This is a genomic window from Gordonia sp. (in: high G+C Gram-positive bacteria) (assembly GCF_020438995.1).
Lineage (GTDB): Bacteria > Actinomycetota > Actinomycetes > Mycobacteriales > Mycobacteriaceae > Gordonia.
On sequence record NZ_JAGQTN010000089.1, the window covers coordinates 1 to 57,671 of the forward strand.

General features: G+C 66.9%; 55 protein-coding genes (1 of these 55 running past the window's edge). 36 read left to right on the top strand and 19 right to left on the bottom strand.

Going from position 1 to position 57,671, the window contains the following annotated elements; genetic code table 11:
- The 3 genes from KDB67_RS07340 to KDB67_RS22360 all read left to right on the top strand — a co-directional run.
- A partial coding sequence (locus tag KDB67_RS07340) for an SDR family NAD(P)-dependent oxidoreductase (RefSeq protein ID WP_291014246.1) occupies nt 1–2,723 on the top strand: 2,723 nt, incomplete at its 5' end.
- The gene (locus KDB67_RS07345; protein WP_291014249.1) at nt 2,720–9,343 is read left to right on the top strand and encodes a beta-ketoacyl synthase N-terminal-like domain-containing protein; all 6,624 of its coding nucleotides are present in this window, start codon (nt 2,720–2,722) and stop codon (nt 9,341–9,343) included. The genes KDB67_RS07340 and KDB67_RS07345, both read left to right, overlap by 4 nt.
- Before the next feature lie 146 nt (nt 9,344–9,489).
- The gene (locus tag KDB67_RS22360; protein ID WP_366851910.1) at nt 9,490–10,119 is read left to right on the top strand and encodes a DUF1707 domain-containing protein; all 630 of its coding nucleotides are present in this window, start codon (nt 9,490–9,492) and stop codon (nt 10,117–10,119) included.
- An 85-nt stretch (nt 10,120–10,204) separates the two neighbouring features.
- Here the strand turns inward: KDB67_RS22360 and KDB67_RS07360 are convergent, their stop codons facing one another.
- The 4 genes from KDB67_RS07360 to KDB67_RS07375 all read right to left on the bottom strand — a co-directional run bounded on the left by KDB67_RS07360 (nt 10,205) and on the right by KDB67_RS07375 (nt 13,558).
- The gene (locus KDB67_RS07360; RefSeq protein ID WP_291014255.1) at nt 10,205–11,416 is read right to left on the bottom strand and encodes a HipA domain-containing protein; all 1,212 of its coding nucleotides are present in this window, start codon (nt 11,414–11,416) and stop codon (nt 10,205–10,207) included.
- Nucleotides 11,413–12,039 (bottom strand): helix-turn-helix domain-containing protein, encoded by a 627-nt coding sequence (locus KDB67_RS07365; protein WP_291014257.1) that lies wholly within the window; start codon nt 12,037–12,039, stop codon nt 11,413–11,415. The genes KDB67_RS07360 and KDB67_RS07365 overlap by 4 nt, the downstream gene beginning before the upstream one ends.
- Before the next feature lie 70 nt (nt 12,040–12,109).
- The gene (locus tag KDB67_RS07370; RefSeq protein WP_291014259.1) at nt 12,110–12,427 is read right to left on the bottom strand and encodes an antibiotic biosynthesis monooxygenase; all 318 of its coding nucleotides are present in this window, start codon (nt 12,425–12,427) and stop codon (nt 12,110–12,112) included.
- A 111-nt stretch (nt 12,428–12,538) separates the two neighbouring features.
- On the bottom strand, nt 12,539–13,558 hold the full coding sequence (locus tag KDB67_RS07375) for a beta-ketoacyl-ACP synthase III (RefSeq protein WP_291014261.1): 1,020 nt from the start codon (nt 13,556–13,558) through the stop codon (nt 12,539–12,541).
- Nucleotides 13,559–13,748: 190 nt separating this feature from the next.
- Here KDB67_RS07375 and KDB67_RS07380 point away from each other — a divergent pair, with 190 nt between their 5' ends.
- The 3 genes from KDB67_RS07380 (at nt 13,749) to KDB67_RS07390 (ending at nt 16,800) form a co-directional block, all read left to right on the top strand.
- Nucleotides 13,749–14,630: a PHB depolymerase family esterase gene (locus KDB67_RS07380; protein WP_291014263.1), complete on the top strand. Its 882-nt coding sequence runs from the start codon at nt 13,749–13,751 to the stop codon at nt 14,628–14,630.
- A gap of 115 nt (nt 14,631–14,745) precedes the next feature.
- On the top strand, nt 14,746–16,212 hold the full coding sequence (locus KDB67_RS07385) for a carboxylesterase family protein (protein ID WP_291014265.1): 1,467 nt from the start codon (nt 14,746–14,748) through the stop codon (nt 16,210–16,212).
- Nucleotides 16,213–16,350: 138 nt separating this feature from the next.
- Entirely contained in the window at nt 16,351–16,800 is a 450-nt protein-coding gene (locus tag KDB67_RS07390; RefSeq protein ID WP_291014267.1) for a hypothetical protein, read from the top strand.
- Nucleotides 16,801–16,825: 25 nt separating this feature from the next.
- Here KDB67_RS07390 and KDB67_RS07395 read toward each other — a convergent pair whose 3' ends face one another.
- The 3 genes from KDB67_RS07395 to KDB67_RS07405 are packed head-to-tail and all read right to left on the bottom strand — an operon-like array spanning nt 16,826 to nt 18,422.
- A complete protein-coding gene (locus tag KDB67_RS07395; protein WP_291014270.1) occupies nt 16,826–17,389 on the bottom strand; it encodes a pyridoxamine 5'-phosphate oxidase family protein in 564 nt (187 codons plus the stop codon).
- Nucleotides 17,386–17,736 carry a hypothetical protein gene (locus KDB67_RS07400; protein ID WP_291014272.1) on the bottom strand — a complete coding sequence of 117 codons (351 nt, stop codon included), beginning with the start codon at nt 17,734–17,736 and terminating at the stop codon, nt 17,386–17,388. The genes KDB67_RS07395 and KDB67_RS07400 overlap by 4 nt, the downstream gene beginning before the upstream one ends.
- Complete coding sequence (locus KDB67_RS07405; protein ID WP_291014275.1) at nt 17,733–18,422, bottom strand: recombinase family protein; 690 nt, start codon at nt 18,420–18,422, stop codon at nt 17,733–17,735. Before KDB67_RS07405 ends, KDB67_RS07400 begins: the two co-directional genes overlap by 4 nt.
- A 299-nt stretch (nt 18,423–18,721) precedes the next feature.
- Between KDB67_RS07405 and thrS the strand changes: the two genes are divergently transcribed.
- The 22 genes from thrS to KDB67_RS07515 all read left to right on the top strand — a co-directional run bounded on the left by thrS (nt 18,722) and on the right by KDB67_RS07515 (nt 41,498).
- Entirely contained in the window at nt 18,722–20,797 is a 2,076-nt protein-coding gene (gene thrS, locus KDB67_RS07410) for a threonine--tRNA ligase (protein WP_291014277.1), read from the top strand.
- Entirely contained in the window at nt 20,794–21,369 is a 576-nt protein-coding gene (locus tag KDB67_RS07415; RefSeq protein ID WP_291014279.1) for an HIT domain-containing protein, read from the top strand. Before thrS ends, KDB67_RS07415 begins: the two co-directional genes overlap by 4 nt.
- Nucleotides 21,369–22,046 carry a phosphatidylinositol phosphate synthase gene (pgsA, locus tag KDB67_RS07420; protein ID WP_291014281.1) on the top strand — a complete coding sequence of 226 codons (678 nt, stop codon included), beginning with the start codon at nt 21,369–21,371 and terminating at the stop codon, nt 22,044–22,046. The genes KDB67_RS07415 and pgsA overlap by 1 nt, the downstream gene beginning before the upstream one ends.
- Nucleotides 22,043–22,954, top strand: a complete 912-nt coding sequence (locus KDB67_RS07425) for a phosphatidylinositol mannoside acyltransferase (protein ID WP_291014283.1) — start codon at nt 22,043–22,045, stop codon at nt 22,952–22,954. Before pgsA ends, KDB67_RS07425 begins: the two co-directional genes overlap by 4 nt.
- A 7-nt stretch (nt 22,955–22,961) precedes the next feature.
- A complete protein-coding gene (locus KDB67_RS07430) occupies nt 22,962–24,086 on the top strand; it encodes a glycosyltransferase family 4 protein (RefSeq protein ID WP_291014284.1) in 1,125 nt (374 codons plus the stop codon).
- 28 nt (nt 24,087–24,114) lie between these two features.
- Complete coding sequence (locus KDB67_RS07435) at nt 24,115–24,651, top strand: NUDIX hydrolase (protein ID WP_291014287.1); 537 nt, start codon at nt 24,115–24,117, stop codon at nt 24,649–24,651.
- A 221-nt stretch (nt 24,652–24,872) separates the two neighbouring features.
- Entirely contained in the window at nt 24,873–25,721 is an 849-nt protein-coding gene (pdxS, locus tag KDB67_RS07440; protein ID WP_291014443.1) for a pyridoxal 5'-phosphate synthase lyase subunit PdxS, read from the top strand.
- Nucleotides 25,722–25,762: 41 nt separating this feature from the next.
- On the top strand, nt 25,763–26,785 hold the full coding sequence (locus tag KDB67_RS07445; RefSeq protein ID WP_291014289.1) for a protein phosphatase 2C domain-containing protein: 1,023 nt from the start codon (nt 25,763–25,765) through the stop codon (nt 26,783–26,785).
- Nucleotides 26,782–27,486, top strand: a complete 705-nt coding sequence (locus KDB67_RS07450) for a hypothetical protein (RefSeq protein WP_291014291.1) — start codon at nt 26,782–26,784, stop codon at nt 27,484–27,486. The genes KDB67_RS07445 and KDB67_RS07450 overlap by 4 nt, the downstream gene beginning before the upstream one ends.
- A 107-nt stretch (nt 27,487–27,593) precedes the next feature.
- Nucleotides 27,594–28,145 (top strand): helix-turn-helix transcriptional regulator, encoded by a 552-nt coding sequence (locus tag KDB67_RS07455; RefSeq protein ID WP_291014294.1) that lies wholly within the window; start codon nt 27,594–27,596, stop codon nt 28,143–28,145.
- 92 nt (nt 28,146–28,237) lie between these two features.
- A complete protein-coding gene (locus KDB67_RS07460) occupies nt 28,238–29,092 on the top strand; it encodes an acyl-CoA thioesterase II (RefSeq protein WP_291014296.1) in 855 nt (284 codons plus the stop codon).
- Nucleotides 29,089–29,781 carry a pyridoxal 5'-phosphate synthase glutaminase subunit PdxT gene (pdxT, locus tag KDB67_RS07465; RefSeq protein WP_291014299.1) on the top strand — a complete coding sequence of 231 codons (693 nt, stop codon included), beginning with the start codon at nt 29,089–29,091 and terminating at the stop codon, nt 29,779–29,781. The genes KDB67_RS07460 and pdxT overlap by 4 nt, the downstream gene beginning before the upstream one ends.
- A 104-nt stretch (nt 29,782–29,885) precedes the next feature.
- Complete coding sequence (locus KDB67_RS07470; RefSeq protein ID WP_291014301.1) at nt 29,886–30,641, top strand: YebC/PmpR family DNA-binding transcriptional regulator; 756 nt, start codon at nt 29,886–29,888, stop codon at nt 30,639–30,641.
- Nucleotides 30,642–30,791: 150 nt separating this feature from the next.
- Nucleotides 30,792–31,376: a crossover junction endodeoxyribonuclease RuvC gene (ruvC, locus tag KDB67_RS07475; protein WP_291014445.1), complete on the top strand. Its 585-nt coding sequence runs from the start codon at nt 30,792–30,794 to the stop codon at nt 31,374–31,376.
- Nucleotides 31,373–31,969 (top strand): Holliday junction branch migration protein RuvA, encoded by a 597-nt coding sequence (gene ruvA, locus KDB67_RS07480; RefSeq protein WP_291014303.1) that lies wholly within the window; start codon nt 31,373–31,375, stop codon nt 31,967–31,969. The genes ruvC and ruvA overlap by 4 nt, the downstream gene beginning before the upstream one ends.
- A 19-nt stretch (nt 31,970–31,988) precedes the next feature.
- A complete protein-coding gene (gene ruvB, locus KDB67_RS07485; protein WP_291014304.1) occupies nt 31,989–33,080 on the top strand; it encodes a Holliday junction branch migration DNA helicase RuvB in 1,092 nt (363 codons plus the stop codon).
- A 162-nt stretch (nt 33,081–33,242) separates the two neighbouring features.
- On the top strand, nt 33,243–33,665 hold the full coding sequence (yajC, locus tag KDB67_RS07490; protein ID WP_291014306.1) for a preprotein translocase subunit YajC: 423 nt from the start codon (nt 33,243–33,245) through the stop codon (nt 33,663–33,665).
- Between the two features lie 160 nt (nt 33,666–33,825).
- A complete protein-coding gene (gene secD / locus KDB67_RS07495) occupies nt 33,826–35,475 on the top strand; it encodes a protein translocase subunit SecD (protein WP_291014308.1) in 1,650 nt (549 codons plus the stop codon).
- A gap of 56 nt (nt 35,476–35,531) precedes the next feature.
- Nucleotides 35,532–36,686: a protein translocase subunit SecF gene (gene secF / locus KDB67_RS07500; protein ID WP_291014447.1), complete on the top strand. Its 1,155-nt coding sequence runs from the start codon at nt 35,532–35,534 to the stop codon at nt 36,684–36,686.
- Nucleotides 36,687–36,696: 10 nt separating this feature from the next.
- The gene (locus KDB67_RS07505; RefSeq protein ID WP_291014310.1) at nt 36,697–38,427 is read left to right on the top strand and encodes an ABC transporter substrate-binding protein; all 1,731 of its coding nucleotides are present in this window, start codon (nt 36,697–36,699) and stop codon (nt 38,425–38,427) included.
- A 49-nt stretch (nt 38,428–38,476) separates the two neighbouring features.
- Nucleotides 38,477–39,064 carry an adenine phosphoribosyltransferase gene (locus KDB67_RS07510; RefSeq protein WP_291014312.1) on the top strand — a complete coding sequence of 196 codons (588 nt, stop codon included), beginning with the start codon at nt 38,477–38,479 and terminating at the stop codon, nt 39,062–39,064.
- A gap of 61 nt (nt 39,065–39,125) precedes the next feature.
- The gene (locus KDB67_RS07515; RefSeq protein ID WP_291014314.1) at nt 39,126–41,498 is read left to right on the top strand and encodes a RelA/SpoT family protein; all 2,373 of its coding nucleotides are present in this window, start codon (nt 39,126–39,128) and stop codon (nt 41,496–41,498) included.
- 45 nt (nt 41,499–41,543) lie between these two features.
- Here KDB67_RS07515 and KDB67_RS07520 read toward each other — a convergent pair whose 3' ends face one another.
- Complete coding sequence (locus tag KDB67_RS07520; RefSeq protein WP_291014317.1) at nt 41,544–42,458, bottom strand: peptidylprolyl isomerase; 915 nt, start codon at nt 42,456–42,458, stop codon at nt 41,544–41,546.
- A gap of 135 nt (nt 42,459–42,593) precedes the next feature.
- Between KDB67_RS07520 and KDB67_RS07525 the strand changes: the two genes are divergently transcribed.
- The 3 genes from KDB67_RS07525 to KDB67_RS07535 all read left to right on the top strand — a co-directional run bounded on the left by KDB67_RS07525 (nt 42,594) and on the right by KDB67_RS07535 (nt 45,611).
- Nucleotides 42,594–43,325, top strand: a complete 732-nt coding sequence (locus tag KDB67_RS07525; protein ID WP_291014319.1) for an MBL fold metallo-hydrolase — start codon at nt 42,594–42,596, stop codon at nt 43,323–43,325.
- Complete coding sequence (gene hisS, locus KDB67_RS07530; protein ID WP_291014322.1) at nt 43,322–44,587, top strand: histidine--tRNA ligase; 1,266 nt, start codon at nt 43,322–43,324, stop codon at nt 44,585–44,587. Before KDB67_RS07525 ends, hisS begins: the two co-directional genes overlap by 4 nt.
- Nucleotides 44,588–44,735: 148 nt before the next feature.
- The gene (locus KDB67_RS07535; RefSeq protein ID WP_291014324.1) at nt 44,736–45,611 is read left to right on the top strand and encodes a universal stress protein; all 876 of its coding nucleotides are present in this window, start codon (nt 44,736–44,738) and stop codon (nt 45,609–45,611) included.
- Here the strand turns inward: KDB67_RS07535 and KDB67_RS07540 are convergent.
- On the bottom strand, nt 45,608–46,489 hold the full coding sequence (locus tag KDB67_RS07540) for an LLM class flavin-dependent oxidoreductase (protein WP_291014327.1): 882 nt from the start codon (nt 46,487–46,489) through the stop codon (nt 45,608–45,610). The two genes, KDB67_RS07535 and KDB67_RS07540, sit on opposite strands and share 4 nt — an antisense overlap.
- Before the next feature lie 109 nt (nt 46,490–46,598).
- Between KDB67_RS07540 and KDB67_RS07545 the strand changes: the two genes are divergently transcribed.
- The gene (locus KDB67_RS07545) at nt 46,599–47,036 is read left to right on the top strand and encodes a VOC family protein (RefSeq protein ID WP_291014330.1); all 438 of its coding nucleotides are present in this window, start codon (nt 46,599–46,601) and stop codon (nt 47,034–47,036) included.
- A 14-nt stretch (nt 47,037–47,050) separates the two neighbouring features.
- Here the strand turns inward: KDB67_RS07545 and KDB67_RS07550 are convergent, their stop codons facing one another.
- From KDB67_RS07550 to KDB67_RS07575, 6 genes are all read right to left on the bottom strand, one after another.
- Nucleotides 47,051–47,653 (bottom strand): TetR/AcrR family transcriptional regulator, encoded by a 603-nt coding sequence (locus tag KDB67_RS07550; protein ID WP_291014332.1) that lies wholly within the window; start codon nt 47,651–47,653, stop codon nt 47,051–47,053.
- A 12-nt stretch (nt 47,654–47,665) separates the two neighbouring features.
- Nucleotides 47,666–48,895: a hypothetical protein gene (locus tag KDB67_RS07555; protein ID WP_291014334.1), complete on the bottom strand. Its 1,230-nt coding sequence runs from the start codon at nt 48,893–48,895 to the stop codon at nt 47,666–47,668.
- A gap of 88 nt (nt 48,896–48,983) precedes the next feature.
- Nucleotides 48,984–50,534 (bottom strand): hypothetical protein, encoded by a 1,551-nt coding sequence (locus tag KDB67_RS07560; protein WP_291014338.1) that lies wholly within the window; start codon nt 50,532–50,534, stop codon nt 48,984–48,986.
- A 167-nt stretch (nt 50,535–50,701) separates the two neighbouring features.
- Nucleotides 50,702–51,157: a PPOX class F420-dependent oxidoreductase gene (locus KDB67_RS07565; RefSeq protein WP_291014340.1), complete on the bottom strand. Its 456-nt coding sequence runs from the start codon at nt 51,155–51,157 to the stop codon at nt 50,702–50,704.
- Between the two features lie 72 nt (nt 51,158–51,229).
- Nucleotides 51,230–52,042: a maleylpyruvate isomerase family mycothiol-dependent enzyme gene (locus KDB67_RS07570; protein ID WP_291014342.1), complete on the bottom strand. Its 813-nt coding sequence runs from the start codon at nt 52,040–52,042 to the stop codon at nt 51,230–51,232.
- Nucleotides 52,043–52,096: 54 nt separating this feature from the next.
- Complete coding sequence (locus KDB67_RS07575) at nt 52,097–52,285, bottom strand: hypothetical protein (protein ID WP_291014344.1); 189 nt, start codon at nt 52,283–52,285, stop codon at nt 52,097–52,099.
- A gap of 38 nt (nt 52,286–52,323) precedes the next feature.
- Here KDB67_RS07575 and KDB67_RS07580 point away from each other — a divergent pair, with 38 nt between their 5' ends.
- Nucleotides 52,324–52,755, top strand: a complete 432-nt coding sequence (locus tag KDB67_RS07580; RefSeq protein ID WP_291014349.1) for a nitroreductase family deazaflavin-dependent oxidoreductase — start codon at nt 52,324–52,326, stop codon at nt 52,753–52,755.
- 49 nt (nt 52,756–52,804) lie between these two features.
- Here the strand turns inward: KDB67_RS07580 and KDB67_RS07585 are convergent, their stop codons facing one another.
- Together KDB67_RS07585 and KDB67_RS07590 are read right to left on the bottom strand one after the other, a co-directional pair.
- Nucleotides 52,805–53,197: a type II toxin-antitoxin system VapC family toxin gene (locus KDB67_RS07585; RefSeq protein WP_291014350.1), complete on the bottom strand. Its 393-nt coding sequence runs from the start codon at nt 53,195–53,197 to the stop codon at nt 52,805–52,807.
- Nucleotides 53,184–53,429 carry a hypothetical protein gene (locus KDB67_RS07590; RefSeq protein ID WP_291014352.1) on the bottom strand — a complete coding sequence of 82 codons (246 nt, stop codon included), beginning with the start codon at nt 53,427–53,429 and terminating at the stop codon, nt 53,184–53,186. The genes KDB67_RS07585 and KDB67_RS07590 overlap by 14 nt, the downstream gene beginning before the upstream one ends.
- Nucleotides 53,430–53,585: 156 nt before the next feature.
- On the opposite strand from KDB67_RS07590, the gene KDB67_RS07595 reads away from it, so the two are divergent.
- Nucleotides 53,586–54,623, top strand: a complete 1,038-nt coding sequence (locus KDB67_RS07595) for a 2-oxoglutarate and iron-dependent oxygenase domain-containing protein (protein WP_291014354.1) — start codon at nt 53,586–53,588, stop codon at nt 54,621–54,623.
- A gap of 6 nt (nt 54,624–54,629) precedes the next feature.
- Here the strand turns inward: KDB67_RS07595 and zwf are convergent, their stop codons facing one another.
- Together zwf and KDB67_RS07605 are read right to left on the bottom strand one after the other, a co-directional pair.
- Entirely contained in the window at nt 54,630–56,144 is a 1,515-nt protein-coding gene (zwf, locus tag KDB67_RS07600) for a glucose-6-phosphate dehydrogenase (protein WP_291014356.1), read from the bottom strand.
- Between the two features lie 76 nt (nt 56,145–56,220).
- Nucleotides 56,221–57,021 carry a dienelactone hydrolase family protein gene (locus KDB67_RS07605; RefSeq protein WP_291014359.1) on the bottom strand — a complete coding sequence of 267 codons (801 nt, stop codon included), beginning with the start codon at nt 57,019–57,021 and terminating at the stop codon, nt 56,221–56,223.
- Between the two features lie 153 nt (nt 57,022–57,174).
- Between KDB67_RS07605 and KDB67_RS07610 the strand changes: the two genes are divergently transcribed.
- Entirely contained in the window at nt 57,175–57,594 is a 420-nt protein-coding gene (locus KDB67_RS07610) for a DUF6325 family protein (RefSeq protein ID WP_291014362.1), read from the top strand.
- 2 nt (nt 57,595–57,596) lie between these two features.
- Nucleotides 57,597–57,671 carry the beginning of a hypothetical protein gene (locus KDB67_RS07615; protein ID WP_291014364.1) on the top strand. Its footprint extends 258 nt past the window's final position, so the window shows 75 of its 333 coding nt (coding positions 1–75); it begins with the start codon at nt 57,597–57,599; its stop codon lies off the right edge, out of view.

The window sequence follows — 57,671 nt, forward strand, 5'->3', positions numbered from 1 at the left end:
AGATGGAGGCCGAGCTCGGTATCGACTCCATCAAGCAGGTCGAGATCCTCTCGGCGCTTCAGGCGCAGTACCCGGGTGCCCCGGAGATTCCCGGTTCCGAACTGGCGTCGATGCGCACCCTGCAGGATGTCGTGAACTCCGTTGCGGCGTTCGCCGCGCCCGCCACCCCCGCCCCGGCAGCACAGCCGGCCGCCGCACAGCCGACCGGTCCGACCCAGTCGCCGAGCGACGTCGTCCTGGAAATCGTGTCGGAGAAGACCGGCTATCCCGCCGACATGCTGGGCTTGGAGATGGAGATGGAGGCCGAGCTCGGTATCGACTCCATCAAGCAGGTCGAGATCCTCTCGGCACTGCAATCCCGCTACCCGGGTGCCCCGGAGATTCCCGGTTCCGAGCTCGCGTCGATGCGCACCCTGCAAGACGTGGTGAACTCGATCGCGGGTTTTGACGGCGGCAGCGCTACGACGGCCAAAGCCGTTGCCGCAGCATCTGATTCGGCCGATTTCGACGCCACACCCACCGTCGGTCTGAGCTGTACCGAAGCGCAGCTGCGTGTCGTACCGCCAGCCGGTTTCGCCATGGGTGGCCTACAGGACGGCGACGTACTGATCACCCGTGAGGACCCGGCCTTCGCCGACGCCCTCGAACGGGTGCTCGTCACCCACGGCATCAAGGCCAGGGCCGTCGACGAGGTGCCCGACGAGGCAGGCGCGGTCATCAGCCTCGCCGCGCTCGGCACCGTCCGGACCCCCGACGAGTGCGTCGACATGCACGTGCGCGCCTTCCATGCCGCCCGCGCTGTCGCCAAGAGCAGCGCCGCATCACGAGTGTTCGTCACCATCCAGGCCACCGGCGGCACCTTCGCCGGCGGCGACGTCCCGACCGGCGTCGCCAGCCTTGTCAAGACCGCGAGCTGGGAGTGGCCCAACGCATCAGTGCGCGCCATCGACATCGAAATCCTCGATCCCGAACGGATCGCGGCCGAACTCCTCGCCGGCGGCAGCGGTGTCGAGGTGGCCCTGCGGGCCGACGGCACGCGCCTGGTCGCCATCGACGAGGTCGACGCCACCGAGGTCGGGGAGACCATCCCCGTCCCGGCCGAAGGTGTCGTCGTCGTCACCGGCGGTGCCCGCGGCGTGACCGCACGCTCGGCGCTGGCACTGGCCAGACGGCACGGTCTGCGGCTGGCTCTGCTCGGTCGCACCGCACTGGCGCCGGAGTCGGCGGACGAGCCGGCCGGCACCACCGCAACCGAGATCGCGACCGCGCTCGCGTCCTCGGCCCGCGCCCGCGGGGAGTCCCTGACCCTGCCGCAGGCCCGCGCCGCAGCCGAAAAGCTTCTTGCCGCGAGGGAAGTTCGGGAGACGCTCGCGACCGCCCAGCGGCAAGGGACGGTGGCACAGTACTTCGCCGCCGACACCACCGACCGGGATGCGCTGTACGCCTCGCTGGAGCAGGTGCGTCACACCCTCGGCCCGATCGTGGGGCTCGTCCACGGCGCCGGAGTCCTCGCGGACCGCCGTCTCGAAGACCTCGAGGACGACGGCTTCCTGCGCGTGTTCCGCACCAAACTGATCGGTGCCGAAACCCTCCTGGCGGCCACCTCGGCCGACGAACTGCGGTTCATCGCCTTGTTCTCATCCATTGCGGCCCGCGCCGGCAACCCCGGACAGGCCGCCTACGCCTCCGCCAACGCGGCACTCGACTCCATCGCGGCCCGCGAGGCCCGTCGCCGCGGCGACAACTGCGTGGTCCGGGCGTTCGGCTGGGGTCCGTGGGACGGCGGCATGGTCGACGCGACGCTCAAGAGCCGCTTCACAGAGGCAGGCGTCGGAGTAATCCCGATCGGGGAGGGCGCCGAGTTCTTCGCCCGGCACGCCCTGGGACGGGCATCGGCCACCGCCGTTGTGGTCGCCGCCCCGGCAGCACCGCAGCTGCGGTCGACCACCCTGGCCTGGGACATCTCCGTGGAGGCGGCGCCGGTGCTCGCCGACCATCAGGTGCGCGGCAACGTCGTCATCCCGGTGGTGTTCGTTCTCGATGCCGTACTGCGTGCAGTGCGTGGTCTGGCCAACGCGGACGCCCCGGTGATCCGGGACTTCCGCGTGCTGTCGGGAGTGACGTTCCCGGCAGGGGAGCAGCACGCGCTGACCATCGAGGTCGTCGCGGACGGCGCCGCCTACGCGGTCAGCATCCGCGACGCCGGCGGCCGGACCCGCTACAGTGCCCGAGTCGAATCGGGGTCGGCCACTGATCTGCCGGTGTCGGTATCGGCTGCCGGTGACCGAGCGTGGCCGTTCGGAGTGGCAGACGCGTACGCGGGACCGCTGTTTCACGGACCGGCTTTCCAGGTGATCGACCAGCTCACCGCATTCGGTGCGGCCGGCGGTTCGGCCCTGCTCAAGGTGAAGGGTGAGGCCGGCTGGACCGGCGGCGCCTGGTCGACCGATCCCGCCGCGCTCGACGGCGCCCTGCAACTGGGCATTCTGTGGGCCTCGGCGCAGGGAATGCCGCTGGTTCTCCCCGTCAGCGTGGGGCGTGCGGTGTTCACCGCGCCGTTCCCCGCTGAAGGTGAAGTGCAGTGCCGTCTGGCGGCGTTCCCGCTCGGCGACAAGCGTGTCGACTACGACATCGTGTTCGAGACCACCGACGGTGCACCGATCGCGTCACTTGAAGGTGTCGAGTTCTATGTCGCCGGTAACGCAGACGGTGCCACCGCGTGAGCGATTTCGCGCCGATCGCGATCGTCGGCCGCAGTTGCCTGCTGCCCGGAGCATCGACCCCGAGTGACCTGTTCGACGCCACTCTGGCCGGCCGCAGCCTGCTGACCCCCACCCCGCGCGATCACTGGCGCGGGGTGGACCCGCAGGCGTTGGCGACCAGCGACAAACCGGGCCTGCGGGTCGCCTCGGCCACCGGCGGCATCGTGGACGACTCTGCGCTGGACCTGACCGATATCGCGGCACGGATCCCGGACTTCGATCGGCTCGATCCGCTGGTGAGTTGGCTGGCGCACTGCGCGCGGACGGCGCTGCCCGGCAATGAGGCAACGACGCGAACCGGTCTGATCGTCGGCAACCTGTCCTACCCGTCGACGATGAACACCGCGTTCGTCGAAAGTGTCTGGGCGGGCGGCGAGTACGTCGACCCCCGCAACCGGTTCTCCTCGGGCTTGCCGGTGCACCTGGTCGCCGGGGCGCTGGGCCTCGACGGTCCGGCTTACGCCCTCGACGCCGCGTGCGCGTCGTCGCTGTACGCGATCAAACTGGCCTGTGATGCCCTCCATGACGGCGCCGCCGACCTGATGCTCGCCGGAGGTATCAACGGCGCCGACGATCTGTTCCTGCATCTCGGGTTCACGTCCCTGAGGGCACTGAGCCCGTCGGGCCGCTCCCGCCCGTTCCACGCCGAAGCCGACGGCCTGGTGCCGTCCGCCGGTGCCGCCCTAGTCGCCCTCAAACGGCTCGCCGACGCCGAACGCGACGGTGATCGCATTCTCGGTGTCATCCGAGGCGTCGGGTTGTCCAACGACGGCCGCCAGAGCGGCATCCTGGCGCCGGCGGCGTCCGGGCAGACCGCCGCGATGCGTGATGCGCTTGCCCAGGCGGGCCTGAATCCGGCCGATGTCGACTACATCGACTGCCACGCCACCGGCACCGTCTTGGGTGATGCCACCGAACTGGAAAGCCTGCGCGAAGCCTACGGTGACGCACCTCTCAAACTCGGTGCCCTCAAAGGCAACCTCGGACACACGATCACAGTGTCGGGGGCGGCGAGCCTGGTCAACGTGCTCTCGGCGATGGAAGCGGGCACGTTACCGCCGTCGCTGTGCGACGCCCAGACCCCGGCCCTGGCCGACACCCCGTTCACGTTGGTGACCGAACCCACCCGCTGGGCCGCGGCCGTCAAGACGGCGGCGGTCAGCAACTTCGGGTTCGGCGGCAACAACGCCCACCTGATCGTCCAGAACTACGTACCCGCCGAGCAGCAATCGCCGGCAACGCCGCCCGCACGGCACGACGGCGACGTCGTCATCTGCGGTCTGGGGGCGGTCACCGGCGACACCGCCGACATCGACGAATTCCGCAGGCGCGCACTCGGTCCCGAAGCCGAACCGACCGCGCTCGACAATGTGCGACTCGAACTGGCCGGCCTGGGTTTCCCACCCAGCGAACTCAAGGGCAGCCTCGCCCAGCAGACCACGGTCCTTGCCGCCGCCGCGCAGGCGCTGCACGGGATCGGCACCGAACGTGATCGCACCGGCGTCGTCATCGGCATGGGCTGCGATGCGATGATCGGCCGCCAGCGCCTTCGGGTCCTGCACACCGACGACGAGGCGTGGCTGACCGCCAACACCCAATCGGCGCCGCAACTGACCGCCGACGGAGTGGTGGGCACGATGCCCAACATCCCCGCCAACCGCATTCACGCTCAGCGTGACTTCCGCGGGTTCGGGTTCACCGTGTCCAGCGAGGAACTGTCGGGCATCACCGCCCTGAAGATCGCCGCCCGCGCGTTGCGCGCCGGAGAACTCGATACCGTGCTCGCCGGCGCCGTCGATCTGTGCCGTGAACCGGCGCACCGACGGGCAGCCGATGCCGTCACCGGCGACACCACCGAGCACGGCGATGCCGCGGTGGTGTTCGTCCTCAAACGGCGCGCCGACGCCGAGGCCGCAGGGGAGCAGATCCTTGCAGTCCTCGACACCGACAGCACCCCGGACACCGACAGCACTCCGGACGCGGATTCGGCGGCGATCGCCGCGGGCCGCTTCGGACGTACCCACGCCGCATCGGCGGCCGTCGAGATCGCCGCACAGGTCATGGCGCTCGGTTCCCGAGTCCGGGTCGAGCCCAGCGGTCCGCAACCCGCGCCGGCCGAGAACACCGCCCAGGTGCGGGTATCCGCGCTCGGCGGCCGCACCGACAGTATCGGCGTGCGCGTCGACACCGATGCTCCCGCGCCACTGTCACCCGGACTGCTGCCGATCACCGAGCGATATTCCGCCGGTAGTGATGCCGAACTGCTGGACGCACTACGCAGCGGCCGGCAGGGCGGCGACGGACCGGTACGGTGCGCGCTCGTCGCCGACAATCCGGCCACCCTCGACACCTTGCGCCGCGGCGCCGCCGACCAGCTCGCGCGCGGTGCGGCACCGGCCGGGCCCGGCATCCTGTTCGCCGACGCCCCGATCAGCGGCGAGATCGGCTTCACCTTCACCGGTGCGGCCGCCGCCTATCCCGGAGCAGGCCGCGAACTGCTGCTGGCCTGGCCCGAGGTGGCCGAGGCACTGGCACAACGGTTTCCCGGCGGCGCCGACCTGGTTCCGGAGATGTACGGCGACGACATCACCGGCCTGGATCCGTACTTCCAGCTGACCGGCTGCGCGGTCGTATGCCAGACCCAAGCCGAATTCTCGCGGACCGTGCTGGGCCTGCAACCGACGGCAGCGATCGGTCTGTCATCCGGCGAGACCAATTCACTGATGGCATTCGGGGTGTGGCGCGACCTGCAGCCCATGCTTGCCGAGATCGTCGACTCACGCATGTACGGTCGGCAGATCACCGGTGAATGCCGCATCGCCGGCGAGGCCTGGGGCGAGGGCAGCAAGCCCACCGAGTGGGAGTGCTGGCGGATCAGCGCACCGCGCGAGCAGATCGACGCGGCGCTCGCAGCAGAACCTCGCGCCTACATGACGATTGTGCAGGCACCCGACGATTGTGTGATCGGTGGCGACCCACAGGCGTGCAAACGGGTGATCGAGGCGCTCGGCAACCCGCCCAACATGTACCTCGGCCTGGACATGGTGATCCATTGCGAGGCGATGACACCGTTCACCGACGTGTGGCACCGCATCCACTCCCGCGAGACCTTCCCGGTGCAGGGCGTGCGCTTCTACAGCAACGGCGTCACCGGCGCGTACACCCCGACCCGTGAGGCCGCGGCCGACGCGATCACCCGGCAGGCACTCGAACCGATCGACTTCCCCGCCACGATCCGTCAGGCATGGGATGACGGCGTCCGCGTCTTCGTCGAGCACGGCCCGCGCGGGATCCTGACCGCCGCGATCCCCAAGATCCTCGGCGATCGGCCGCACGTGGCGGTTGCCCTCGACGCACAGGAACGGCGTGGGCTGCGCGCACTCGCCGAGACCGTGTCCAAGCTGTGGGTGCACGGGGTGCCGGTGGCCGTCGAGAACTTCGACGCCCGCATCCAGTACCTACGCGACCAGCAGTCCGGCGAATCGTCAGAATCCGTGCGCACGTTGAGCTTTGCCGGGCACTGGCCCGACATCACCCCCGCTGCCGGAGCTTCCGCGACCGCGACCCCCGCGACCGCCAGTCCTGTGGTACCGCCGGCCCCGAGTGCTCCGGGCGGCCCCAACGGTCAGGCCGTTATATCACCGAAAATCATTGAACCAGTGGCTGTTTCAGCAGACCAGAAGGTGAGTTCCCTGATGCCCGTACCCGACACCGCCCCGGCACAGCACATGCCGCCGGCACCGTCGTACCCACCCGCGCTGGTCCTGCCGCAGACCGTGGTCACCCAGACCGAGTACGTGAGCGTTCCCGCCGCCGCGTCCGCCGCACCCACCGGCCAGGTACCCGCGGCGGTGGTCAGTGACCCGTCCGCTGCGGTGCTCGGCGTCATCGACTCGGTCGGTGCCGCGCACACCTCGTTCGTCGAACGACAGGCGCAGGCACATGCCGCGTTCCTGCAGACACGTGAGGCGATGCTGGCGGTGGTTGCCCGCCGCCGCGGTGAACTGCCTGCACGTATTGTGGCCGGTCCATCGGCACCTGCCGCTGCGCCGCCCGCCGCAGCGGTCGTCGTCGCGCCAGTGATCTCCACACCTGTGGTTTCCGCGCCGGCAGCCGCTGCACCCGTCGTCGCCGCGCCGGCAGCGCCGGCCCCGATCGCGGCCCCGCCGACGCCCGCGCCGGCCGCAGCTTTCGTGCCGCCGCAGACACCTCCTGTGCGTGAGGAATCGGCCCCCGCTCCGTCGGCCGCGGGACCGGCTCCGCTGTGGACCCGCGCGCAACTCGAAATCCTCGCCGGAGGCAATGTCTCGGAGGTCATGGGGCCGAAGTTCGCCGAATACGATCAGTACGAGCGGCTGGTGCGGATGCCCGAACCGCCGCTGCTGCTGGCCGACCGGGTGATGAGCATCGACGGTGAACCGGGCACCATGAAGACCGGCACCATCGTCACCGAAACCGACGTCGACCCCGACGCCTGGTACATGCACAACGGACGCATGTCACCGGGTGTGGTCATCGAATCGGGGCAGGCCGACCTGCTGCTCGCTTCGTGGCTCGGCGCCGACTTCAGCAACCGCAGCGAACGTGTGTACCGGCTGCTGGGCTGCGATCTGACGTTCATGGGTGAGCTGCCCAAGGGCGGGGAGACGCTGCACTACGAGATCCACATCGACGGCCATGCCAAGACCGGCGACACCCGCCTGTTCTTCTTCCACTACGACTGCTACATCGGCGACCGCCTGATGATCTCGGTCCGCAACGGCCAGGCCGGGTTCTTCTCCAACGCCGAACTCGCCGACTCCGACGGTGTGCTCTGGGATGCCGCCGACGACGCACCCCGCGAGGGCGCTCGCCGCGACACACCGCCGCAGGTCACCACCAAGCGGTCCTTCAGCGCCGCCGACCTGGAGGCCTACGTCGACGGTCACGCCTACACCTGCTTCGGTGAGGGCTTCGAGCGTGCCGCCGCGCATTCGCGCACCCCGTCGCTGCCCAAGGGCCAGCTGCGGTTGTTCGACGAGATCGCCGAATTCGATCCGGAGGGCGGCCCGTGGGGCCGCGGCTACCTGCGCGCCCGCGCGCACGTGCCGGCCGACTCCTGGTTCTACAACGGGCATTTCAAGAACGACCCGTGCATGCCCGGCACCCTGATGGCCGATGCGGCCACGCAAGCACTGTCGTTCGCGATGGCCGCCTACGGCTTCACCATCGAACACGACGGCTGGCGCTTCGAGCCGGTGCCCGACGAGATGAGCCGGTTCGTATGCCGCGGGCAGGTCATCCCGGACGCCGACCACACCCTCGACTACGAGGTCTTCATCGAAGAAATCGTCGACGGACCCATCCCGACGGTGTACGCCGCATTGCTGTGCCGCAGCGACGGTTTCAAGGTGTTCCACGCCCGCCGCTTCGGTATCCGGCTGGTCCCGGACTGGCCGATGCCCCCGGGTGCCCCCGGCCCGGTGCACATCCTGGAAGGCACCACCGACGTTCGCGGCGACTACGGTGCGCTGCTCGCCTGTGGTCGCGGCATGCCCTCGGACGCGTTCGGTGAGCTGTACAAGCCGTTCGACGGCACGCGTCGCGCGCCGCGTCTGCCCGATGAGCCGTACCACTTCGTCTCGCGGATCATCAGCGTCGACAGCCCGCCCGGGGTGCCGACCAAGGGCGGCACCTGCGTCGCCGAATACGACGTGCCCGCCGACGCCTGGTACCTGGCCGACACCCACTCTGATGCCGTGCCGCTGTCGGTGCTGATCGAAATCCTGCTGCAGCCGTGCGGCTGGCTGTCCTCGTACAACGGCTTCGCCGCCAATCGTCTCGACGACGTGCTGTTCCGCAACCTCGACGGCAAGAACATCACCCAGCTGCGCCCGGCCCTCGTCGGCACCTTGCGGGTGTCGACGACGATGGAACGCTACGCCGAGGGCGGCGGATCGACGATCTGCTTCTTCGACGTCGTCTGCACCCAGAACGACGAAGTGGTCATGACGATGAACACCGCGTTCGGCTTCTTCAAGCCGGAGGCGATGGAGAACCAGGTGGGTCTCAAGTCGCCGCAGTTCACCCTCGACGGGCTGAACGCAGAGGCCCCGGTGAACGTCGAGTACCTCGGTCCGGAACTGTCCGGCGCGCCGTACCTGCATCAGGGACGCCTACAGGTGCTCGACCGTGTCAAGTTCTGGCCGGGTGCCGGCGAGGCCGGTCTGGGCCGCGCCGTCGCCATCTACGACGTGCACCCGGAGGCCTGGTTCTTCAAGGCGCACTTCTTCCAGGACCCGGTGCAGCCCGGCTCGCTCGGCCTGGAAGCGATGCAGCAGTGTGCTCGTGCCGCTGCCCGGCTCGCCGGTGTCGCCGACGGTGCCACCCACTTCGAGCAGGTCGCCCACGACCAGTCCTTCGACTGGAGCTTCCGCGGCCAGGTCACGCCGCTGGCCAAGTTGGCCCGCTCGGCCGTGGAGATCCTGTCGGTGGAAACCGACGAACGCGGCACCCTCGTCGTGTTCAACGGCACCTTCTGGGTCGACGACCTGTGCATCTACGAAACGAAGAAGATGGGCGTCCGCGCCGTCCGCGCCTGACACACCCCTCGATTGTGTGAATCCACCCCGCCGGCACACGGGGTGGATTCATGCATGTGGAGTGGTAACTGGGGTCTCTGTGCCTTGGTTGTGGCACTGGAGAACCGGACTTCACGCGATAGTCCGGCGTTGCTAGGGTGACCGGCATGGCTGACAGCGACTCTCGTGATCGGTCCGACGACCGACTCCGGGTGGGTAATCCGGAAAGGGAACGCGCAGTCAGAATCCTCAGCGAAGCATTCGCAAATGCTTACCTTGATGTATCGGAGTTCGAGGAACGCTCAGGGCGTGCCTACCGAGCGCGTACGCGTCGTGAACTCCTCGAGGTCGTCGAAGATCTCCCGGGTGCCGCCACTGCGCTGTTCGGCGCTCCGATATCGGCAGTAGGCGGGACGCCAGGTGCGCTCCGCGATTCTGTTGTTCCGGCAGATCACCGGGTCGAGTACAACGTCCACATGAAAAAGGTGAAACGCGTCGGGGTGTGGACCCCCGATCTGGCCATGCTGTTCACCGGATCGACGGCGACCATCGACCTGGACTTCGCGCAGGCCCAACTCCTGGGGCCAGTGGTCGACATCGAGTTGAAGGTATCGACGGCGAAGGTCAAGATCGGAATCGGATCGGACCAGCAGGTGCGAACCGACGGACTATGGAGTCCCGGAAGATTCTCTGTCATCGACAAGTCCGATGTGCCGATGGGTCCGATCCGGACAACCATCAACGTACATGGGTCCATGACGTCGATGAGCCTGCTCGTAGTCCGGAATTCGAGATAACCGATCACTGGTCATTGAGCACCTCGATGACCTCTCACTTCAGATGTGCGGCGGTACCGGGATCGAAGCTGCGGTCGCTGTGTCATCACATGTCTGCGCGCAGTCGTTCTGCATTGCGTGCAATCGAGTCGCGAACAATGTTGCGCTGATTGTCGGCGAGAGTGTCCCAGGACGTGTCGTTGTGTTCGAGCACCCTTGTGGCGACGCCCACCACCACGTCGGTGACCTCGTTCTCATCGAGACCGCTTGTCCGGGCGAGCTTTCGCCAGTGGTGGATCGTGACCTCGGCGGCGAACCTGGCTCCACCGATCCGCATCGCCAGTTTCTGGTCGTAGCTGGGATAAAGTCCCACCGGCACAACGTCGTACATCGGCGCAACGCTGATCGTGTTCTGCTGCAACAGGATCGAGTAGTTTTTGGCGTGGGCATCGGCATTTCCGACGAGAGCGTTGAACGCCAGCTGCATCAAGAAGGTCCGCACCAGCTTGCCCGAGGTGTCCACCGGGCGAAGCGATTCCACGACCTGCCTGGCGGTGACACCGTACTTTCGGTCCGGATTGAGCCCACGGGCCTGGGCAAGATCCTCCGCATGTAGACGCCGCGGAATCGGGACGCCTGGATCGCGGATGCGGTCGAAGCGTTCAACTATGAAGGCATGCTGGTCATCGACGCGAAGGATGTTCGCGGCAGGTGCGCCGATGCCTGCCGCCCGTGCCAGCCTGAGTGCGGCGACCTCGGCGTCTTCGACGCACCGAAGGTCCGGCCGACCGGGTTTGACGATATGGGTTGACGGGAGGGAGGCATTGGACCAGTACCAATCGCCGTCGACCGACGCGATGGCGAACTTGCCTTGTGTTCCGGCGAGGGAGAAGCGGGCCGGCAGATTGCGAGGTGCCCAGGCGTCGGGATCGTGTTTGATGCTCCGGATCCGGTCGGCCACGTCGCGGTCGACCGCCGGGTTGAGTTCGGCGGCGGCAGAAACGGGTTCGGTGCCTTCCGGGACCAGGACGAGGCCACCGGCGATGTCGCCGCCGGCCTTCTCCAATAACTCAACAGTGTCGGTACTGCGCGCGCCGTACGTCGCTGCCAGACGAACACGGGTGTGTTCGTGGTCGGGGAGCAGGTTCTCCAGAAAGTTTGCGGCCGCCCGTTTGGTGGCTGTGCCGGTGCGGGGAAGGGACAACGAAATCGGGGTGTCAGGCGCATCCGTGTCGTATCGGAAATATGTGGTGTCGCCATCGATGATGAATTGCCCGACGTGGCCGCCGTCCAGCCAGGCTTCCAGTCGCCGAGTCACGGCGCTATTCGCAAGTCCGGTAGCGCCGTCGGTTCGATGTCGAGAGCGCGCAGGGTGCGGCGGACAGCGGACAGCGGCGCTTGCTCGGCCCTTTCGATGAGTCGGACCGCGGCCGGGTCGATATCGGCGGAGTCGGCGAGTCGACGCACCGACCAGCCTCGGATGGTGCGTTCGGTGGCCACCACGTCGGCGAGATCGTCGGGGTCGCGTAGATATTCATAGTGGTGCTGGGAGACCGAGTATCGGATGTACTCGGTGTTGCCTGCGACAGCGTTGGCGATCAGGTGGGTCTCGAACAGCCCGCCGTCGTGGTCGGGGGCGCCGCCCCACCAGTCGGCCAGCAGTGCGGACGGGTCGTCGGCGGTGCGCAGGGCACGGATACGCGCGGCTGTGCGTGAACGATCGGTGCCCGACAGCCCGGTCAATGTCCGGTAGTGGAGTGCGTGAACAAGCATCCGCCGGGACCTGACGGACAGCGGGCGCCTGTGGCGCCGTCCGTCCGGCAACGTCTCCACCTGCCACGACGTACCGACTTTGGCGGCGTTCACGCGACCGGCCGCGATCAACGCACGGACCCTGCGCGGGCTGACACCGAGCTGATCAGCGGCTTCGGCGACATTCATTGCACAAGTATACCGCCGGATCTCGGGGAGGGCGCGGAACCCTTGATCATCGACGGCAGATATGACCCGGCTATGGCAGGCCGTAGTCACGCTCGACGGTGGCGATGCGTACCCGATACTCCCGATACCACTCGTCGCGGCCACGCTTCTGGGCGAGGCTGTGTTCGCTGACACGCTTCCAGGCGCGTGCGGCCTCGGGAGATTCCCAGTAGGAAACGGTTATCCCGATGTTCTCGCGGGCGGACTCGACACCGAGGTATCCGGGCTGTTCAGCCGCAAGTTCGTCCATCGCTTCTGCGATCGCTGCGTAGCCGTTGTCGACGTCGGTGCGGATCGAGGTGAAGATGACGGCCGTGTACGGCGGGTCCGGGGTCGATGCGATGCTCACCGGCACATTGTGCGGCAACAGCGGATAGTGATGAAAATTTTCGTCCGATATGGCTGTTGGCGCGGACATATGCCCGCGCCAACAGCCATATCGGACGTTTTTGTTCAGGAATCAGAACCTGGGCGCCGGCGGCATCGTGACAACCTGGCCCGAATAGCTCAGCCCGGCACCGTAACCGAGCAGCAGAGCGGTGTCGCCCGGCTTGGCGCGGCCCGACTTGAGCAGCTCGTACATGGCGAGTGGGATCGACGCGGCGGCGGTATTGCCGGTGAATTCGATGTCGTCGGCGACGGGCACATTCTCACGCAACTTGAGGTTCCTGGCGAGCAACTCGCTGATCCGGGCGTTGGCCTGATGGGGGACGAATACGTCGAGGTCGTCGGCGGTGATGCCGGTGACCTCCAGGGTGCGATTGGCCACCTTGCTCATCTCGAACGCGGCCCAACGGAACACGGCGGTGCCGTTCATCCGCATGTAAGGGCGGTCGGTGTGGCTGGCGCCGAGCAGATAGTCCTTCCAGTCCATCGACTGGTGGATCAGTTCGCTCTGCGAGCCTTCGCTACCCCAGATCACCGGGCCCATCTGCCGGGTGGGGGTGGGGCCGACCACGACTGCGCCCGCACCGTCACCGAAGATGAACGCATTGCCCTTGTCGGTCATGTCCAGCGACATCGAGATCTCCTCGGCGCCGATGACCAGCACGCGCGTGGCGCTGCCGGCGCGGATCATGTCCTGGGCGACCGACATTGCGTAACCGAAACCGGCGCAGCCCACACTCAGATCCATGGCGGGCACCCCGTTGGCCCCCACAGCAGTGGCCACCGGCGGCGCGGCCGACGGGATGCAGCGGCCGTGGGTGCTGGTGGCCAGGATGAGAGCGTCGATGTCGGCGCCCGTCAGGCCCGAGTTGGCCAGCGCAGCACGGCCCGCTGCGATCGACATGGTGGTGATGTTCTCATCCCGGCCGCAGAACCGGCGGGCCCTGATACCGGTGCGCGTGTAGATCCAGTCGCTGTCGACGCCGAGCGCCCCGCAGATCTCCTCGTTGGTGACCAGCCGCTGGGGCCGGCACGCGCCGATGCCGAGGATGCCGATGTTGTTGGTGCCGGTGGGCGTCGCGAACGTGACCATGGAGGTGAGTTGTCCTTTGCTGCCGACGACGAGGCGTCTGTTGTGCGACGGATGTCTTGATCCTGAACCTAATGGATGGCCGTCACATCACCTCCGGCAGGTTGGCCGCACATGTCACCGATCCTGCCGGTCGACGCGCAGCGTGGCCAAGATGACTGATGCTCGTGCTGCCGTGGTTCACACTGGGACGATGACACGCACACCTTTCCGGGTCGCACTGGTTGCCGTGATCGTCGTCGGCATCCTGCTCGCCCTGCCACGGTTCGCCTCCGAAAGCACGGCGGCACCCGCGCTCGCAGCCGGTACTTCCACCCACTCGATAGACTTCGACGGCCGCAACCGCGACTTCCGCGTCCACCGCCCGGCGACGGTGACGTCCTCGGCGCCGCTGGTGGTGGTCCTGCACGGCGGATTCGGATCGGCGCGCCAGGCTGAACTCAGCTACGGCTGGAATCAACAGGCCGCGGCCGGCCGTTTCATCGTCGCCTATCCCGATGCGATACGCCGCTCCTGGAATGCGGGAACCTGTTGCGGTGCGGCATCGTCCACGAACCTGGACGATGCCGGATTCGTCGAGGCCGTGGTGCACAGGATCGCCGCCCTCACCCCGATCGACTCCCGCCGCGTCTACGTGACCGGAATGTCCAACGGCGCCATGCTTGCCCTGCGTATTGCTTGCCGGACAGATACTTTCGCCGCCATAGCACCCGTCGCCGGCACCTTGGTGACCTCATGCCCGGCGCCGCGGCCGGCATCGCTGCTGCAGATTCACGGAACCGCCGACCCGAGGGTGCCGTACGGGGGCGGTCCCGGGCAGGCGATCGGCCTCGACGGCAACGCCCGAGTCGACGGCCCGGCCATTCCCGCGGTCAACGCCACGTTCCGTGCGGCCAACAGCTGCGCACCGCCACGTCAAACGGTGATCGGCCCGATCACCACGTCGAGCGCACAGTGCGCCGGCGGTCGCGAGGTGCGGTTGGTGAGCATCGCAGGCGGCGGCCACACCTGGCCGACGTCGCCCTACAACGCGACGGCCCAGATCTGGCGCTTCTTCGCCGCGCACCCGCGCTGACGACGATCGCCGGACGCGTCCGGCGACGCACGTCCGTTCGGTTCCGGAACATCCGCGTTGTCGTATTGGCAGGACTCGGTGACGGCGGTCACGTACGGCAGCGTACGTTCAGGCCATGACCGAAGTGCAGACAACAGCAGGGATCGTCCGCGGGACCGTCGTCGACGGGGTCGCCTCGTTCAAGGGTGTGCCGTTCGCCGCGCCGCCGGTCGGTGCGCGCCGGTTCCAGGCGCCCGCGCCACCGCAGCCGTGGGACGGCGTGCGTGATGCGCTCGACTACGGGCACACGGCGCCACAGGGCGACTATCCGCCGCCGCTGGACAAGCTGCTCACCAACTTCGTCAACGACGGCGACGACTATCTGAACCTCAACGTGTGGACACCGGAGCAGGCCATCGGTGGGGACCCGCGTCCGGTGATGGTGTGGATTCACGGTGGCGCGTTTGTGAACGGGTCGGGCGCGATCTACGACGGCACCACCTTCGCCCGCGACGGCGTCGTGATGGTGTCCATCAACTACCGACTCGGCGTGAACGGCTTCCTGTGGTTCGGGGAGGGCACCCCGAACCTGGGCATCCTCGACCAGATCGCGGCCCTGGAATGGGTGCGCGACAACATCGCCGCGTTCGGTGGTGACCCGGCCAAGGTGACCATCTTCGGTGAATCGGCCGGCGGAATGAGCACCGCAACACTGCTGGCCACTCCGGCCGCCCACGGTCTGTTCGGTCGCGCGATCGTCCAGTCCGGCGGTGGGCATATCGCGATGAGCCCAGGCAGCGCGATCAAGGTGGCCCGCAAGTACGCGAAGATCCTCGGCGTTGAACCGAGCCGCGAGGCCGTCGCGGCCGCCGACCCCAAAGCGATCATCGCGGCTCAATCCGCGCTGTCGGTGGAGATGAACAAGAAGCCGTTCAAACGCCTCTGGGGCGACGCGGCCGCCAACCTGCTGCCGTTCGAGCCGGTCATCGACGGCACCATCGTGCCCGGCCTGCCCGAGACGGCCATCGCGGCCGGTGCGAGTGCCGACGTCGACCTGATGGTCGGTTCCAACGCCCACGAGGGCAGACTCTTTCTCGCACCGACCGGTGCCGCTCCGAAGGTGCCGCCGGTCGTCCCGTACATCTACGCACGCACAGCGGGCGCCAAGAAGCCCGCAGCGACCCTCAAGGCCTACCGCAAGAGCCGCTCCACCGAGTCCTGGGGCGATATCACCGCGTCCTTCATGACCGACGCCTACTTCCGGGCTCCCGCGCTACGCCTGGCCGAGGCACACCCCGGCACCTTCGTCTACGAATTCCAGTGGGAAACCCCGCAGGTTCCCGGGCTGGGATCATGCCATGCCCTTGAGGTGCCGTTCGTATTCGACGGACTGGACGGCTCACGGTACGCCGCGCTGACCGGTCCGTCGGCACCCAAGGATCTCGCCGCCGCCATGCACAAGGCATGGATCGACTTTGCCGTCACCGGTGACCCCGGCTGGCCCGCCTACGATCACACCACTCGATCGACGATGGTGTTCAACAAGACCTCCGGTGTCGAACCCGACCCGCGTCCGCACGACAGGCGGCACTGGGAACGCTGACCGTCACCGGGGGCGAGCGTCCTGGCGCAGTGAGTCGCCCTCACCGGGCTGACGGTGTCGAGTACCTGACACGTCGAATCGACGCGAGCCGCGGTGCGCCGCCTTGCGATGGTCGCCGCGGACGGCCACGCTTCTTGCATGAGCACCAGCAAGGACCCCACCGGTGGCATCCTCGACGCGGCCGCCCGTAAGCTGCGCCTGCCGTTCGGCGTACCCGACTTCGTCGACCGCATCGTCTCCGGCAGCGTCGATGAGGCCGGTCGGCGCACTGTGCAGGTGCTCATCACCACCTGGGACCTGGCCGAAGGCGGACCCTTCGCCGCACAGGCCATCTCGGCGGGCGGCATGGCCAAGAGCGTCGAGATCGTCTACGACAACCTTATCGGGCCCATCTTCGGACCTCTGCTCAAACGCCTCGGCGCCGACGACGTCACCAAGCGTGCGGGCCTGTGCGCCACCCAGCTCGTCGGGGTCGGCGTGGTGCGTTATGTGGCCCGTGCCGACCCGATCCGGTCGATGACTCCGGAAGAACTCGCCGACGCGATCGCCCCGACCCTGCAGCGCTACCTCATCGGCGACATCTCCTGACATTCCGCTGACGCCGAGCCCGGTATCAGCGGAAACGGAAGCGGGTGCAGTCGTCGGGAAACTTCGACCATGCCATCGCGCGGCGCGGGGTGATCGTTCGCAGACCGCCACCGTCGGTGGGGGACTCCCAGGAGCCTGGCTCCGGCTTGTAGTCCAGGTCGTGATACTTGCCGAATGCGGCGGCCAGACGTTGCCCGAAACCATCACCGAGTGCGCGGACCGCCACCGAGGTGCCTTCGACGATCACCACGTCGGTGCCGCTTTCCAAGGTGAGTGTGCACGCCGGGTTGGCCTCGAGATTGCGGGCATGCACAGTGGTCGGAGCTCCGTCGTAGAAGAATCGGTTGTCCAGCCACACACCCCAGCGGGGGATGGTGTGCGGGGTGCCGTCGGGCCGTACCGAAGCGAGCCAGTAGTGCTTCGACGCGGTGAGTTTGTCCAGAACCGTGGCCCAGTCCAGGGTGACGGTCGCGTTCTCGACTCCGTAGCCGTCGGGCATGCGTGGCCGGTCGATGATCGTCGGGACGATCGGTGGCAGGGCACCGGCGTCGGGCAGTGGGTTGTCGGGGGAGGCGGTACTCAGGCTCATAATCGGACAGTATGGACCCCGGCTACGACACCCGGGACTTTCTCAGACCGGCCGGACCGGCCGACTGGCCGCAACGCGGGGACTGTGTGCGGGTCAGCGGTGACCGCGCCCAGGGGACCGCCCCGCAGGTACCCGAACAGTGCGGCCCGGTAGCCGCGGAGATGGCTGATATCGCCGGTCTCGGATACCGGCTGTTCCAGGGTCGATGACGCGTGATGGCACGCCCACGCGCCGGGCAAGGACTCCAGGTAGTCGATCGCATCGGAGAAGCCCCGGCGGAACTCGTCATGATCGAGCGTGTCGCCTCGATCCGCGACGGATCGGTGGACCTGATCGGGTGTGGTCATCGATCGTCCTCCTGCAGTCGATCCTCGTGTGCCAGGGTCCGGTACAGCGTCGCGCGGCTGACCCCCAGTGATTCGGCGATGGTCGGTACGCGTTCACCCAGGGCACGTCGCCGACGCGCCACCTCGATCTGTTCGGCGTCGAGAACACGCGGTCGACCGACCGATCCGTCGTGGCTGCCGACCGCGCGGTGCGTGGCGGTGAATCGATGACGGTCATCAGGTCGGCGGCCCTCAGCGGGCCGGGGCTGATCGTCGCGACGGGATGCGCCGTGCACCTGAGTGCTGCCCGACTCGTCGCAGAGGTTCGCCAAAGAGGCCAGGACACCGACGATCATCCGTCCGGCAGCGTCGGCGGTATCGATCCCTTCCTGCAGCGACCGCAGCCGCAGACCCCGCTCCTGCAGGGTGCGGACGGTCCGCATCACATCGTCGGGGGTCGTACCGAGCCTGTCGATACTCGCCACGAGTACCGTGTCGCCGGTTCGGGCATAGTCCAGGAGTGCTGCCAATCCCGGACGGTGCAGGGCAGGCTCGCCGGGGGACTGGACGTCGCTGTACACGCGGAAGCCACTGACGCCGGCGGCGGTCAGCGTGTCGAACTGTGCGTCGGTCGCGAGCCGGCCGGAACTAGCCCGCGCATACCCGAGCAGTTCACCCGAAGGCGGCCCGGAGTCGTCGATTGCCATACCAAAACGATATCTCAAAAAGGCGAGAATGTCTCGTATTGAAAAAGGTGTCAAAACACCCTAGCTCCTGTGGAGCGCTTAGTGCATATGCCCCGAACTGGTGGTCTTATAATTACGAATATCGATACGTGGGTGAGACTGATATTGGGACTTATTGCGAGATAACGAGATAAGTTCGAGATTCGACGTTCAGGGAATCCGGTGTCGCGAGCGCCGGGTGAGGAGTGGCAGGCGAACGAACCCGCCACGATACGATCACGGGGTAAACCCGCCGTTTCCCTGATCGAGGAGAATCCGCCGTGCCCGATGATGTTCTGGTGACCAGCCCCACCACGATCCGTGTGCCGGCTGGGACCACCGCGGGTACCGCGCTCCGCGAGCACGACCTGCCCAACAGGGGCCCTGAGGCGGTGGTCGTCGTCCGAGATCCGGAGGGCAACCTGAAGGATCTGTCGTGGGCACCGGAGATCGACATCAACGTCGAGCCGGTTGCCGCGAACACCGACGACGGCCGCAAGGTGATCCGCCATTCGTGCGCCCACGTCCTGGCTCAGGCCGTGCAGGACGTGTTTCCCGACGCCCGCCTCGGCATCGGACCGCCCATCACCGACGGCTTCTACTACGACTTCGACGTCGCCGAACCCTTCACCCCCGAGGATCTGGTGACCTTGGAGAGGAAGATGAAGCAGATCATCAAGTCGGGGCAACGCTTCTCCCGCCGCGTCTACGCCTCCAAGGACGAGGCGCGCGCCGAACTGGCCGCCGAGCCGTACAAGCTCGAACTGATCGACGACAAGGGCGCCGCCGACGACGCGGAGGTTATGGAGGTCGGCGGAGCCGAACTCACCGTCTATGACAACCTCAACCCGCGCACCGGCGAGCGGCAGTGGTGTGACCTGTGCCGCGGCCCGCACGTGCCCACCACCAAGTACATCGCCGCGTTCAAACTGACCCGCAGCTCGGCCGCCTACTGGCGGGGCGATCAGGCCAACGCAGGTCTGCAGCGCGTGTACGGTACCGCCTGGGAATCGGTCGAGGCCCAGAACATCTACCTCGATCGTCTCGCCGAGGCCGAGAAGCGCGATCACCGTCGGCTCGGCACCGAACTGGACCTGTTCAGCTTCCCCGACGAGATCGGTTCGGGCCTGCCCGTCTTCCATCCCAAGGGCGGCATCATCCGCAAGGAGCTCGAAGACTATTCCCGACTGCGGCACGCGCAGGCCGGATACGAGTTCGTCTACACCCCGCACGCCACCAAGGGTGATCTATTCAAACTGTCCGGGCATCTGGACTGGTACGCCGACGGCATGTACCCGCCGATGCAGCTCGACGAGGAACGCGACTCCGACGGCACGCTGCGCCGGCCGGCCATCGACTACTACCTCAAGCCGATGAACTGCCCGATGCACAATCTGATCTTCCGTTCCCGTGGCCGCTCCTATCGCGAGTTGCCGCTGCGGCTGTTCGAATTCGGCACGGTCTACCGGTACGAGAAGTCGGGCGTGGTGCACGGACTCACCCGGGCACGCGGCTTCACCCAGGACGACGCCCACATCTACTGCACCCGCGAACAGATGGGTGAGGAGGTGCGCTCGCTGCTGCAGTTCGTGCTGGATCTGCTCCGCGACTACGGTCTCGATGACTTCTACCTCGAACTGTCCACCCGCAACCCCGACAAGTCGATCGGCTCGGACCAGGCGTGGGAGGAGGCCACCGAGGTGCTGCGGGAGGCGGCGTCGAGCTTCGGTCTGGACCTCGTCGACGACCCGGGGGGTGCGGCGTTCTATGCACCCAAGATCTCGGTGCAGGCCAAGGACGCGATCGGGCGCACCTGGCAGATGTCGACCATCCAGGTCGACCTGATGCTGCCGGACCGCTTCGAACTCGACTACACGGGCAACGACGGCGCCAAACACCGCCCGGTGATGATCCACCGGGCGCTGTTCGGGTCCATCGAGCGATTCTTCGGTGTGCTCACCGAACACTACGCGGGTGCATTCCCGGCATGGCTGTCGCCGGTCCAGGTCGTCGGCATCCCGGTCGCCGAGGCATTCGCCGACCACCTCGCCGGTGTCATCGGGCAGCTCAAGGCACACGACGTGCGCGCCGAGGTCGACTTCTCCGATGATCGGATGCAGAAGAAGATCCGCACCCACACCACGGGTAAGGTGCCGTTCATGCTGCTCGCCGGAGAACGCGACGTCGAGGCCGGAGCGGTCAGCTTCCGGTTCCGCGACGGCACCCAGGTCAACGGCGTACCCGTCGACCTGGCCGTCGCACGGATCATCGACTGGGTCGCCTCGCGCCGCAACGAATCACCGACCGCCGCGCTGTTCGACGACTCTGCCGCAACAGCCGAGGCGGCGACCCCGTGACCGGGTCACCCGGTGAGATCCGGGATGTCGGTACCGGCGACGACGACCGGTTGCAGCGGCTGTGGACCCCGCACCGGTTGACCTATATCACCGCCGAACCGCGCTCATCGACCAAGTCGTCGGGTCATCCGTTCCTCGACATCCCGACGATGTCGGACGAGGAGGGCCTGATCCTGGCCCGTGGTCAATGGGTGTACGCGGTGCTCAACCTGTACCCGTACAACGCCGGGCACACGATGGTGGTGCCGTACCGGCAGGTTGCCGACCTCGAAGACCTGACCCCGGCCGAGTCGTCGGAGCTGATGACGTTCACCCAGCACACCATTCGCACCATCAAGGCGGTCTCCAACCCCAACGCGTTCAACGTGGGGCTGAACCTGGGCTATGCCGCGGGCGGCTCGCTGGCCGAGCACCTGCATCAGCACATCGTGCCGCGCTGGGTCGGGGACGCGAACTTCATCACCGTCGTCGGCGACGCCAAGGTCATTCCGCAATTGCTGCGTGATACCCGTGCGCTGCTGGCCGACAAGTGGCGCGAACTGTGGCCCGGCACCGAGGCGGGGACGGACTGATGCTGAGCATCCTGGGCCGGGCGTCGGTGTCGAAGGTCACCGCACCCATCGGCAAGGCCCTGCTGGCCACCGGACTGACCCCCGACATCATGACGGTCCTGGGGACCGTCGCGACGATCGCCGCCGCGCTGACGCTGTTCCCGATGGGCTACCTGTTCGCCGGAACGCTGGTCATCTGGCTGTTCGTCATGTTCGACATGCTCGACGGTGCGATGGCCCGCGCCCGCGGCGGCGGTACCCGATTCGGGGCGGTCCTCGACGCCACGTGCGACCGCATCGCCGACGGCGCGATCTTCGCCGGCCTGGCCTGGTGGTGCATGGTGCAGCAACCGCACCAGTTGCTGTTCGTGGCCACCCTGATCTGCCTGGTCACCTCGCAGGTCATCTCGTACGCGAAGGCACGGGCCGAGGCTTCGGGCCTGTACGGCGACGGCGGCCTGATCGAACGGCCCGACCGACTCATCATCGTGCTCGTCGGTTCCGGTTTCACCGGTCTTGGGATCTGGTGGGCCATTCACGTCGCCATGTGGTTGCTCGCGGCCGGCAGTGTCATCACCGTCATCCAGCGGATGCATTCGATCGCATCGTCGCCCGGTGCGCGGGAGTTGATCCCGATCGTCACCAAGGACGACGGGCCGGACGAGTCCGAAGGTGACGATCCGAAGACCACCTCATGACGTCGATCTCCGAGCGCCTCGCCGACCTCGGCTACGGACTGGGCTGGTCGGCCGTCCGTCACGCTCCCGACTCGCTGGCCCGGAACCTGTTCGACAGGGGTGGGGCGTGGGCCGGCCGGCGCGGCGGCGGACCCGACCAGCTGCGGCGCAACCTGGCCCGCGTCCTCGGCGTCGCACCCGCACAGGTACCCGACGACACCGTCGAGGCGGCGGTCCGCTCCTACGCCCGGTACTGGTACGAGGCATTCCGGCTGCCGTCGATGGATCCTGCGCAGGCCGCCGCCTCGGTCACCTTGCCCGCCGACGATCGGGCCGACCTCGCGCAGGCCCACGCCCGCGGCAAGGGCATTGTCATCGCCCTGCCGCATTCGGGTAACTGGGACATGGCCGGGGTGTGGCTGGTTCAGCACTACGGCCAGTTCGCGACGGTTGCCGAACGCCTCAAACCCGAGTCACTGTTCCGGCGATTCGTCGACTACCGCGAATCCCTCGGCTTCGAGATCTTCCCGCTCTCGGGCGGCGAACAGCCCCCGTTCACCGTGCTTGCCGAGCGACTCCGGGCGGGCGGCATCATCTGCCTGCTCGGCGAACGAGACCTCGCCAAACACGGGGTCGAGGTGGAGTTCTTCGGCGAGAAGACACGGATGCCCGCCGGTCCGGCCCGGCTCGCGATCGACACCGGTGCGGCGCTCAAGGTGGCCCACCACTGGTTCGGCGACGGCGCGACCTCCCAACTGCGGTGCGGCCCGGCCATCGACACCTCGGGCGGGGTGGAGGCCACCACCCAGTTGCTTGCCGACGCCTACGCACGCAACATCGCCGCCCATCCCACCGACTGGCACATGCTGCAGCCGCTGTGGGAGGCCGACTGGTCCGAGCACCGTCGCGCCCGGATCGAAGGGGCCTGATCCGGCGGTGAAGATCGGAATGATCTGCCCGTACTCCTTCGATGTCCCCGGAGGAGTGCAGGCGCATGTGGTGGAACTGGCCGAGGTGTTCGGCCGGCGCGGGCACGAGGTCAGCGTCCTGGCACCGGCCGCCGACACCACCGATCTGCCCGACTACGTGGTGTCCGTCGGGCCCGCCCTGGCGATCCCGTACAACGGGTCGGTTTCCCGGGTCAACTTCAGCCCGCGGGGGTACATGCGGCTGCGGCGGTGGATCGCCGACAACGAGTTCGACGTCCTGCACGTGCACGAACCGAACTCGCCGTCGACGTCGATGCTGGCGCTGATGGTGGCCTCGGGCCCGATCGTGACCACCTTCCACACCGCCACCACCCGATCCTTGTGGCTGACCGTCTTCCAGGGCATTCTGCGGCCCTACCACGAGCGGATCGCCGGCAAGATCGCCGTGTCAGAGCTGGCGCGGCGCTGGCAGATGGAATCGCTCGGCTCCGACGCCGTCGAAATCCCCAACGGCATCAGTGTGTCGAGTTTCGCCGACGCTCAGCCACTCGACGGCTACCCCTCGGAGGGTGGTTCGATCCTGTTCCTGGGCCGCTACGACGAACCCCGTAAGGGCGTCGACATCCTTATGCGGGCGCTGCCGGCGATCGTGGAACGGTTTCCGAAGGTACGGGTGCTGGTGGTGGGTGGCGGCAATGAGCGCGCGCTGCGCCGCCGGGCCGGTGCCCTCGCCGAACATCTGGTGTTCCTCGGCCAGGTCGATGACGCCACCAAGGCACGCGCACTACGTTCGGTGGACGTCTACTGCGCACCCAACCTCGGTGGGGAGAGCTTCGGTATCGTCCTGGTCGAGGCGATGGCCGCGGGTGCCGCCGTCGTGGCCAGCGACCTCAACGCGTTCCGGCGCGTACTCGACGACGGGCGGGCCGGTCGCCTGGTACCCACCGGATCGGCAGAGGGCCTGGCAACCGCCGTCATCGAGCTGCTCGGCGACGACACCGCCCGCGCCGAACTCGTCGCCCGCGCCCAGGCCAGGGCGGCCCGATACGACTGGTCGCGGGTCGCCGACCAGATCCTGCGGGTGTATGAGACGGTCACCGTCGGCGCGGGCCCCGTCATCATTTCCGACTGATCAACCCCTGACCGGAGGGTCCGCACTCATGCACATCTCGGGCCTGACCATTCCCGGGCCGCTCGTGGCCACGTTGACCATCGTGACGATGGTCATGCTGCTCGCCGGGTGGTGGGCGTACAAGGTCGCGGTCAGGCTCGACCGGCTCAACGTGCGCGTCGATCTTGCTCGCGGTGCGCTGGAGGCGGCGCTGTCCCGGCGAGCGGTGGTGGCCCGGCTGGTGGCGGCCGGGATCGCCGATGATCCGCGCGCACCACCACACTCGCAAGACCTCGCCAGGCAACTCGTCACGGCCGCCGACCACGCCGAGCGTGCCGACGCAGCCGGACGCGAGGCCGCTGAGAACGAGCTGTCGGCGGCGCTGGCCCGCACGGATGCCTCCCGGCGGCCCGCGGCGCTGGTCGCCGAGCTGGCAGATGCCGAGACCCGGGTCATGATCGCCCGGCGGTTCTACAACGACGCCGTCCGCGACACTCGCAGCCTCGGCGAACGGCGTCTGGTGCGACGGCTGCACCTGGGTGGAACCGCTCCGTTGCCGCAGTTCTTCGAGATCATCGAACGCTGAGCACCAGGGCGTGCCTGTCCATCCGGGTAGGGTTCGTTTAATGAGAGTAGGTCGGGAGTGGCTCATTGCGATCCCTCGCCTAGACTTAACGGGCAACACGCACGTGCGGCCGTCGGTCGCTGCCCGTACCGGGCCCGACCGCCGACCGTGGGCGAGTGGACGACATCGAAGCAGGAGAGTCAGTGAGTCAGTTCCAGGGCACGGCCCGGGTTAAACGCGGAATGGCCGAAATGCTCAAGGGCGGCGTCATCATGGACGTGGTCACCGCCGAGCAGGCAAAGATCGCCGAGGACGCCGGTGCGGTCGCGGTGATGGCGCTTGAGCGTGTGCCGGCCGATATCCGCGCCCAGGGCGGTGTATCGCGGATGAGCGATCCCGACATGATCGACGGCATCATCTCCGCCGTCAGCATCCCGGTGATGGCCAAGGCCCGAATCGGCCACTTCGTGGAGGCACAGATCCTGCAGAGCCTCGGTGTCGACTACATCGACGAGTCCGAGGTGCTCACCCCCGCCGACTACGCCAACCACATCGATAAGTGGCAGTTCACGGTGCCGTTCGTGTGCGGTGCCACCAACCTCGGCGAGGCCCTGCGCCGCATCACCGAAGGTGCGGCGATGATCCGCTCTAAGGGCGAGGCCGGTACGGGTGACGTCTCCAACGCCACCACCCACATGCGCAAGATCCGCGACGAGATCCGCAGGCTCACATCGTTGCCCAAGGACGAGCTGTACGTGGCGGCCAAGGAATTGCAGGCGCCGTACGACCTCGTCGCCGAGGTCGCCGAACTCGGCAAGCTGCCGGTCACCCTGTTCACGGCGGGCGGGATCGCCACGCCCGCCGACGCGGCGATGATGATGCAGCTCGGTGCCGAAGGTGTGTTCGTCGGATCGGGTATCTTCAAGTCCGGCAATCCGGCTCAGCGTGCTGCGGCGATCGTGCAGGCGACGACCTTCCACGACGACCCCGACGTACTGGCCAAGGTGTCACGCGGACTGGGTGAGGCGATGGTCGGAATCAACGTCGACGAGATTCCGCAACCGCACCGCCTGGCCGAGCGCGGCTGGTAGGGCCGGGGCACACGACGATGGGCGTATCCGAGGGAGACTCAGTGGACTTGATCATTCGCGATGACTCCCGGTGCGGAACCGACACCGTCGGGCCGCTCACGCTGAGCTGGGCCGCCAACAGTGACGTCGGCCGGGTCCGGGAGTCCAATGAGGACGCGGCGTCGGCGCGGCCCGGTAAGTACTTCGTCGCCGACGGAATGGGCGGCCATGAGAGTGGCGAGGTTGCGAGCGAGACCGCGCTGCGCGCGCTCGACGGCGTTGCCTGTGGCGGTGACCGCACCGAGACGCAGACGGCGCTGATCGATCTGCTTTCCACCGCGCAGCGGCGGATCGACGAGATCGATCCGGATGCCCGCCGCCGGGCGGGGACCACGGCGACCGGCCTCATCCTGGTCACCCACGAGGAACGTCCGCACTGGCTGGTACTCAACATCGGCGACTCCCGCACCTACCGCTTTGCGGACGGTGTTCTCGAACAGGTCACCGTCGACCATTCACAGGTCCAGGAGTTCATCGACGCCGGGTTCATCACCGCCGAAGAGGCCCGCACCGATCCTCGCCGCAACGTGATCACCCGAGCGCTCGGCGCGGGCATGATCGAACCGGAGGCGGACTTCTATTCGTTTCCGGCGGTACCCGGCGAGGTGCTGTTGATATGCACCGACGGACTGACCGGCGAACTGCCCGATGCGGAGATCGAGGGCATCCTCACCGACATGCCCGCGCCGAAGGACGCAGTCGCAACGCTGATCGCCGGCGCCCACGCATTCGGTGCCCATGACAATGTCACCGTCGTCGTGGTGGCGGTGTCCGACACGGAGGCCGACGAACTGGCCGAGGCCGACGACGTTACAGTCGACGTGACGAACGACATCGCCGAGGCCGACGAGGTGGCCGATGACGCGGGCGGTGGCGACGATGACGCGGGCGGTGGCGCCGATACGGACGGTGACCAGACAGGCACGGCAGACTCCGACTCCACGGAGTCCGGCGGTCCGGAGGGGAACTCCGCACCGTCCGAACCGGCCACAGAACCCGCAGCAGCCGAAGACGCCCCGGTGTGAGCACCGCTGTCGTCGAATATTGCGGGGAACAGTTTCCGCTGGGGGCGGGGGCGCGGTTCTCGATCGGTCGTGAAGCCGACCTGGCCATCGATGACAATCCGTATCTGCATCGCCGGTTCCTGCTGGTGTACAACCTGAATGAACAGTGGTGGCTCAGCAACCTCGGAACTCATCTGTCGGTCAGCGTCTCAGCCGGCGACGGTTTCACCGCAACGCTGGGCCCGGGGGCACAGATGCCACTGGTCTACGGGGTGTCGACGATCGTGTTCACCGCAGGCCCCACCACCTACGAGCTCAGCGTGCACACCCCGCAACCGAGCGTGGGCTCGGTGACCGCACCGGCGATGATCAGCGGCACCACCACCCAGGGGGTGCCGATGCTCACCGAAAGCCAGAAACTGCTCATCGTGGTGTTGGCAGAGGAGATTCTGCGCCGTGACGGCACCGGAGCCAGTTCCATCCCGTCGTCGGCGCAGGCCGCCGGGAGGCTCGGTTGGTCGATCACCAAGTTCAACCGCAAACTCGACAACGTCTGCGACAAACTCGACCAGCTCGGTGTCTCGGGGATGCGCGCGGGCGGTGGCAGGCTCGCCACCAATCGGCGCGCCAAACTCGTCGAGTACGCGGTAGCGTCCCGGATCGTCTCTCGCGCCGATCTACCCATGATCGAGGCCGAGGCGGCGCGCAACCAGATGCCCTGACCCCTGATCAGTGCTCTCACCTGGGGTTTTCGTATGGGTAGTACTACCCAGGTGATGGGGAGATCTACCCATCGACCGTGGTGCCGGAACGCCTTAGCGTTCTACCCATGACGACAACAACTTCGCACCAGCAGATCCCCACCACCAGCTCTGCCCGCGCGACCCAGGTCGTGCACCGCCCCGGCTATGTCGGAGCGCCCGCCGGCAGCCGCACCTCTCACGTCCGCCGTGATGCGGAAGCGGCTCGCCGTCGTGAAGAGGCACTTGCCCGCCTGACCGCCCGCAGCATGCCGCTGCCCGGCCGTCCGATGCCCGGGGCGCACGTGCCCGGTCCCACCTCCCGCTCGATGATCCGCACCATCGAGGTCGAACGCGACGAGACCCCGCAGCCGGCGGTACACACCTGCACCTGCGCGGCGACCTCGGATCATGAGCGTCCGGCGCTGACCGACCGGGAGATCGAGGTGCTGCGCACCTGGCTGATGCTCGACTCCAAACCGGCCGTGGCGCAGGAGCTCTACATCTCGCTCGGTACCGTCAACACGCACCTGACCCGGATCCGGGCCAAGTACTCCGACATCGGCCGGGCGGCCCCCACCAAGGCCGCGCTCGTGGCCCGCGCCGTCCAGGACGGACTGGTCGCGCTCGACGACCTGTGATCCGCAGACCGCCGATCACCCGCCGCCGGGGTATCCGCGGGTGATCGACGGTCTCGGTCAGCGGAATCAACCACGCCGAATACACTCGTCGTGTGGCAACAATTGAGGAGATCCTGCGTCTCGAACCGATCGAGAAGGACATCTACCGCGGTCCGGCCTTCGCGAGCAGCCTGGTCCGGACCTTCGGTGGTCAGGTGGCAGCCCAAGCCCTGACCTCGGCGACGCATACCGTGGACGAGACCTACCACGTGCATTCGCTGCACGGATACTTTCTGCGGCCCGGGAACCCCGACAAACAGACCGTGTTCCTGGTCGACCGCATCCGGGACGGACGGTCGTTCGTGACGCGCCGGGTCACCGGTATCCAGGACGGTGAGGCCATCTTCAGCATGTCGGTGTCGTTCCACGTGCAGGACGACGAGGGCCTCGAGCATCAGGACCTGATGCCGCCGGCGCCGCAACCCACCGAACTGCTCGATCGGCACGACGACGCGACCGCCGAGGACAAGGCCGTCTACCGGGAATGGGACAACTTCGACATCCGGATCGTGCCGCGCGAGAAGATGGTCACCAACGACTATCTCGCCGCGCAGCAGCGTGTCTGGTTCCGGTACCGCCATCCGTTGCCGGACGATCAGGTCTTCCACGTCGCAACCTTGGCGTATATGAGCGATATGACGCTGCTCGGCTCTTCGCGGGTGCCGCATCGCGGTGTGCAGGCACAGGGCGCCTCGCTCGATCACGCGATGTGGTTCCTGCGGCCGTTCCGCACCGACGAGTGGCTGCTCTACGACCAGACGTCGCCGTCGGCCGCGGGGGGCCGCGCACTGACGCAGGGGCGGATCTTCGACCTCAAGGGCCGTATGGTGGCTGCGGTCACCCAAGAGGGACTGGCCCGCGTCGGACGCGTCTTGCCGAAGGATCAGTACGCACGGCAGGACAAGTGACCGCCCCCGGCAGCACCGGTCCGCACGTCAGCAGCCCCGACTCCAGGCCACTTGTCGGTGTCCTGGCGTTGCAGGGTGATGTCCGTGAGCATCTGGCGGCCCTGGAAGTGTCGGGTGCACGCGCCGTGACCGTGCGTCGGGCCGCTGAACTCGATGCCGTCGACGGTCTGGTCATCCCCGGCGGCGAGTCGACCACGATGAGTCACCTGCTGACCGTCCTCGACCTGTTCGAGCCACTGGCAGCGCGGCTGGCGGCCGGGCTTCCCGCCTACGGGTCGTGCGCCGGGATGATCATGCTCGCGAGCACCATCCTCGACACCAGACCCGATGCCAAGCACCTGGACGCACTTGATATCACGGTGCGCCGCAACGCTTTCGGACGCCAGGTCGAATCCTTCGAGACCGATCTGGACATCGCGGGGATCACCGACGGTCCCGATGCCGCTCCGATGCGGGCCGTGTTCATCCGGGCACCGTGGGTCGAGTCGGTGTCGCCGCATGTGCAGGTGCTCGCGCGGGTTCCGGACGGGCCCGCTCAGGGCCGGATCGTCGCCGTGCGGCAAGGCGCGGTACTGGCCACCTCCTTCCACCCCGAGGTGACCGGGGACCGCCGGGTACACGCGTATTTCGTAGACATGGTTCGGGAGGTGTCCGGCGGCAATCGTGGCGTCGGTAATATCGACACCTGATCGAACGCCGACCCATGGGGCATGGCATCACGTGGGCGCAGCAGGCGTCCGTACGGGCCTGCCAGGGGCACCGACGCAACGGGAACGACGACACCGGGAGAACTATGAGCGGCCATTCCAAATGGGCCACCACCAAGCACAAGAAGGCGGTCATCGACGCCAAACGCGGCAAGATGTTCGCCAAGCTCATCAAGAACATCGAGGTGGCGGCCCGCACCGGTGGTGGCGACCCGGCAGGCAACCCGACGCTCTACGACGCCATTCAGAAGGCCAAGAAGTCGTCGGTCCCCAACGACAACATCGAACGCGCCCGTAAACGCGGCGGTGGTGAAGAGGCCGGCGGCGCCGACTGGCAGACCATCATGTACGAGGGTTACGGACCCAACGGGGTGGCGATCCTCATCGAGTGCCTGACCGACAACCGCAACCGCGCCGCCGGTGAGGTCCGTACGGCGATGACCCGCAACGGCGGCAACATGGCAGACCCGGGTTCGGTGGCGTACCTGTTCACCCGCAAGGGCGTGGTGACGCTGGAGAAGGGCGGCCAGAGCGAAGACGATGTGCTGATGGCCGTCCTCGACGCCGGTGCCGAGGAAGTCACCGACCTCGGCGAGACGTTCGAGGTCGTCAGTGAGCCCACCGACCTGATCGCGGTGCGCTCGGCGTTGCAGGCCGCGGGCATCGACTACGACTCCGCCGAGGCGAGCTTCCGTGCCTCGGTGGAGGTGGCGGTCGACGCCGACGGCGCGCGCAAGGTCTTCAAACTGATCGACGCGCTCGAAGACTCCGACGACGTGCAGAACGTGTACAGCAATGTCGACATCAGTGACGAGGTACTCGCCGAACTCGAGAACGACTGAGCCTCATACCCACCAAAGGCGCCGCCTACGGGCGGCGCCTTTGGTGTCCGGGTAGTGCCCGGCCCGGAGTGTGGAGTGTTGTTGTGGAGCGGTGTCCGACCGACCCGATACGATGTCGAACAGTTGTTCTCTATGTCGGGAGGTGTGCGGGTGCGGGTGATGGGTGTGGATCCCGGCTTGACCAGGTGCGGTATCGCGTTGGTCGAATCCGGTAAAGGACGTTCGGTCACCGCCCTCGACGTCGACGTTGTCCGCACGCCCACCGATATGGACCTCGCGCAGCGGTTGCTGGCCGTGTACACCGCCGCGTGCCACTGGCTCGACGTCCATCAGCCCGACGTCGTCGCCATCGAGCGGGTGTTCGCCCAGAACCAGGTATCGACGGCGATGGGTACCGCCCAGGCCGGGGGAGTGATCGCCCTCGCCGCCGGCCAGCGCGACATTCCGGTGCGATTCCACACCCCGTCCGAGGTCAAGGCCGCGGTCACCGGCAGCGGCCGGGCAGACAAGGCCCAGGTCACCACCATGGTGACCCGGATTCTCGGCATGCAGACCAAACCCAGACCCGCCGACGCCGCCGACGCGCTCGCGCTGGCCATCTGCCACTGCTGGCGCGGCCCGATGGCCGAACGGATGGAGGAGGCCAAACACCGCGCCGACGTCCTCGCCGCCCGGCACCGCGCCCGCCTCGCCCAGGCCGCCGGAAGTACTCAGGCCGCAGGAAGTGCCCGATGATCGCGTCCGTCCGGGGCCCGGTGATCGACGTCGCGCTCGACCACGTCGTCATCGACTGCGCCGGCGTCGGATACCGCGTCCTGGTCACACCGCCGACGCTGGCCACGGTACGTCGCGGTGTCGAGACCACCTTGCTCACCACGATGATCGTGCGCGAGGACTCGATGACCCTGTACGGGTTCGTCGACCCGGACGCACGCTCGCTGTTCGGGCTGTTGCAGACGGTGACCGGGGTGGGACCGAGACTGGCGATGGCCACCCTGGCCGTCCTCGAACCGGACGCACTGCGGCGGGCGCTGGCCGATTCGGACACCAAAGCACTCATGTCGGTGCCGGGGATCGGTAAGCGGGTCGCCGAACGGCTCGTCGTCGAACTGCGTGACAAGGTCGACCTTCCGGTCGGCGCAGTAGGACAGGGCACCGATTCCGCGGGCGGACCATTGCGCGGACAGGTGACCGAGGCGCTGGTCGGTCTGGGTTTCACCGTGGCCGCCGCCGACAAGGCCGTGCAGTCCGTGCTCGCCGACAACCCCGGCGCCGACGCGTCCACCGCGCTACGCGCCGCGCTCAGCTGCCTCGGCAAGACATCATGACGGGCGTCGGGAGGCCGTGATGGACGAGCACGACGACGCGCCGGGACAGTTCTCGGAGATCGATGCGTCCCCGATACCCGGAGACAAGGATTTCGACGCAGGCCTGCGGCCACGGTCGCTGGCCGACTTCATCGGCCAGCCGAAGGTGTGTGAACAGCTGGAGCTGGTGTTGCAGGGTGCCAAGGGCCGCGGCAGTACTCCCGACCACATCCTGCTGTCGGGCCCGCCCGGCCTCGGCAAGACCTCCTTGGCAATGATCATCGCCTCGGAGATGGGAGCGGCGATCCGCGTCACATCGGGACCCGCACTCGAACGTGCCGGCGACCTGGCGGCGATGCTGTCCAACCTGGTCGAGGGCGATGTGCTGTTCATCGACGAGATCCACCGCATCGCCCGGCCGGCCGAGGAGATGCTGTATCTGGCGATGGAGGACTTCCGCGTCGACGTGGTGGTCGGCAAAGGGCCCGGTGCCACATCGATTCCGCTCGATGTCGCGCCGTTCACTCTGGTCGGCGCCACCACCCGGTCCGGTGCGCTGACCGGGCCGCTGCGCGACCGCTTCGGTTTCACCGCGCACATGGAGTTCTACGAGACCGATGAGCTGGTCCGGGTACTGCGCCGGTCGGCGGGCATCCTCGGCATCGTGATGCGACCCGACGCGGCCACCGAGATCGCCCGACGCTCCCGCGGCACGCCCCGGATCGCCAACCGGCTGCTGCGGCGGGTCCGCGACTACGCAGAGGTCCGCGGCGACGGCAAGGTCACCGTCGCCGTCGCTCGTGCGGCGCTGGCCGTGTACGACGTCGACGATCTCGGCTTCGACCGGCTCGATCGCGCCGTGCTGGGCGCGCTGATCCGCGGTTTCGGTGGGGGACCGGTCGGTGTGTCCACGCTCGCGGTGGCGGTCGGTGAGGAGCCGGCCACCGTCGAAGAGGTGTGTGAACCGTTCCTGGTGCGGGCGGGGATGATCGCCCGCACGCCGCGCGGACGGGTGGCCACCGCCGCGGCGTGGCAGCATCTGGGACTGACACCCCCGGCGGGCGCCCTGAACGCGACCTTCGCGGTCCGGGCCCGCGACGACGCCACCGGGTCCCTGTTCGACGAGCTCTGATCGTGCTGTGCCGGGCGGCATCGGCCCCGGGCGCGCGGGCGTGGAATCGGGGCCCGTACGGGTCATGGCACACTAGGGGGAGAGGTCGGGCCGCTTCCCGCGTGGATGAACGCGGCCCGAATCACCTGACGACACGACACCTCAAGGATCGAAGCGCACACCATGGAGCTACTTTTCCCCCTGATGCTGGCCCTCATGGCCGGCTTCATGTTCATCAGCATCCGCAAGCAGAAGAAGCGGATGCAGGAAATGCAGGAGATGCAGAACGACGTGTCGGTGGGCACGCGTCTACAGCTGACATCGGGCTTGTTCGGTACCGTCGTCGACGCCGACAACAGCGACTACATCGACGTGGAGATCGCGACCGGAGTGGTCACCCGCTGGAACCGGCTGGCGATCATGCGCGTTGTGCAGACCGAGGACGCCGCCGAAACCTACCCGGGTGCGGTATCGACCTCCTACCTCGACGATCTCGATGACGACGACGATGACGATGACGATTTCGTCACCGACGACTACCTTGACGAGGACGACGCACCGGCAGACACCGACATCGCCGGAAAGCGTCCCGATCTGGAGAAGTGACCCGTCTGGCGGACGTTCGATCTCCCGCCCGAACCGGCTGGCCCCGACACCAGCTACTGAAGACAAGCCCAGGAAGAACCCGCCCACCGGCCGTCGACCGACGGTCGGTCTCGTGCGGTCCGATTGACACCGCCCGCGGTCGAAGGAGACCTGAACAGCAGTGAGCACACCTCGCCGTACGGCCAAGCGGCCGGGACCTCGCAACGAGGTTTCGCCGTGGAAACCGTTGACCGCCTTTCTCGTCCTCCTCGCCGTCGTGTACGGGCTGGTGTTCTTCACCGGCGGCGGATCGGCGGAGCCGAAACTGGGCATCGACCTGCAGGGCGGCACCCGGGTCACGCTGACCGCCCGCACCCCGGACGGTAAGACTCCGTCGAAAGATCAGCTCGACCAGGCCAAACAGATCATTGAAAAGCGCGTCAACGGGCTCGGCGTCGCCGGTTCCGAAGTGGTCGTCAACGGCAACAACCTGGTGATCACCGTCCCCGGCAACGACGGAAAGCAAGCCCGCACGCTGGGACAGACCGCCCGGCTGTACGTGCGGCCGGTCACCACGGTGCAGGCCGCAGTCCCCCAGAAAACGGATGAGAAGGACACCAAGGACGGCGACGACGGCAAGACCCCGGCGCAGGGCACCGAGGCCGAGCGCAAAGCCGCCCAGGCCGCGATCGAGGAGCAGCGCAAGCTGCGGCAGGCCCCGGCGAACGCCGACCAGAAGCGGATCGCGGAACTGACCGCACAAATGGCCAAGATGGACTGCTCACCCGAGTTCAACGACCCGCTGCGCGGCAACGACCTGCCCGACCAGTACCTGGTGGCCTGTTCGCAGGACGGCACCCAGGTATACCTGATGGAACCGCAGATCATCGACGGCCGTGACATCGCGAGCGCCTCCGCGGGCACCAACGACCGCGGCGAATGGGTCGTTATGGTCGAGTTCAAGGGCAAGGCCCGCAATTTCTGGCCCGAGTACACCGGCAAGAACATCGGCAAGCAGACCGCGTTCACCCTCGACACCGAGGTCGTGTCGGCGCCCAGCATCAACGGTGCCATCACCACCCGTCAGACCGAGATCACCGGATCGTTCAACCAGAGTTCGTCCAAGGACCTGGCCAACGTCCTCAAGTACGGTTCGCTGCCGCTGTCTTTCGAGGCCTCCGACGCCGAGACCGTGTCGGCGACCCTCGGCAAGGAGTCGCTGCGGGCGGGCCTGATCGCCGGCGCGGTCGGCCTGATCGCGTGCCTGCTGTACGCGCTGGCGTACTACCGGATGCTCGGCGTGCTCACCTTCCTGTCACTGGTCCTGGCCGGTCTGCAGGTGTACGGCATCATCGTGCTGCTGGGCCGGTGGATCGGGTTCACCCTCGACCTGGCCGGTATCGCCGGCCTCATCATCGGTATCGGTATGACCGCCGACTCGTTCGTCGTCTACTTCGAACGCATCAAGGACGAGATACGCGAGGGCAGAACGTTCAGATCGGCGGTCCCGCGCGGCTGGGTCAGCGCGCGACGCACCATCTGGACCGGCAACATGGTCAGCCTCATCGCCGCCGTCGTCATCTACATCCTGGCCGTCGGCGAGGTTCGCGGTTTCGCGTTCACCTTGGGCCTGACCACCGTGCTCGACGTCGTCGTGGTGTTCCTGGTGACCCACCCGCTGGTGGTGCTCGCCACCAGGTCGCCGTTCCTGTCGCAGCCCAAGGTCAACGGCCTTGGCGCGGTCAGTGAGGTCGCCGCGCAGCGCAAGGCTGCGGCACGGGCACAAGCAGCGGTTAAAGCGGCCGAGGCCGGGGAAGGAGCGGTCCGGTGACCACTCCCAACAACATCAGTGACAGCGCCGATCCGTCGACTTCCGACGAGAGTGCCCTGGAAGGAGCCGCCGGCGCGACCGAGGCCGACTTCGTCGCCGACAAGAATCGGTCGTTCTTCTCGCGCCTGTACACCGGTACCGGCGCCTTCGACATCATCGCCAAACGGCGCACGTGGTACATCGTCACGCTGATCATGATCGCCGTCTGCGGTCTGTCGATCCTTGTGCGCGGTTTCACCTTCGGTATCGATTTCGAGGGCGGCACCCAGATTGCGGTCCCGGCCTCCGCCGAGGTCACCCGCGACGCCGTCGAAACCGTGTACTCGGACACCTTCGGCAAAGAACCGGACAGCGTGCAGTCCGCGGGCAGCGGTTCCAGCGCCACCATCCAGCTCCGGTCCGAGCACCTGGACCAGGACCAGACCGTCCGGATCACCACCGCACTTGCCGACAGGTTCAGCTCGTCCATCACCGCCGACGACGTCTCCTCGTCGGATGTGAGCTCCACCTGGGGTGGGGAGATCACCAAGAAGATGCTGATCGCGCTCGTCGTGTTCCTGGTGATCGTGTTCGTGTACATCGCGGTCCGCTTCGATCGGGAGATGTCGATCGCGGCGATGGCGTCGCTGTTCCTGGACATGGTGTTCACCGCCGGTATCTATTCGATCGTCGGCTGGGAGGTCACGCCGGCGACGGTGATCGGCTTGCTGACCATCCTCGGCTTCTCCATCTACGACACGGTGGTGGTGTTCGACAAGGTCGCCGAGAATACTCGCGGCTTCCTGCGCACCACGCGACGCACATATGCCGAACAGACCAACCTGGCCGTCAACCAGACCCTGATGCGCTCGATCAACACCACCGTCATCTCGGTGCTGCCGATCATCGCGCTGATGATCATCGCCGTGTGGCTGCTGGGCGTGGGTACCCTCAAGGACCTGGCGCTGATCCAGTTCGTCGGCGTGCTCGTCGGCACCTATTCGTCGATCTTCCTGGCCGCGCCGCTGCTGGTGACGCTCAAGGAGATGCGCTCGGACGTCAAGGCACACACCGGCAAGGTGCTGGCCCGCCGTGCCCGCATCGAGGCCGGTGAACCGGAGCTCGCCGAACGTCGCACGAGCGCCGGGCGGGCGGGTCGGCGGGCGCAGTCCGACGACCGCGACACGGCCGTACCGGCCGGGAAGCGCAGGAGCCGGGGTCAGAACCGATAACGTCGCCGGTATGACAGCAAGACCCGGACGGACCGTCGTGCGTCTGCTCGCCCTGGTGCTCGGCCTCGTCACCGGTGCCGGAGTGGTGACCGCCTGCTCGGGGGAGACCCGGCCACCCACCATCGACTATGTCGTCGATGCGGGCCTGACCACCTACAACGCCAATACCGTGACCGGGAACTCCGACGGTGCGCTGATGGCCGTGACACGGGTGCTGCCCGGGTTCAGTCTGCTCGGCAACAACGGTCAGGTGATGCCTGACCGCGACGTGGGTACGGTCACCGCCATCTCGCAGGCACCGCTCACCCTCCGGTACGTCTTCTCGCCGCAGGCGGTGTTCTCCGACGGCACCCCCATGGACTGTGACGACCTGCTGCTGGCATGGGCTGCGATGAGCGGGCGCTTCCCCGGTTTCACACCGGCGACCACTGCCGGGTACCGCGACGTCCGGAACGTCGACTGCCGGGCCGGCGCCAAGACCGCCACCGTCGTTTTCGCGGCGGGCCGCGTCTACCGGGACTGGTTGTCGCTGTTCGGTGCCGGGACCCTGCTGCCGGCGCACGTCGTCGCACGCAAGGCCGGGGTCGCCGATGTCGTCGCCGCCATCCGCGGCGGCAATCCCGCCAGGATCGGCAAACTCGCCAAGGCCTGGAACACGGGGTTCACGTTCCCCAACGGTGAACTGGAGCCGGCCGACTTTCCGGCGTCGGGCCCGTTCCGGATCTCGGCCGCCGACCCCGCCGAAGGTCTGGTCCTGGTCCCCAACGACAAATGGTGGGGCGATGCCCCGGCCGCCACGCGCATCGCCATCCGGGGGGCACGCCACGATCTGGCGGCGTTGACCTCAGGAGACTTCGATGTCGCCGATGTCGCGGACGGCATCGTCGACGGTGAGATCTCCAACTCGGCCACGAGCAAGGCCCCGGCTTCCGCTGGGCCTGTGGCCACGACGTCGTTGTCGATCGACGAGCTGGTGCTGTCCCAGCGTGGGGTGTTCTCCGATGTCCGGGTACGTCAGGCCTTCGCGCTGTGCGTGCCCCGGCCCGCCATAGCCACACAATTCGGTGCGGGTTCGCCGGTGTGGAATCTGCGCACCCAGGTGCCGGGCGACAGTTTGGCCGCACAGCTCAACGGTCAGGTCGGCCTGCGTTACGCACGCCCGGACATCATCGGTGCCCGCGAACTGCTCGGTCAGGCCGCGGCCTCGGGTGCGCAGGGCGTCAGCTCGAGCGCCGGCACCGGCGTCCGGGCGAAGGTCCGGATCGGTTACCGCACGCCCCACGCCCGCGACCAGGCGCTGGTCGCCGCGATCACCGGATCGTGCCGCAAGGCGGGGATCGAGGTGACCGACGTAGGCTCCGACGACCTCGCGCCGACCGCTTTGGGTAAACGGGCCGACGCGTTGCTGATCAGCAGCGGCTCCGGATTTGCCGCGACCGGCGCGGCCAGCCCGATCCGGGACTCATACCGGCTACGTGCCGGAGACCCGTTGAACCTCGCCGGCGCCGACGACCCCCAGGTGTCGCAGGCGGTCGACACGCTGAGCGTGGTGACCTCCGCCACCGGTCAGCTCGATGCCGTCCGCACCATCGAGACCGGCGCCTGGTCGTCGATGATGTCGATCCCGCTGGTCGTCACGCCCCGGGTGTACCGCTCCGGTGGCCGGGTCGCCCACGTGGTTCCCGGCCACGGCCGCAACGGGACCGGCTGGAACATGGATCGCTGGTCCCTCACCGAATGAGCCGCTCGGCCGACGTACCGGATGCTGCCGGTCTTGCTACAGTTCGCCCGTGACCCCCTCGGATGACCGGCCGGCCGGCAGCACAGCGCATCACACACTCGATGAGGCGCGTGCGGCCATCGCGGCCCACACCCGGCTCGTCGCGGACTTCCCCGGCCCGGGTGTCCAGTTCAAGGATCTGACGCCTGTCCTCGCCGAATCGCGCGCCTTCGCCTCGATCATCACCGCCCTGGCACATGGCTGCCCCGATATCGACCTCGTCGGCGGCATCGATGCCCGTGGATTCCTGCTTGGCGGTGCCGTCGCCCGTGAACTGGGTGTCGGTGTGCTGGCGGTCCGCAAGCAGGGCAAACTGCCGCCGCCCGTCCACACCGTCACCTACGACCTCGAATACGGTAGCGCGGCGCTGGAGATCCCCGCCGACGGCCTCGACCTGACAGGACGGCGGGTGCTGCTCATCGACGACGTCCTGGCCACCGGTGGCACCGCGGTCGCCGCGGCCACACTCATGCGTACCGCCGGCGCGCATGTGGTGCGGGTGTCGGTGATCATGGAGCTGACGGCGCTGGGCGGCAGGGCCACGATCGCCCGGGGCATCGGCTCCGACGTCGAGGTGCATGCTCTGGTCGCGGACTAGACTTTGACGACCGGCCGGGACACTGCGAGCCGGCGATCTACAGCCTTTCAGAGAGGACGCGATGGCAGACGACACAGACACCGTGGCGGCGCCGGCCGACGCGGCCGATCCTTCGGCACCGGAGGTACCACCTGAGCGGACCGAGACTGTGGTGCGTGAGGAGCCTGTACCATCGTCGGCCTCGCGCCGCGTGCGGGCACGTCTGGCACGCAGGATGACCGCGACCCGTAGCCAGGTGCGTCCGGTCCTGGAACCGCTGGTGACTCTGCACCGCGACATCTATCCCAAGGCCGATATCGCGAAACTGCAACGCGCCTACGATGTCGCCGACGAACGTCACGCCGGTCAGACCCGCAAATCGGGTGACCCCTACATCACCCATCCGCTCGCGGTGGCCACCATCCTCGCCGACCTCGGCATGGACACCACCACCCTGATAGCCGCCCTGCTGCACGACACCGTCGAGGACACCGGCTATTCGCTCGAACAACTCGAATCCGAGTTCGGCACCGAGGTCGCGCACCTGGTCGACGGTGTCACCAAACTCGACAAGGTGGCCCTCGGCAGTGCCGCCGAGGCCGAGACCATCCGCAAGATGATCATCGCGATGGCCCGCGATCCGCGCGTGTTGGTCATCAAGGTCGCCGACCGGTTGCACAACATGCGCACGATGCGGTTCCTGCCGCCGGAGAAGCAGGCCCGCAAGGCCCGTGAAACGCTGGAAGTCATTGCTCCGCTGGCACATCGGCTCGGAATGGCCACGGTCAAGTGGGAATTGGAAGACCTCTCGTTCGCCATCCTGCACCCCAAGAAGTACGAGGAGATCGTGCGTCTGGTGGCCGATCGGGCACCCTCGCGCGACACCTATCTGGCGCGGGTACGTGCCGACATCACCAACGCGCTGGCCGCCACCCGCATCACCGCGGTCGTCGAGGGAAGGCCCAAGCACTACTGGTCGATCTATCAGAAGATGATCGTCAAGGGCCGCGACTTCGACGACATCCACGATCTGGTGGGTGTGCGCATCCTGTGCGATGAGGTCCGCGACTGCTACGCGGCGGTCGGTGTGGTGCATTCGCTGTGGCAGCCGATGGCCGGGCGGTTCAAGGACTACATCGCGCAGCCACGCTACGGGGTGTATCAGTCCCTGCACACCACCGTCATCGGTCCCGAGGGCAAACCCCTCGAAGTGCAGATCCGCACGCAGGAGATGCACCGCACCGCCGAATTCGGTATCGCCGCGCACTGGCGATACAAGGAGAGCGGCTACAAATCCAAGGGCGGCAGCAAGAGGTCCGACATCGCCGAGGTCGACGACATGGCGTGGATGCGCCAACTGCTCGACTGGCAACGGGAGGCCGCGGATCCGGGCGAGTTCCTCGAATCGTTGCGGTTCGACCTCGCGTCGCGGGAGATCTTCGTCTTCACTCCGAAGGGTGATGTGATCACCCTTCCGGCGGGATCCACACCGGTCGACTTCGCGTACGCCGTCCACACCGAGGTCGGCCACCGCTGCATCGGCGCAAGGGTCAACGGCCGCCTCGTCGCGCTCGAACGGACCCTGGAGAACGGTGAGGTGGTGGAGGTGTTCACCTCCAAAGCACCCAACGCCGGACCGAGCCGCGACTGGCAGAGCTTCGTCGTGTCCCCACGAGCCAAGGCCAAGATCCGGCAGTGGTTCGCCAAGGAACGCCGCGAGGAAGCGCTCGAATCCGGCAAGGACGCCATCGTCAAGGAGGTCCGGCGCGGCGGCCTGCCGATCCAGCGGCTGATGAACGCCGAGTCGATGGCCGCGATCGCCAAGGAACTGCGCTACGCCGACGTCAGCGGCCTGTACACGGCGGTCGGCGAGAACCATGTCTCGGCCCGGCACGTCGTCAACAGGCTGGTCGCGATCCTCGGCGGCATCGACGACGCCGTCGACGCGATCGCCGAACGCTCGACACCGTCGACGCTGCCGACCCGTGGCCGCCGTGGCGGCGATGCCGGGGTCATCGTGTCCGGCATCGAGAACGTGGTCGCCAAGCTCGCCAAATGCTGCACCCCGGTCCCCGGCGACGAGATCATGGGGTTCGTGACCCGCGGTGGCTCGGTCAGCGTGCACCGCACCGACTGCACCAACGCGGCAGCGCTGCGCGAGCAGCCCGAGCGGATCATCGAGGTCACCTGGGCGCCGTCACCGGAGTCGGTGTTCCTGGTCGCGATCCAGGTTGAGGCACTGGACCGGCACCGGCTGCTCTCGGACGTCACCAAGGTACTGGCCGACGAACGCGTCAACATCCTGTCCGCATCGGTCACCACCAGCCGCGACCGGGTGGCCGTCAGCAAGTTCACCTTCGAGATGGGCGACCCCAAACACCTCGGCCACGTGCTGAACGTGGTGCGCAACGTCGAAGGTGTCTACGACGTCTACCGCGTCACCTCCGCAGCCTAGGTCCGCCGAGCCCCGCCGATCACCTCGATCGGCGGGGTGGTGCCGTCAGTTCTTGACGGTGGCGGTGGTGATCTTGACCGGCAGCTTCGGTGCGCCGTCCTCTTTGCTGCCTGAGGCGCCGGGCACGATGCCGCCCTTGGCCACCTTGTCGAGCACCGCCAGCCCGGCCTCGTCCACGGTGCCCACCACCGCGTAGTCCGAGGGCAGCGTGCTGTCGCCGATCACGAGGAAGAACTGGCTCGACCCCGAATTGGCCTGGCCGTTGTTGGCGATGGCGATCGTGCCGCGCGGGTAGGTGACGGCCTGCTGACCCATCGCGTTGGGTGCGCCGCTCGGCTTGAGATCGGTGGGCGGCTCGTCCGGGCTGGTCCAGCCGGGACCACCCATGCCGGTGCCGGTCGGGTCGCCGCACTGGAGCACCTTCAGCGACGTGCTGGCCGTCATCCGGTGGCAGGACGAGTCGTCGAAGAACTTGCCGCGGATCAGATGCTCGATCGCACCGGTGTTGCAAGGGGCCGAGTCGCGTTTGAGCGTGATCGGGATGGAGCCCTGGCTGGTTTCGAACACTGCCGCCAGCGTGCCCTTCTTGAGTTGCTTGTCACCGGGCTTGGGGGCTGGCCGCTTCTTGGCCAGGTAGTCCTGGATCTGCTTGTTGTACTCGACGACCTGCTTGCGGTACTCGTCGCGCTGCTCGGCCGGGATCTGCTCCGGCGGATCGACCGGCTGGGCCTTCGGATCTTCCTGCGGCCCCCACGCGCACGCGGTCCAGCGTTCCTTCTCGCGGTCGTCGGACACCTTCTTGACCACCAGACCGGTGATCGTGCCCGCCACGATGACGACGATCGCGACGGACACACCGATGATGGTCATCCGGCGTTTGCGTGCGGCGCGCTGCTCGGTTTCCAAACGCTCCTCGAGCTTGCGTTTGGCCGCTTGTCGGCGCTCCTCGTTGGTCGACACGCTGGTGAACCCTCCTGTGGACGTCGGCATACTCGACTCGCCAGTTTGCCAGCAGTACCTGAGAGTAAGGAACGGCGGGTACGGCGCGCCGTACCCGCCGGACCCGGCCACCGATCCCCCTGCGACAATGAGCCGATGCTGATCACCGGATTTCCGGCCGGAATGTTCCAGACCAACTGCTATCTGCTCGCCCCGCAGCCCGGCGGGCAGGCAGTGATCATCGACCCCGGTCAGGATGCCGCGCCCCAGGTCAGGGCGCTGCTGGCCGAACACGACCTCACCCCCGCGGCGGTACTGCTGACGCACGGACATCTCGACCACACGTGGAACGCCACCGAATTGTGTGACGAATTCGCCATCCCGGCCTACATCCACACAGCCGACCGGCCCATGCTCACCGACCCTGGGATGGGCCTCGGGCGTGCGTTGGGACAGCTGATCGGCGACACCGAGTTCACCGAACCACGCCAGGTTGTCGAGTTCGCCGACGGCGAGAACGTCGAGATCGCCGGGATGCGGTTCACCGTCGACCTGGCCCCCGGTCACACCCAGGGTTCGGTGCTGCTCGGCATCGACGTCGAGGTGCCTGCCGACGAGGACGGGCACGACTCGGGGCAGGTGACCACAACGGTGCCGGTGTGCTTCTCCGGCGACGTATTGTTTGCCGGGTCGATCGGCCGGACCGATCTGCCCGGCGGCGACCACGATCAGTTGCTCGAATCCATCGAGAAGAAGCTGCTGCCGCTACCCGACGAGACTCAGGTGCTACCCGGCCACGGACCCCAGACCTCCATCGGCCGCGAACGCGCCACCAACCCGTTCCTCCTCGGGATCGGGACCGAGAAGAAGGGACGATTCGGACTGTGAGCGCCGAGTTTCAGGCACCACGAGGTATCCCGGACTACTTTCCGCCCGCCTCGGCGGATTTCCGTCGCGTCCGCGACACGCTGGCCGACGCCGCCCGCCGTGCCGGGTACGGGCACATCGAACTGCCGATCTTCGAGGACACCGGACTGTTCGCGCGTGGCGTCGGTGAATCCACCGACGTGGTGAGCAAGGAGATGTACACCTTCGCCGACCGGGGCGAACGTTCGGTGACGCTGCGGCCCGAAGGCACGGCCGGGGTGATGCGTGCGGTCATCCAGCATGGCCTCGACCGCGGCCAGCTCCCGGTGAAACTCTGTTACGCCGGTCCGTTCTTCCGCTACGAGAAGCCGCAGGAGGGCCGCTACCGGCAGCTGCAGCAGGTGGGTGTGGAGGCCATCGGTGTCGACGATCCGGCGCTCGACGCCGAGGTCATCGCCATCGCCGACGAAGGCTACCGGCGCCTGGGCCTGTCCGGCTTCCGGCTGGAGATCACCTCGCTCGGCGACGACGAATCGCGACCCCGCTACCGGGAGGCGTTGCAGCAGTTCCTGTTCGGGCTCGACCTCGATGAATCGACCCGCAAACGCGCCGAGATCAATCCGCTGCGGGTACTCGACGACAAGCGTCCCGAGATCAAGGCGGCCACCGCCGACGCGCCACTGCTCATCGACTACCTCAGCGACGCGGCACGCGAACACTTCGATACTGTCCTCGGGCATCTGAACCGTCTCGGCGTGCCGTACGAGATCAATCCGCGCCTGGTCCGGGGCCTGGACTACTACACCAAGACCACGTTCGAGTTCGTCCATGACGGTCTCGGCGCCCAGTCCGGCATCGGCGGCGGTGGCCGCTATGACGGCCTGATGCGGCAGATCGGTGGCAAGCAGGACCTGTCGGGTATCGGTTTCGGTATCGGCGTGGACCGCACCATGCTCGCGATGCGGGCCGAGGGCGTCGCCGATGCCGAGGCCGCCCGCTGTCAGGTGTTCGGAGTCCCGATGGGTGGGGCGGCCAAAGCCGAGCTGGTCGCGCTGGCCGGCCGTCTGCGTGCGGCCGGCGTCAGCGTCGACCTGGCTTACGGCGATCGTGGCCTCAAAGGCGCGATGAAGGCCGCCGACCGCTCAGGTGCGCGGCTCGCGCTGGTGCTCGGTGATCGTGAGATCGCCGACGGTGCCATCGAGGTCAAGGACCTGTCGAACGGCGAGCAGCGCAAGGTGTTGCTGGATGCTGTGCTCGACGAAGTGATCAGCACCCTGGGCTGAAGTTTCGCGGCGGCGGCCGCAGGTCGCGGCGTCCCCCGGAATGGGCACACGCCGACTGAACACAGTGTCGTCGCAGCCTTGCGGCGTACAGTCTGGTGGGTCCACCCGTGCTGGGTGCACCCAACCGAATCCACAAGCAAAGGGGCTGATGGTGACGACGAACAATGCACCGATCGCGGTGGCGGTCGACGGGTCCGACGAGGCGCTGGCAGCGGTGCGCTGGGCGGCGGCCGAGGCGGTCCGTGCGCATGCTGCGCTGACGATCGTGTCGGTGGTGGCACCGTTCACGGCGCCGATCGGCCAGAACGTCGAGGGCTGGGTCGAGGCCGAACAGTACGTCGAGGCGCGGCGCGATCTGGCGCAGGGAGCGGTCGACGTCGCTCTCGACCTGGCTGTGGAACTGGCACCGGGCGTGTCGATCGACGGTGAGGTGATCGACGGCAAACCCACCCTCGTGCTGCGGGAACTATCCAGCCGCGTCCGCATGATCGTGGTCGGTCGCCGCGGGCTGGGCGGTGTCGCCGGCCTGCTCCTGGGATCGGTCAGCAGCGACATCGCCGCACACGGCAATTGCCCGGTGGCCGTCGTCGGACCGCAGGCTCCCGAGTCCGGCCCTGTCGTTGTCGGTGTCGACGGTTCGCCGATATCGACCGAGGCCGTCACGCACGCCTTCCAGGCGGCCGACACCAGAGGAACAACGCTGGTTGCCGTGCACAGCTATGGCGGATTCGCCGGTGGTGCCTTCTACGGGCAGGGTGAGGAAGCCCTGCGTCGGCTCAACGACGAGGCCGCCGCATCACTGGGCTCGCAGCTCGCCGGCCACAGCGAGGACTATCCCGACGTCGAGGTCGAGTCGGCGATCGTCGCCGGTGACGCGGCACCGGCCATCGTCGGTGCGGCCGGCGATGCCCAACTGATCGTCGTCGGCAGCCGAGGCCGAGGGGGCTTCCGGGGCCTGCTGCTGGGTTCGACCGGACAGGCCGTACTGCAGGTGGCGCCGTGCCCGGTGCTGGTCGTGCACTAGAGCACGCCCGGCACCTGCCATCTCGGCAGCACCTCCGCCAGCGTGGCCTCGAATGTTTCCATCGAGGCCACGTGTGGCCGGCTGGTCCGGGGCCAGGGAATGACGACATCGGTGAAACCGAGTCCTGCGGCTCGCCCGATCAGATCGTCGAGCGCCCCCGCACTCGTGAGGGGGTCGTGCGGCGCCCAGGTCAGGCTGAGATAGCGGGGAAACCGGTCGCCTCCGGGCCGGCCGGTGAGGGTGTCGTCGAGGATGCGCACACTGCGTGCAACTCCGGCGAACCAGTCCTCGATGTTGCCCGCCTGGGTTCCGGTGGTGATCCAGCCATCGCCGTGACGGGCGGCGAACCGCACAGAGCGCGGCCCGTTTCCGGCCAGTAGCAACGGAATCCGCTCCCGGACCGATCCGCCGGCCAGCCGCATGTCGATGGCACTGTAGTACTCGCCGGCGAACGTCACGTGGTCATCGGTGAGCGCGAGATCGAGCAGCCGCACGAACTCCTGGAACCGGTCGACCCGCTCGCGGGCGGTCACCGGCGGCTGACCGAGGATCAGGTCGTCGGGAGTACCGCCCGCGCCGAGGCCTATCAGCAGCCGATCACCCGCGATGTCCAGGAGGGTCTGCAACTCCCGCGCCAACGGCACCGGATGGCGGAAGTTGGGAGATATCACGAAGGCGCCCAACGGGATTCGGTTGGTCACCAGTGACGCAGCGGTCAGTGTCGGGATACACGAGAACCAGCGGTTGTCCGGCAGCGAACCCCACACCAGGTGATCGAACGTCCATGCGTGATCGAAACCCATCTCCTCGGCACGCCGCCACTCGTGCTGCGCCTGCTGCCACGGATGGTCGGGGATGATGTACACACCGATGCGCATGGTTCGAGGGTATCGGGCCCGGTCGCGCGGTTGAGGACAGAGACTGACCTGTTTGGCATGAATACTTGAGCTTGCCACTAAGAACAATCACGACATAGGGGAGTGTGCGATGGGCCTGGAGATTCAGGTGACCTTTGATTGCGCCGATCCGGCTGCGCTCGCCGGATTCTGGGCGCAGGTCCTGCACTACGAGGTGCAGGGACCGCCGCCCGGATTCGCCACCTGGGATGCGGCTCTCGACGCGTTCGGTGTGCCGCCCGAGCACCGCAACAGCCGATCAGCGGTCGTCGACCCCGCGGGGGCCGGTCCGCGGATCTTCTTCCAGCGGGTTCCGGAGGGCAAGAGCGCCAAGAATCGCGTGCATCTGGATGTGCGGGCGGCACCGGGCCTGACCGGCGGCGACAGGATGGCCGCGCTCGAGGCGGAGGCCCTGCGGTTGATCGAGCTCGGCGCCCGCAGGCTCGAACGGTTCGAGCCGGCTCCGCCGATGGAGACCGGTTTCATCGTGATGGCCGATCCGGAGGGCAACGAGTTCTGCCTGGATTGAGCGTGTTCTCGCCGCTATCTGTGAACCCGGGCGGGTGGGCACACCCAACGGCTGATGAACTCGCGCAGTTCGTCGTCGGAACGCGGTGGTGATGTCGGGTATTGCAGCAGGCTCAGGAATACCCGCATCACCAGCTCGGCCAGACCGGCCATGGCCTCGTCGTCATAGCCGTTCTCGGCCCACTCCACCGGCAGCCGGCCCAGCATCTGCGCGCCGAGGGAGATGCCGCTTTCCGACGTCGCCTCACGGGTGAACAGTTCGGTCTGCCCGGCCCGTAGCAACAGGCCCATCGACGGTTCGTCCGGTAACCGGTTGAGGCAGTACAGGATTGTCTCGACGATGGCGCCGTCGACGGTGGTGACGTGCGCCAGGTCCCGGCGCATCCCGTCGAGGAAGTCCGCGGCACCGGCCTGGGCCACGGCCGCGAGCATGTCGTTGACCGACGAGAAGTAGCGGTAGACGGTCTGCCGGGTGACGCCGAGTTCGTTCGCCACATCGGCGAGGGTGGTCTTGTTGACCCCGTGCTTCTCGACCGACGCGATCGCGGCGTTGAGAATGCGGGTGCGGGCCTCCTCGGAATCGGACGGTAGGTTGCCCTGCCAACCGCGAGTTCTCATTCGCCCATACTTTCACACCTGTTCGACTGGCTGCCGGGCACCTGAGTCGCCGGCGGTCGCGGTCTGCTCCGGCGTGGCCCGATCGCGGCCGAGAGCCAGTGCGGCCAACAGACTTCCGGACGCGACCACCAGACAGGCGACGACGTAGGGGAGACTGCCGATCGGCGTGCCGTCGTCGGTGACCCCGTCGGTGGCGCCGAAATAGGCCGGTAGCGCGCTGATCCACAGCGCGGTGTGCACGCCCAGGAACAGGAACGGGAACACGAGCAGGAACGGCCGCGCCGTGCGCGCGGGTGCCTGTGCTGCCGGTGCCGATCGCATCTTCCGCCATTGAGTACCGAGCAGGTACAGACCGACCAGCCACAACGCGACGATCTCGATGCCCAGCACGATCGCCTGCCCGGTGAGGTTGGCACCCTCACCGCGACCGAACACCGACGCCGGGATTCCCATCAGCGGCATGCTGATCACGGCCACCACACCGGACACCACGATGCGCCATGCCAGCGACAGACCGCGCGGCGCGTTGCCGGCCAGCGTCGGGTTGGCGATGAGCCGGGCGCTGACGTAGGTGAGCACACCGAACGAGACGGACGCGAACAACCACACACTGTTCAGTGGGACCGAGGCGAGAAGCGGAACCGCGGCCGGGTTACCGAGATCGGCGGCGGTGTTGCCATAGAACGGATCATCCACATTCCAGGCCCACCACTTCAGTTGCGGCCCAAGTTGATCGAAGATCTCATAGAACACTTGGTACACGAATGCAACGGTCACCGCGCCCTTGAGTGCACCCTGCTTGGTGCCGTCGAAGAAGCCGAACGCCCGCACGATCTCATAGGCCACCTGGCTGAGCGCCGGGTAGAAGCACACGATGTACAGCGGCAGCCGGTCGTACATGAAATCGACCGTGAACACGTTGTGCGCGAACATGAATCCCATCGCGTCCTGCATCCCGAACCACTCGGGGAAGTACAGGGGCGGTTCGATCACGAACAGATATACCAGCGAACCGAGCCACAGCGCGAGGTTGGTGGGGTCATTGTCGCGGCGCAACCTGCGGATCGCGTGCACCAGCGCAAGGACTGCGCCGACGATGATCGTCACCTCGAGAACCGGCAGCGTCCAGTTCTCCAGGCCGAACGGATTACGCAGCGCGGCAACCGGATTGGCGTCCTCGCAGATAAAGCCCAGATATCGGGTGATGACATACGCCGGGGTGTCCGGATCGCACACTGCCATGAAAGTGCTCCTCGATGGTGAACGAAATGTGGGTCGGTCCGGGCCTGCCGCAGTGCCGGAGACGGCAGGCCCGACACGTGTTCGGTACTCAGACCACCGGCGAGGCTTCGGGTGTCGCAGACGTCTTGGCAGGCCGTTCGATCACCGTCGCCGGACCACCCGGGTGCGGCTCGAAGTCACGGTAGATCTGCGATGGCGGGTCGAGCGTCTGATCGAATCCGATCGGCAGCTTGTTACGCCTGAACGCCTTCTTGACGGCGAACTTGGCCATGCCCGCCAGGAACTTCGGGTCGCGCACCATCTCGGTCACCGACTCGTCGAGGTTGAACACCGCGGTGAAATGGGCTTCGAGGTACTTGTCCTCGCGGGTGGCCGCCGACAGCAGGTTGAAGAACGGCCAGCTCAGTCGTTGGGTGAGACGTTGCTGCCAGGCCGGGGCGATATCGGTGCCGGTGGCGTTGGCGAAGCCACGGTCGCGGGCCAGCGCCAGCGTCCAGATGTCGTCGAGCAGCTTGGACTGTTCGGCGAAGTAGCTGCGGTAGAAGCCGGGCTCGATGGCGGAGGTCTGCTTGCTCAGCATCTCGCCGAGTAGCACCGAGCACTTGCCGGCCGAACTCATGCCTTGCGCGTAGAACGGGTTGAAACCGCAGATGGCGTCGCCGATGACCAGCAGGCCGACGGGCGGGTTGTCGAGCTTGTCGTAGCGCCGCCGCATGTTGCCGGTCGATTTGGTGACGAACACTTTCGACAGCGGAGTGCAGCGTTCGACGGCGCGGGCGAAGGCGGGGGCGCGTAGTCGTCGCGCGGTCTCGATGAACTCGTCTTCCTTGCGCGGCATGGGATGTCCCCACGAACCCATGGTCACCAGCACCCGGTCGCCTTCGATGGGGAAGATCTGGCTGATGAACTCGTGCTCGACCGGGTGCGGGCCGGTCTCACCGGACGGCATGATCGACATGTGGTGCCACCACCAGTCGTCGGGGCGCTCGGCAGGCTTCTGGAACCACTGCGTGGTGTAGGTGCAGCCCGCGTCGAGTGACTGGATGGGTGGCGCCGGCCAGCCGGCCTTCTCCAGCCAGGCCGACACGGCCGACCCACGGCCGAGCGTGTCGATGACCAGGTCTGCCTCGATCAGCCGTTTGCCGGGGCCCTCGGCGCCGCCGCTGAGCCACACACCGGTCACCGCACCGCCCGGCTTGCCACCGTTGACCGTCTCCAGGCCGGTGACGTTGACACCTTCGTGGACGGTGATGTTGGCGACGTCGGCGAGCTTGTTGCGCAGCACCCGTTCGATGAGCAGCCGCGATGCGTACACCATGCTCATCGTCGATTCCGCGCGTGGAATCCAGCCCGCGCCTTCGCAGTGTGCCGCGGAGACCGACGGCATCAGGTGCATGCCACCGGCCTCGATGAGGTCGTCCTCGTAGCCGGGGAAGAGCGTGTCCATCGCGCGGCGGCCCGAGTTGAGCAGGAAGTGCGGGTGCTTGCTCTGCGGCACGCCGCGCCGGTGCTCCATGTTGTCGGCGATGACGTCGCGTTCGAGGACGACCACCTCATCGAAGTAGGGCGCGACGGCTCCCGCCGCGCACATACCGGCGATGCTTCCGCCGAGCACTACCGCCTTCTTACCCAGGCTCATCTGCCCACCTTTCCCGGTCATACGGTCATACGTTCAGTGAATGATGTATGACCGTATGCTGTGAGGGCCATCACGTCAAGCAGCCGGGGTTGATCGCCGTCGCACAACAGGACAGGCCCCCGAGAATCGATTCCCGGGGGCCTGTAGACGTGTCGGTGTGGCCGGTCTCAGATCAGCTTGCGGTGATCCCAGGACCGGACTCGACGTGGCTCGACGATGACCACGACCCGTTTGGTCATCATGAACTCGACAGCTGGTTTCGTCTCCTCGGTGTAGGGAGCCTGGTAACGCTCGAACACGCTGATCGCCGCCGGCCAGTATTCAGGTCCGTCGGGATACACGATGCGCGCCGTCCCGTCGATCGCCACCCCGCGCAACTGGTCATAGGTGTCGCCGGCCTCCACGCTGAAACTCAGTCTGGGGTCGCGCAGCAGATTGACCGCCTTCTGGGATTTGATCTTGGTTTCGAAACAGACCTTGCCGTCGATGAACCCATACCACATCGCCACCTGATGGGGGAATCCATTGGGGCCGTTCGTCGCCAGCGTCGCCGTCCGTCCTTCCTGCAAGAACTGCTCGACCTCATCGTCGGTCATGACGACTTGCGCTCGCTGATTGGCCATCGGGGCCCCTTCCTGGGATGCCGGCCTCCGGGTGTAGTCCGGGGGTTCGCCCCACTGTACGACCCTGCCCGGTCAGATCAGGTAGTGCAGGTTGGCCACCACCCGCCCACCGAGTTCCTCGTCGCCTTCGACGGTGACCGACGCCGGATCGGCGGTGGTGCGCGCACCGATCAGCCGGGCGTAGTCGGCGATGTCCACATGGATCACGACGTCCGCATCGCCGTCGAGCATAGGCACCACAGCGGCGCGTTCGCCCACCGATACATGCACCCGTGCGGGCGCGATGCCGGTGAAGTCGATGGTTACCGCGCTGCCGGTGGGCGCCTGCGCGCGTTTGCCGATCACGAACGGTAGCGACGCAGCCATCTCATCCCGGGTAACTCCCGCGGGTGCCGGATTCTCCGGGGCGCCCAGCCCCAGCGAGTCACGGACATCCACCTCGTGAATCCAGCAGTCGAACACGCGGATGCGCATGAACCGGCCGTGCGAATCCTTCCCCGCGGGAGTGAATCCTTCAGCATTCCAGTCTGATTCGCTCATCGCGCGCAGCACATCGGCGCGCAGGCCCGTCACCTCCCGCAGGTCCGTCATCAATTCGTCGCGGGTGCGGGTCCGGTAGTGGTCGAGCCAGTTCTCGTTCAGTTCACCGATCGGGTTGCGCACGTAGTCGAGCTCGCCGACGGCCCGGACCGGCTCGACCGTCCGTCCGGTCAACGACCACTCCGTCCCGGCGATATGCGCGAACACGTCGGCCACCGTCCACCCGGCCAGGATCGACGGCGAACCCCACTGGTCGTCGTCGAGCCCGTCGGCGAGGTCGATGAGCGTCGCCCACTGCGCCCCCAGTGCGTCGACGGTCGGCTCATAGGGAACTTGCGTGACCATGCGTTCTCCTCGGGGCTGGATCGGAGCGGACTGCGCCTGTACGTCGCCGCAGCCTTAGGCGAGGATATCGCCGCGTCCGCGGAGGACGTGCGGATTGTCGCTCGTCGCCCGGTTTCCGATCGACACCAGTGCTGCCGCGCGAATGACGCATCGTCCGGTCGCGGAGAAGCCGGCGGCCGAAGTGATCGGGTTCAACCATCGTTGGGTCGTCGAATGGGGAACAATCAGCTCGGGCTCGGCCATACTGGGACCAGTAGTGACCGACACTGTCAGGAGGGGCCATGGCCGAGGGCGACGACTGGAACACGCAGATCATCAACGAGTTCCGGACCAACGAGGGCCGGGTCGGCGGTGGGTTCGAGGGCGCACCGATGGTGCTTGTACACCACGTCGGCCGCAAATCGGGTAAGCGGTCCGTCACCCCGATGATGTACCTGCCCGACGACGCCGACCCCGACACCGTGTACGTGTTCGCGTCCAAGGCCGGTGCCCCCACCAACCCCGCCTGGTACTACAACCTCACCACAGCGGGCCGTGGACATGCCGAGATCGGCACCGAGGAGTTCGACGTCACCGTCACCGAGATCACCGGCGCCGACCGTGACCGCATCTACGCCGAGCAGGCCCGCCGCTATCCGGGATTCGCCGAATACGCGGAGAAGACGGCGGGAATCCGCGTCATTCCGGTACTTGCGTTCCACCGCATCCGGTGACCGTCGCCTCATGAACGGGCTGCGATGAAGCAGTCAGGAACAGACTCTGTCAGCTCACCACTTCGATGGCGCATCGTGGGCCAGGTGCTCGTGCCAGCCTGGCGTCAAGCGTGATCAGCGTCGCGTTCATGGCCTCGGCGAGCGTCACGTAGAAGGCATCCCAGCCCCGGACCGAATCCCGCAATTCCCAAACGCGGTCGAGCATCCAGCGGTGTGCGAATCGCTCGCCCGGCCAGTCCCGCAGATCGGCCACCGCCTGATTCGCGGCCGTCGTATCCAGTCGGCCTTTGAGGTACTGGCTACGGATCACCCCGAGGACTTCGACATCGATGATCTCGGGCGCGGCGTGGTCGGAGTCGGCGAGCATCCGCGCAGCGATCGTATCTGCGCGCGGGGAGTCCGCCACCACCTCGAACAGGCACGATGCGTCAACGACCAGCATCGGGCCACTCGCCACGCCAGTCGTCGAGCGAGGCCAGTACATCGTCCGTGGCGATATTCGACGGTCGACGCCCGGTCCTGCTCAGCCACGCTTTCAGTGTCGGGCGGGAAGCGAGTCTGGTGGCTTCGCGTCGCAGCAGTTCAGGGACCGAGATGTCGTCCTCGGCCGCCCTGCGGACGAGCGCGGCGTAGACCTCGTCATCGATGTCGCGAATTTGTATGGTCTTGGGCATACTCAAAAGTACATGCGTACTCGCATGTTGTCATTCAAACTCGGTGCGCCGTTGGTGGTGAGGTGGGTCCTTCGGCTGCGTTCGGTGGGCGTGCCGGTGCAGTACCGTCGGAGACGGACCATTGAACGCCGGTGCAACAGGCGAGGAGAGTGAGCCATGACCACGACGCTGACCGAATTGCCGATCGTCGACATGTCGTTACTCGACGGTGACAACGCCGGCCGCGCACGTTTTCGCCGCGCACTGCTGGAAGCGACACACGAGGTCGGGTTCTTCTATCTCGTCGGCCACGGCATCGACCGTGCGACACGCGAACGGCTATTTGCCACCGTGCGAGCGTTCTTCGCGCTGCCGGAGGAGGCCAAGTTCGACGTAGAAATGCTCAAGAGCCCACACTTCCGCGGATACACCCGCTTCGGCGGCGAGTACACCCAAGGCGCGATCGACTGGCGTGAGCAGATCGACCTGGCCGCCGAATATCCCTCGCTCGGTGACGATCCCGGATACCTGCGACTCGACGGTCCCAACCAGTGGCCCGCACTGCCCGGCTTCAGGGAAGTGATCACCGACTGGCAAAAGCGCTGCGGTGAACTCGGTTTGAGCCTCATGCGGGAGTGGGCCCTGAGCCTGGGCGCCGACCGCGCCGTCTTCGATGATGCGTTCGCCGAACGGCCGTCCACACTGATGAAACTCGTGCGCTACCCGGGCCGCGAGAGCGCGACCGAGCGGCAGGGCGTCGGCGCACACAAGGACCCGGGCGTACTCACACTACTGCTCATCGAACCGGGAAAGGGTGGCCTGCAGGTCGAGCACGACGGAGGCTGGATCGACGCACCACCGGTCGAGGACGCGTTCGTCGTCAACATCGGCGAGCTGATGGAGTACGCCACCGACGGCTATCTCAAGGCCACGATGCATCGAGTTCAGTCCCCGCCGCCGGGCACCGAACGACTGTCGGTACCGTTCTTCTTCAACCCCGCACTCTCATCGGCGATGCCGCGGATCGAATTGCCCACCGATCTGGCAGCCGATGCGCCCGGCGTCACCGACGACCCCGACAACCCGATCTCGGGTACGTTCGGCGAGAACATGATCAAAGCCCGGCTCCGTGCGCACCCCGACGTCGCGGCCCGTCACCACCCCGACCTGGCCCGAGGTGGTGACGATACTCCGATTCCGGACAAGGTGTCCTGACGTTGCCTACTTTTTGGCCCGCCAACCGCGTTCGAACGGCAAACGCCACGCGTGGGGCGCGATGAGCTGGTGAATCTGATTGGGACCCCACGACCCCGGTGCGTACGGCTTGACCAACGGGGGATCCGACAGCAATGGAATGGAACGGTCCCACAGTGATTCGATGCCGTCGGCGGTGGTGAACAGCGTGTGGTCGCCGGCCATGGCATCGAGAATGAGACGTTCGTACGCTTCGAGGACCTCGTCGGCACGATTGGTCTCCTCAGTGGAGAACTGCATCGACAGCTTCTCCAGCCGCATCCCCGGTCCGGGCCGCTTACCGTAGAACGACAACGACACCCGCGACTCGTCGGCCAGGTCGAACGTCAGGTGATCGGGACCCTGGCTCCCCACACCCGAACCCGCCGGGAACATCGACTTCGGCGCCTCCTTGAAGGCGATCGAAATAATGCGCTGTCCCTCTGCCATCCGCTTACCGGTGCGCAGGTAGAACGGGACACCCGCCCAGCGCCAGTTGTCGATGTAGGCGCGTAACGCGATGAACGTCTCGGTGTCGGATTCGGGATGCACGCCGGGTTCGTCCCGGTACCCCAGGTACTGGCCCCGGACCACATCGCTCGGCAATATCGGTGTCAGCGACCGGAACACCTTGTTCTTCTCCTCCGAGATCGCCATCGGCTCCAGCGCGGTCGGCGGCTCCATCGCCACGAACGCCATCACCTGGAACAGGTGGGTGACCACCATGTCCTTGTAAGCGCCGGTGGGTTCGTAGAATGCGGCACGCGCATCGAGACCGAGGGCCTCGGGAATGTCTATCTGTATGTGCCCGATGAAGTTCCGGTTCCAGATGGGCTCGAACAGGCCGTTGGCGAACCGCAGCGCCAGAATGTTCTGTGCCGCCTCTTTGCCCAGAAAGTGGTCGATCCGGAAAATCTGCTCCTCGGCGAACGTCTCGTGCAGAAAATTGTTGAGCCTGATCGCAGACTCCAGGTCTTCGCCGAACGGCTTCTCCATGATGACGCGCGACCGCTCGATCAATTCCGCCTCACGCAGGGTGTTGATCACCGCCGGCGCCGCCTTGGGCGGCACGCTCAGATAATGCAGTCGGCGAACTCCGTCGCCGAGTTCGGCCTCACAGTCGATGACCTTGGCCGCCAATGCTTCCGGACCGGCCGACGAGGGCACATAGTGCAGCCGCGGAGCGAACTTCGCCCATTGTTCGGCCGTCAGTTTCCGGGCGCCGACAGCCTCGATCGAGCGTCGCGCGAACTCCCGGAACTCGTCCTCGGACATATCATCCAGACCGGTACCGACCACCTGCATATCCGCATTCAGATCCGACGCCACCAGATATCCGAGACCGCACAGCAACTTTCGCCGCGACAGGTCGCCCGTCGCACCGAACAACACGACCACGTGAGGGTGACCGGAATACTCGTACTGACGTGCCCGTGCACCCGGACTCGGATACGCGATGGACTGGGCGTGATCAGTGACGTGATCGTGTGCACTCGGACTCATGGGCACATGCTTGCACGAAATGATGTATTCCGTCGGGGGAGCGACACTTTACCGTCCCGGTCCGCTGAGTCCCGGCTCAATCGCCGGTCGTGGTCACACCAAGCTTCTGCTGAAAGAAGGCGAGTACCTGGTCGAGGGCGTCGCGGGTGGGCTGCCCGGGTTCGTCGATCAGATGCTCGGTGAGCACCGAATGCGGTGGGCCCGGCACATTCGGATTTGCCGTGGAGCCCGGCAGTTCGACACCGATGAATGCGGTGCCGAGTCGATTGCGAAGAAGGGCGAACCTGCCGGAAGGCGACATCTGGTCGCAGTGGAAACGTGTTCCGAGCACCTGCAGACCGTTCTCACACCGCGCCTGGACAATGTCGAGGTCCGCGGGCGAGATATCGATGGTGCGGCGGCGGCCCGGTGTGATCGCTACAGGCAGCGACGGCTGAGACAGCACCGGTGCGAGCATTCGATCGTCGACGGCCATGGCCAGCGCGAACCCCCCGGTCACGCACATTCCGACCGCACCCACACCCGGCCCACCACACTCCTCGTGGGCTCTGGTGGCGAGTTCGCGTAACCACAGCACCACCGGAGAAGACTTACCCGTCGCGAAGACGGTGAATTCTCTTGATACACAAACTGTCCCGAGTGCTTTCACCATCGCCGACGGCTTCTTGCCGGCACCGTCGACCCCGAACAGCGAGGGCACATAGACCGTGCACCCGGCCTCGACCACGCGCCGGGCAAACTCGATCACCTTGGGCGTGATGCCCGGAATCTCCGCGATCACGACGACCGCCGGACCCGACCCCAGCCGGTAGTAGCGATGGACCATGCCATCGTAGGAGAGCGTGTCGGTGTCGAAGTCCGCAAGCAGGTCGGTCATGCGCCAATTGTGCCCCACCCGGATGCCTGCGGGCCCGCGATCGACGCGGAACCCTCAACATCCTGCAGCCGGTCGTGTCGGTCGTTGGCGTCGGCACGAACCGACTGTGAACAATTCCGGCCCACAGCCGTTCCGCATAGGTACTATTCGCGGATGATCTTCGACGCCGAACTCGGCCCTGTCACGCATCTCGTCGTTTCCTTTCCAGGTAACACCGTCCCGACCAAGGGTTTGGAAGCGCTGCGGGCGCTCGATGAGTCGGGGCGAATCGACATTCTCGACTTGGAATTCGTGATCAAGGACGAGGACGGCACCGTTCGCTGGGTCGAGGCGTCCGACGTCGGCGCGGAGGCTTTCGCCGCGTCGGCCTCCGAGCTGATCGACGGTGAGGATGTCGCCGAGGTCGGCGAGGCGATGGAAGCCGGGAGTGTCGCGATCATCCTGATCTGGGAGGACCGTACCCTGATGGGCGTACTTGAGACCTGGTCGGGCGAGTCCGGATCGGTGTTGTCCGCGGGACCTGTCGCGGTCGCCGACCTGGTCCGAGTACTCGAAGACACTGAGGAGAACTGATCATGAGCCTTCTGTCCACCGCAGCGAAGGCTGCCGTCGCCAGCTCCGTCCACGGCCGCGTCCAGCGGCGGCAGCAG

Excerpts from the sequence above, each read along its gene's own strand:
- KDB67_RS07565 (WP_291014340.1), bottom strand. The coding sequence starts at position 51,157 with ATGGCCAATCAGCGAGCGCAAGTCGTCATGACCGACGATGAGGTCGAG.
- KDB67_RS07395 (WP_291014270.1), bottom strand. The coding sequence starts at position 17,389 with ATGAGCCTGAGTACCGCCTCCCCCGACAACCCACTGCCCGACGCCGGT.
- KDB67_RS07610 (WP_291014362.1), top strand. The coding sequence starts at position 57,175 with ATGATCTTCGACGCCGAACTCGGCCCTGTCACGCATCTCGTCGTTTCC.
- KDB67_RS07550 (WP_291014332.1), bottom strand. The coding sequence starts at position 47,653 with ATGAGAACTCGCGGTTGGCAGGGCAACCTACCGTCCGATTCCGAGGAG.
- KDB67_RS07580 (WP_291014349.1), top strand. The coding sequence starts at position 52,324 with ATGGCCGAGGGCGACGACTGGAACACGCAGATCATCAACGAGTTCCGG.
- KDB67_RS07535 (WP_291014324.1), top strand. The coding sequence starts at position 44,736 with ATGGTGACGACGAACAATGCACCGATCGCGGTGGCGGTCGACGGGTCC.
- KDB67_RS07505 (WP_291014310.1), top strand. The coding sequence starts at position 36,697 with ATGACAGCAAGACCCGGACGGACCGTCGTGCGTCTGCTCGCCCTGGTG.
- KDB67_RS07545 (WP_291014330.1), top strand. The coding sequence starts at position 46,599 with ATGGGCCTGGAGATTCAGGTGACCTTTGATTGCGCCGATCCGGCTGCG.
- pgsA (WP_291014281.1), top strand. The coding sequence starts at position 21,369 with ATGCTGAGCATCCTGGGCCGGGCGTCGGTGTCGAAGGTCACCGCACCC.
- KDB67_RS07560 (WP_291014338.1), bottom strand. The coding sequence starts at position 50,534 with ATGAGCCTGGGTAAGAAGGCGGTAGTGCTCGGCGGAAGCATCGCCGGT.
- KDB67_RS07590 (WP_291014352.1), bottom strand. The coding sequence starts at position 53,429 with ATGCCCAAGACCATACAAATTCGCGACATCGATGACGAGGTCTACGCC.
- KDB67_RS07595 (WP_291014354.1), top strand. The coding sequence starts at position 53,586 with ATGACCACGACGCTGACCGAATTGCCGATCGTCGACATGTCGTTACTC.
- yajC (WP_291014306.1), top strand. The coding sequence starts at position 33,243 with ATGGAGCTACTTTTCCCCCTGATGCTGGCCCTCATGGCCGGCTTCATG.
- ruvA (WP_291014303.1), top strand. The coding sequence starts at position 31,373 with ATGATCGCGTCCGTCCGGGGCCCGGTGATCGACGTCGCGCTCGACCAC.
- KDB67_RS07375 (WP_291014261.1), bottom strand. The coding sequence starts at position 13,558 with ATGGTCACGTTCGCGACGCCCACCGGCACCAACAACATCGGCATCCTC.
- KDB67_RS07555 (WP_291014334.1), bottom strand. The coding sequence starts at position 48,895 with ATGGCAGTGTGCGATCCGGACACCCCGGCGTATGTCATCACCCGATAT.
- KDB67_RS07390 (WP_291014267.1), top strand. The coding sequence starts at position 16,351 with ATGAGCACCAGCAAGGACCCCACCGGTGGCATCCTCGACGCGGCCGCC.
- KDB67_RS07585 (WP_291014350.1), bottom strand. The coding sequence starts at position 53,197 with ATGCTGGTCGTTGACGCATCGTGCCTGTTCGAGGTGGTGGCGGACTCC.
- KDB67_RS07400 (WP_291014272.1), bottom strand. The coding sequence starts at position 17,736 with ATGACCACACCCGATCAGGTCCACCGATCCGTCGCGGATCGAGGCGAC.
- KDB67_RS07570 (WP_291014342.1), bottom strand. The coding sequence starts at position 52,042 with ATGGTCACGCAAGTTCCCTATGAGCCGACCGTCGACGCACTGGGGGCG.
- KDB67_RS07540 (WP_291014327.1), bottom strand. The coding sequence starts at position 46,489 with ATGCGCATCGGTGTGTACATCATCCCCGACCATCCGTGGCAGCAGGCG.
- KDB67_RS07380 (WP_291014263.1), top strand. The coding sequence starts at position 13,749 with ATGACACGCACACCTTTCCGGGTCGCACTGGTTGCCGTGATCGTCGTC.
- KDB67_RS07405 (WP_291014275.1), bottom strand. The coding sequence starts at position 18,422 with ATGGCAATCGACGACTCCGGGCCGCCTTCGGGTGAACTGCTCGGGTAT.
- KDB67_RS07525 (WP_291014319.1), top strand. The coding sequence starts at position 42,594 with ATGCTGATCACCGGATTTCCGGCCGGAATGTTCCAGACCAACTGCTAT.
- KDB67_RS07605 (WP_291014359.1), bottom strand. The coding sequence starts at position 57,021 with ATGACCGACCTGCTTGCGGACTTCGACACCGACACGCTCTCCTACGAT.
- KDB67_RS07385 (WP_291014265.1), top strand. The coding sequence starts at position 14,746 with ATGACCGAAGTGCAGACAACAGCAGGGATCGTCCGCGGGACCGTCGTC.
- zwf (WP_291014356.1), bottom strand. The coding sequence starts at position 56,144 with ATGAGTCCGAGTGCACACGATCACGTCACTGATCACGCCCAGTCCATC.
- KDB67_RS07435 (WP_291014287.1), top strand. The coding sequence starts at position 24,115 with ATGCACATCTCGGGCCTGACCATTCCCGGGCCGCTCGTGGCCACGTTG.
- KDB67_RS22360 (WP_366851910.1), top strand. The coding sequence starts at position 9,490 with ATGGCTGACAGCGACTCTCGTGATCGGTCCGACGACCGACTCCGGGTG.
- KDB67_RS07425 (WP_291014283.1), top strand. The coding sequence starts at position 22,043 with ATGACGTCGATCTCCGAGCGCCTCGCCGACCTCGGCTACGGACTGGGC.
- KDB67_RS07455 (WP_291014294.1), top strand. The coding sequence starts at position 27,594 with ATGACGACAACAACTTCGCACCAGCAGATCCCCACCACCAGCTCTGCC.
- KDB67_RS07470 (WP_291014301.1), top strand. The coding sequence starts at position 29,886 with ATGAGCGGCCATTCCAAATGGGCCACCACCAAGCACAAGAAGGCGGTC.
- ruvB (WP_291014304.1), top strand. The coding sequence starts at position 31,989 with ATGGACGAGCACGACGACGCGCCGGGACAGTTCTCGGAGATCGATGCG.
- KDB67_RS07365 (WP_291014257.1), bottom strand. The coding sequence starts at position 12,039 with ATGAATGTCGCCGAAGCCGCTGATCAGCTCGGTGTCAGCCCGCGCAGG.
- KDB67_RS07515 (WP_291014314.1), top strand. The coding sequence starts at position 39,126 with ATGGCAGACGACACAGACACCGTGGCGGCGCCGGCCGACGCGGCCGAT.
- pdxS (WP_291014443.1), top strand. The coding sequence starts at position 24,873 with ATGGCCGAAATGCTCAAGGGCGGCGTCATCATGGACGTGGTCACCGCC.
- KDB67_RS07575 (WP_291014344.1), bottom strand. The coding sequence starts at position 52,285 with ATGGCCGAGCCCGAGCTGATTGTTCCCCATTCGACGACCCAACGATGG.